The organism is Pseudomonas huaxiensis, assembly GCF_003231275.1.
Taxonomy (GTDB): Bacteria; Pseudomonadota; Gammaproteobacteria; order Pseudomonadales; family Pseudomonadaceae; genus Aquipseudomonas; species Aquipseudomonas huaxiensis.
Genome location: NZ_QKVL01000018.1, coordinates 1 through 57,671, shown reverse-complemented (window position 1 = coordinate 57,671; position 57,671 = coordinate 1). Strand labels below are relative to the sequence as shown.

The 57,671-nt window shown below is 63.2% G+C and carries 41 protein-coding genes (1 of these 41 running past the window's edge); 19 read left to right on the top strand and 22 right to left on the bottom strand.

Annotated elements, in window-relative coordinates; all coding sequences use genetic code 11:
• From rraA to ppsA, 4 genes are all read right to left on the bottom strand, one after another.
• Positions 1–245: the 5' portion of a ribonuclease E activity regulator RraA gene (gene rraA, locus DM374_RS18940; RefSeq protein WP_110971267.1), read on the bottom strand. 244 nt of this gene lie to the left of the window's left edge; 245 of the gene's 489 nt are visible here — the first part of the coding sequence; the start codon lies at positions 243–245; its stop codon lies beyond the left edge, outside the window.
• A gap of 100 nt (positions 246–345) precedes the next feature.
• Positions 346–645: a Rieske (2Fe-2S) protein gene (locus tag DM374_RS18935; protein ID WP_110971266.1), complete on the bottom strand. Its 300-nt coding sequence runs from the start codon at positions 643–645 to the stop codon at positions 346–348.
• Positions 646–697: 52 nt separating this feature from the next.
• Positions 698–1,690, bottom strand: a complete 993-nt coding sequence (locus DM374_RS18930; protein ID WP_110971265.1) for an alpha/beta fold hydrolase — start codon at positions 1,688–1,690, stop codon at positions 698–700.
• 109 nt (positions 1,691–1,799) lie between these two features.
• A complete protein-coding gene (ppsA, locus tag DM374_RS18925; protein WP_095155695.1) occupies positions 1,800–4,175 on the bottom strand; it encodes a phosphoenolpyruvate synthase in 2,376 nt (791 codons plus the stop codon).
• A 176-nt stretch (positions 4,176–4,351) separates the two neighbouring features.
• On the opposite strand from ppsA, the gene ppsR reads away from it, so the two are divergent.
• Positions 4,352–5,170 (top strand): posphoenolpyruvate synthetase regulatory kinase/phosphorylase PpsR, encoded by an 819-nt coding sequence (ppsR, locus tag DM374_RS18915; RefSeq protein WP_095155729.1) that lies wholly within the window; start codon positions 4,352–4,354, stop codon positions 5,168–5,170.
• Positions 5,171–5,563: 393 nt separating this feature from the next.
• Positions 5,564–6,364: an HNH endonuclease gene (locus DM374_RS18910; protein WP_110971264.1), complete on the top strand. Its 801-nt coding sequence runs from the start codon at positions 5,564–5,566 to the stop codon at positions 6,362–6,364.
• A gap of 153 nt (positions 6,365–6,517) precedes the next feature.
• On the opposite strand, the gene DM374_RS18905 is transcribed toward DM374_RS18910, so the two are convergent.
• The 3 genes from DM374_RS18905 to DM374_RS18895 form a co-directional block, all read right to left on the bottom strand.
• The gene (locus tag DM374_RS18905; protein WP_110971263.1) at positions 6,518–7,423 is read right to left on the bottom strand and encodes an Eco29kI family restriction endonuclease; all 906 of its coding nucleotides are present in this window, start codon (positions 7,421–7,423) and stop codon (positions 6,518–6,520) included.
• Between the two features lie 9 nt (positions 7,424–7,432).
• Entirely contained in the window at positions 7,433–8,647 is a 1,215-nt protein-coding gene (locus DM374_RS18900; RefSeq protein WP_110971262.1) for a DNA cytosine methyltransferase, read from the bottom strand.
• Positions 8,648–9,170: 523 nt separating this feature from the next.
• Entirely contained in the window at positions 9,171–14,036 is a 4,866-nt protein-coding gene (locus DM374_RS18895) for an NAD-glutamate dehydrogenase (protein ID WP_110971261.1), read from the bottom strand.
• Between the two features lie 341 nt (positions 14,037–14,377).
• Here DM374_RS18895 and DM374_RS18890 point away from each other — a divergent pair, with 341 nt between their 5' ends.
• The 10 genes from DM374_RS18890 (at position 14,378) to DM374_RS18845 (ending at position 27,399) form a co-directional block, all read left to right on the top strand.
• The gene (locus tag DM374_RS18890; protein WP_110971260.1) at positions 14,378–14,728 is read left to right on the top strand and encodes a hypothetical protein; all 351 of its coding nucleotides are present in this window, start codon (positions 14,378–14,380) and stop codon (positions 14,726–14,728) included.
• 160 nt (positions 14,729–14,888) lie between these two features.
• On the top strand, positions 14,889–15,848 hold the full coding sequence (locus DM374_RS18885) for an AAA family ATPase (RefSeq protein WP_110971259.1): 960 nt from the start codon (positions 14,889–14,891) through the stop codon (positions 15,846–15,848).
• Positions 15,849–15,852: 4 nt separating this feature from the next.
• Positions 15,853–16,797, top strand: coding sequence for a DUF58 domain-containing protein (locus DM374_RS18880; RefSeq protein WP_110971258.1), 945 nt, complete (start codon positions 15,853–15,855; stop codon positions 16,795–16,797).
• Entirely contained in the window at positions 16,794–17,288 is a 495-nt protein-coding gene (locus tag DM374_RS18875; protein ID WP_110971257.1) for a DUF4381 domain-containing protein, read from the top strand. The genes DM374_RS18880 and DM374_RS18875 overlap by 4 nt, the downstream gene beginning before the upstream one ends.
• The gene (locus DM374_RS18870) at positions 17,281–18,369 is read left to right on the top strand and encodes a vWA domain-containing protein (protein ID WP_110971256.1); all 1,089 of its coding nucleotides are present in this window, start codon (positions 17,281–17,283) and stop codon (positions 18,367–18,369) included. The genes DM374_RS18875 and DM374_RS18870 overlap by 8 nt, the downstream gene beginning before the upstream one ends.
• Positions 18,366–20,090: a VWA domain-containing protein gene (locus tag DM374_RS18865; RefSeq protein WP_110971255.1), complete on the top strand. Its 1,725-nt coding sequence runs from the start codon at positions 18,366–18,368 to the stop codon at positions 20,088–20,090. The genes DM374_RS18870 and DM374_RS18865 overlap by 4 nt, the downstream gene beginning before the upstream one ends.
• Entirely contained in the window at positions 20,087–21,715 is a 1,629-nt protein-coding gene (locus DM374_RS18860) for a BatD family protein (RefSeq protein ID WP_110971254.1), read from the top strand. Before DM374_RS18865 ends, DM374_RS18860 begins: the two co-directional genes overlap by 4 nt.
• Positions 21,716–21,929: 214 nt before the next feature.
• The gene (locus DM374_RS18855; protein ID WP_110971253.1) at positions 21,930–23,171 is read left to right on the top strand and encodes an exonuclease SbcCD subunit D C-terminal domain-containing protein; all 1,242 of its coding nucleotides are present in this window, start codon (positions 21,930–21,932) and stop codon (positions 23,169–23,171) included.
• Positions 23,168–26,815, top strand: a complete 3,648-nt coding sequence (locus tag DM374_RS18850; RefSeq protein WP_110971252.1) for an AAA family ATPase — start codon at positions 23,168–23,170, stop codon at positions 26,813–26,815. Before DM374_RS18855 ends, DM374_RS18850 begins: the two co-directional genes overlap by 4 nt.
• Positions 26,812–27,399, top strand: coding sequence for a glutathione S-transferase (locus DM374_RS18845; protein ID WP_110971251.1), 588 nt, complete (start codon positions 26,812–26,814; stop codon positions 27,397–27,399). Before DM374_RS18850 ends, DM374_RS18845 begins: the two co-directional genes overlap by 4 nt.
• Positions 27,400–27,526: 127 nt before the next feature.
• Here the strand turns inward: DM374_RS18845 and DM374_RS18840 are convergent, their stop codons facing one another.
• The 11 genes from DM374_RS18840 to DM374_RS18790 all read right to left on the bottom strand — a co-directional run bounded on the left by DM374_RS18840 (position 27,527) and on the right by DM374_RS18790 (position 39,542).
• Positions 27,527–27,706: a hypothetical protein gene (locus DM374_RS18840; RefSeq protein ID WP_110971250.1), complete on the bottom strand. Its 180-nt coding sequence runs from the start codon at positions 27,704–27,706 to the stop codon at positions 27,527–27,529.
• A gap of 121 nt (positions 27,707–27,827) precedes the next feature.
• Positions 27,828–28,946 (bottom strand): lactonase family protein, encoded by a 1,119-nt coding sequence (locus DM374_RS18835; RefSeq protein WP_225422538.1) that lies wholly within the window; start codon positions 28,944–28,946, stop codon positions 27,828–27,830.
• Positions 28,915–29,235 (bottom strand): DUF5629 family protein, encoded by a 321-nt coding sequence (locus DM374_RS18830; RefSeq protein WP_110971249.1) that lies wholly within the window; start codon positions 29,233–29,235, stop codon positions 28,915–28,917. Before DM374_RS18830 ends, DM374_RS18835 begins: the two co-directional genes overlap by 32 nt.
• A 99-nt stretch (positions 29,236–29,334) precedes the next feature.
• Positions 29,335–31,710 carry an efflux RND transporter permease subunit gene (locus DM374_RS18825; protein WP_110971314.1) on the bottom strand — a complete coding sequence of 792 codons (2,376 nt, stop codon included), beginning with the start codon at positions 31,708–31,710 and terminating at the stop codon, positions 29,335–29,337.
• 20 nt (positions 31,711–31,730) lie between these two features.
• Positions 31,731–32,762, bottom strand: coding sequence for a WD40/YVTN/BNR-like repeat-containing protein (locus DM374_RS18820; protein WP_225422537.1), 1,032 nt, complete (start codon positions 32,760–32,762; stop codon positions 31,731–31,733).
• Positions 32,763–33,027: 265 nt separating this feature from the next.
• Positions 33,028–35,685 (bottom strand): aminopeptidase N, encoded by a 2,658-nt coding sequence (gene pepN, locus DM374_RS18815; RefSeq protein WP_110971247.1) that lies wholly within the window; start codon positions 35,683–35,685, stop codon positions 33,028–33,030.
• Between the two features lie 13 nt (positions 35,686–35,698).
• Entirely contained in the window at positions 35,699–36,529 is an 831-nt protein-coding gene (locus DM374_RS18810; RefSeq protein ID WP_110971246.1) for a DUF2797 domain-containing protein, read from the bottom strand.
• The gene (locus DM374_RS18805) at positions 36,526–36,786 is read right to left on the bottom strand and encodes a YeaC family protein (protein ID WP_095155678.1); all 261 of its coding nucleotides are present in this window, start codon (positions 36,784–36,786) and stop codon (positions 36,526–36,528) included. Before DM374_RS18805 ends, DM374_RS18810 begins: the two co-directional genes overlap by 4 nt.
• A gap of 13 nt (positions 36,787–36,799) precedes the next feature.
• Positions 36,800–37,684, bottom strand: coding sequence for a rhomboid family intramembrane serine protease (locus tag DM374_RS18800; protein ID WP_110971245.1), 885 nt, complete (start codon positions 37,682–37,684; stop codon positions 36,800–36,802).
• Positions 37,681–38,655, bottom strand: coding sequence for a metallophosphoesterase (locus DM374_RS18795; protein WP_177431579.1), 975 nt, complete (start codon positions 38,653–38,655; stop codon positions 37,681–37,683). The genes DM374_RS18800 and DM374_RS18795 overlap by 4 nt, the downstream gene beginning before the upstream one ends.
• Positions 38,652–39,542, bottom strand: coding sequence for an NAD(+) kinase (locus DM374_RS18790; RefSeq protein ID WP_095155675.1), 891 nt, complete (start codon positions 39,540–39,542; stop codon positions 38,652–38,654). Before DM374_RS18790 ends, DM374_RS18795 begins: the two co-directional genes overlap by 4 nt.
• Before the next feature lie 102 nt (positions 39,543–39,644).
• On the opposite strand from DM374_RS18790, the gene DM374_RS18785 reads away from it, so the two are divergent.
• Positions 39,645–40,607, top strand: a complete 963-nt coding sequence (locus DM374_RS18785; protein ID WP_110971243.1) for a DUF1853 family protein — start codon at positions 39,645–39,647, stop codon at positions 40,605–40,607.
• A 104-nt stretch (positions 40,608–40,711) separates the two neighbouring features.
• Positions 40,712–41,260 (top strand): cytochrome b, encoded by a 549-nt coding sequence (locus tag DM374_RS18780; protein WP_110971242.1) that lies wholly within the window; start codon positions 40,712–40,714, stop codon positions 41,258–41,260.
• Here DM374_RS18780 and DM374_RS18775 read toward each other — a convergent pair.
• Positions 41,257–42,147, bottom strand: coding sequence for a 1-aminocyclopropane-1-carboxylate deaminase/D-cysteine desulfhydrase (locus tag DM374_RS18775; RefSeq protein ID WP_110971241.1), 891 nt, complete (start codon positions 42,145–42,147; stop codon positions 41,257–41,259). The genes DM374_RS18780 and DM374_RS18775 overlap by 4 nt on opposite strands.
• Before the next feature lie 287 nt (positions 42,148–42,434).
• Positions 42,435–44,471 (bottom strand): NADPH-dependent 2,4-dienoyl-CoA reductase, encoded by a 2,037-nt coding sequence (locus DM374_RS18770; protein WP_110971240.1) that lies wholly within the window; start codon positions 44,469–44,471, stop codon positions 42,435–42,437.
• 195 nt (positions 44,472–44,666) lie between these two features.
• Here DM374_RS18770 and DM374_RS18765 point away from each other — a divergent pair, with 195 nt between their 5' ends.
• Both DM374_RS18765 and DM374_RS18760 read left to right on the top strand, forming a co-directional pair.
• On the top strand, positions 44,667–45,785 hold the full coding sequence (locus DM374_RS18765) for a carbon-nitrogen hydrolase family protein (RefSeq protein ID WP_110971239.1): 1,119 nt from the start codon (positions 44,667–44,669) through the stop codon (positions 45,783–45,785).
• A gap of 4 nt (positions 45,786–45,789) precedes the next feature.
• Positions 45,790–46,842, top strand: a complete 1,053-nt coding sequence (locus tag DM374_RS18760) for an AraC family transcriptional regulator (RefSeq protein WP_110971238.1) — start codon at positions 45,790–45,792, stop codon at positions 46,840–46,842.
• A gap of 990 nt (positions 46,843–47,832) precedes the next feature.
• On the opposite strand, the gene DM374_RS18755 is transcribed toward DM374_RS18760, so the two are convergent.
• Positions 47,833–48,723, bottom strand: a complete 891-nt coding sequence (locus DM374_RS18755; protein WP_110971237.1) for a DUF2242 domain-containing protein — start codon at positions 48,721–48,723, stop codon at positions 47,833–47,835.
• Positions 48,724–48,917: 194 nt separating this feature from the next.
• Between DM374_RS18755 and DM374_RS18750 the strand changes: the two genes are divergently transcribed.
• The 3 genes from DM374_RS18750 (at position 48,918) to DM374_RS18740 (ending at position 56,026) form a co-directional block, all read left to right on the top strand.
• On the top strand, positions 48,918–50,582 hold the full coding sequence (locus tag DM374_RS18750; RefSeq protein WP_110971236.1) for a cyclic peptide export ABC transporter: 1,665 nt from the start codon (positions 48,918–48,920) through the stop codon (positions 50,580–50,582).
• 75 nt (positions 50,583–50,657) lie between these two features.
• Positions 50,658–53,138 (top strand): TonB-dependent receptor, encoded by a 2,481-nt coding sequence (locus tag DM374_RS18745; protein ID WP_110971235.1) that lies wholly within the window; start codon positions 50,658–50,660, stop codon positions 53,136–53,138.
• Positions 53,139–53,608: 470 nt separating this feature from the next.
• Positions 53,609–56,026, top strand: a complete 2,418-nt coding sequence (locus DM374_RS18740; RefSeq protein ID WP_404821343.1) for a TonB-dependent siderophore receptor — start codon at positions 53,609–53,611, stop codon at positions 56,024–56,026.
• Positions 56,027–56,264: 238 nt separating this feature from the next.
• On the opposite strand, the gene DM374_RS18735 is transcribed toward DM374_RS18740, so the two are convergent.
• The coding region (locus tag DM374_RS18735) for a thioesterase domain-containing protein (protein ID WP_225422535.1) at positions 56,265–57,671 on the bottom strand (1,407 nt) is incomplete at its 5' end.

Here is a 57,671-nt window from a genome sequence, read left to right as displayed (position 1 = left end):
GCCTTTTCGGCAAGCATGTCGCCCAGCAGCGCGCGGCGCAGCGAACCGCCGCCGTCGACCACCAGAACCTTGCCCTTGCCGTCGAGGTCGACCTGCTCCTTGACCAGCGAGTTGTCTTCGAAGCACTTGATGGTGACGATCTCACCGCCGAACGAATCGCGGCCGCCGAAGTTGCTGAACATCGGCTCCAGCACCTGGACCAGCTCAGGGTAGGCGTCGCACAAATCGGGCGTTACGTAATGCATGAGAAACTCCTGTCATTGATCAAGAAATGGATGTCGGAACTCACACGATCATTGAAACAGACGAAGCCTGGCAATACGGCTTTAGACCCAGGCTACAAGGCTACACGTCGATTCCAACACGGTCACCTTCATACGCCAACCTGAACATGTTCAACCCAGCGCATCCCGGCTGCACCGCTCGCCCCGAAGACAGGCTGAACGCCAGACCGTGACGCGGGCAACGCAGCACATCGCCTTCCAGCGTGGCGCCATTCAGCGGCGCCCCCTGATGCGGGCAACGGTCCTCGATCAGCACCGGCCGGTTGTCCACGACCAACAGCAGGAGCGTCTGGCCGTTGACCCTGAACGTCCTGCGATAACCTTCTTCGAGATTGATCAAACGCTCGAGCGGAACGAACATGGAAAACGCCCAGAAAACATAAAGTGACCAGAAATCCGACAAGCGTCACATCTTAGCCGCTAACCGGCTCCGGAGAAACGCCTGCTTCTTGTCCCGTCATCGCCAGCGGATCGCTCAACCAGCGCTCAACCAGCGGCCAGACCTGCGTCTGCGCGGGTTTGCTAACCAGCATATCCACATGCCCGAAGTTGTCGAACCCGTCTTCCTGGCCCAGCCGCAGAAAACGCTTATGCTCGCTGCCGATCTGCTCGAACAGCTTGCGGCACGCCCACACCGGGTCCTGATGGTCACCCGCGCCCGCCACCGCCAGTACCGGCACCTGAACCTCGGCCAGACCGGCCCACCAGTTCCGCTCCTTGTCGCCAAAACGACCGAACAGACCGAACCAGCGCATGCTTTCAATGGCCAGGCCGATCGGCTCGTCTTCCGGGCCCCGCTTGAGGCGCGAGCCGGACAGATGGGCGAAGCGCTTGAGCAGCACGCGGCCGCCCCACTCCACCGGCGGAATCTTCAGCGGCCAATAGGTACGGCTGACCTGGGTGCCGAAAAACGCCGCGCTGGCGATCAGTTCTTCATTCAAATAGCGCCCGCCGAGCGCCGCCGCCAGGGTCGTGCCGCCCAATGAGTGACCAAGCCAGTGTGCGGGCCGGCCGGTTTGCTCGTGAACGAACGCGGCAATGGCCGGCAGGTCGTAGCTGGCATAGTCGGCGACGCGGTTGTAACGATACTCGCGGTTGCGTGGCGACAGACCATGACCGCGCATCTCCGGGATCCACACATCAAACCCCGCCCGCGCCAGATAAGCGCCCAGGCCGATGCCTTTGGGCGAAAACCAGAAACGCCGGTTGGAAAAACTGCCATGCAGAAGGATGACGGGCGCGCCGCGCACATCGTTCTGATCGGCCATGCCAAGGCGGGTCAACGCCAGCTCGACACTCCGGTCAGGGCTGTTGCCGGCCTTCAGGCGGTACACGTCCTCGCTCAGGTCGCCGCAACGTTCGGCCCTGAGCAAGGCCACGGGAAAAAGACTACTGCTGCTTTGCATAGGGGTTCTTGCACAAAAAAGGGCGCGTCCGTCAATGGACCCGCCCTGGATGAAACCGTTGAAGCGGTCGCTGCCGGACTTGCGCAGACGACCGCTCCAGTACCCGCGATCAGTTCGCGTTCTGACCTTCAGCCAGGAAGAACCAGGTTTCCAGTACCGAGTCCGGGTTCAGCGAGACGCTTTCGATGCCCTGTTCCATCAGCCATTTGGCCAGGTCTGGGTGGTCCGAAGGGCCCTGACCGCAGATGCCGATGTACTTGCCGGCCTTGTTACAGGCCTGGATGGCATTGGACAGCAGCTTCTTGACCGCCGGATTACGCTCGTCGAACAGGTGCGCGATGATGCCCGAGTCACGGTCCAGGCCCAGGGTGAGCTGGGTCAGGTCGTTGGAACCGATGGAGAAACCATCGAAGTACTCGAGGAACTCCTCGGCCAGGATGGCGTTGGACGGCAGTTCGCACATCATGATCACGCGCAGACCGTTGACACCACGGCCCAGGCCTTTCTCGGCGAGCAGGTCGACGACCTGGCTGGCTTCGCCCAGGGTCCGCACGAACGGCACCATGATCTCGACGTTGGTCAGGCCCATGACATCGCGAACACGCTTGAGCGCACGGCATTCCAGGTCGAAGCAGTCACGGAACGACTCGCTGATGTAACGCGAGGCACCGCGGAAGCCCAGCATCGGGTTCTCTTCTTCCGGCTCGTACAGCTTGCCGCCGATCAGGTTGGCGTATTCGTTGGACTTGAAGTCGGACAGGCGAACGATGACCTTCTTCGGCCAGAACGCTGCGGCCAGGGTGCTGATGCCCTCGACCAGCTTCTCGACGTAGAACTCGACCGGGTCGTTGTAGCCGGCGATGCGCTTGTCGACGCTCTCTTTCAGCTCTTGCGGCAGGCCCGCGTAGTTCAGCAGCGCCTTGGGGTGCACGCCGATCATGCGGTTGATGATGAATTCCAGACGCGCCAGGCCGACACCGGCGTTGGGCAACTGGGCGAAGTCGAAGGCGCGGTCCGGGTTACCGACGTTCATCATGATCTTGAACGGCAGATCAGGCATCGCGTCGACCGAGTTCTGACGGATGTCGAAGCCCAGCTCACCTTCGAAGATGAAGCCGGTGTCGCCTTCGGCGCAGGAGACGGTGACGCCCTGGCCGTCTTTCAGCACCTGGGTGGCGTTGCCGCAACCGACCACGGCCGGGATACCCAGCTCACGGGCGATGATCGCCGCGTGGCAGGTACGGCCGCCGCGGTTGGTAACGATGGCGCTGGCGCGCTTCATGACCGGTTCCCAGTCCGGGTCGGTCATGTCGGAAACCAGCACGTCGCCCGGCTGGACCTTGTCCATCTCGGAAACGTCGTGGATCACACGAACCTTGCCGGCGCCGATGCGCTGGCCAATGGCACGGCCTTCAACCAGAACGGTGCCCTTTTCCTTCAACAGGTAGCGTTCCATGACGTTGGCGCTGGAGCGGCTTTTCACGGTTTCAGGACGGGCCTGAACGATGTACAGCTTGCCGTCGTCGCCGTCTTTGGCCCACTCGATGTCCATCGGACGCTGGTAGTGCTTCTCGATGATCATCGCCTGCTTGGCCAGTTCAGCCACTTCGGCATCGCTCAGGCAGAAACGGGCGCGGTCGGCGCGGTCCACGTCGACCACCTTGACCGAACGACCGGCCTTGGCTTCGTCGCCGTAGATCATCTTGATGGCCTTGCTGCCCAGGTTGCGGCGCAGGATGGCCGGGCGACCGGCTTCGAGAGTGTTCTTGTGAACGTAGAACTCGTCCGGGTTGACCGCGCCCTGAACCACGGTTTCACCCAGGCCGTAGGCGCCAGTGATGAAGACCACGTCACGGAAGCCCGATTCGGTGTCGAGGGTGAACATCACACCCGCCGTTCCGGTTTCCGAACGGACCATGCGCTGCACGCCGGCAGACAGGGCGACCAGTTTATGGTCGAAGCCCTGGTGCACGCGGTAGGAAATGGCACGGTCGTTGAAGAGGGAAGCGAACACTTCCTTGGCCGCGCGGATCACGTTGTCCACGCCGCGGATGTTCAGGAAGGTTTCTTGCTGGCCGGCGAAGGAAGCGTCCGGCAGGTCTTCGGCGGTGGCGGACGAACGCACGGCGACGGCCATGTTGTCGTTGCCCTGGGCCATTTCGGCGAAGGCAGTACGAATTTCTGCGTCGAGACGCGCCGGGAACTCGGCGTCCATGACCCACTGACGAATCTGCGCACCGGTCTTGGCCAGAGCGTTGACGTCATCCACGTCCAGCGCGTCGAGCGCGGCGTGGATCTGATCGTTCAAACCGCTCTGTTCGAGGAAATCACGGTACGCCTGAGACGTAGTGGCAAAGCCGCCGGGGACCGATACACCGGCGCCCGCGAGGTTACTGATCATCTCGCCGAGGGATGCGTTCTTGCCCCCCACGTGCTCCACATCATGGACGCCGAGCTTATCGAGGGAAACTACGTACTCTACCAAGGTGATCTCTCCACTAACTGTGTTGGAAAAGCTCAGGACGCCGGCGTACCCCTGTGGGATCGACCGGGCGCTTGTGGCCTGGACCTGGAAAATAAGTGAGAATGCCGACGATCTCGTTCGGCAAACCGAACCTATCATATCCAAGATTCGTCACCAGCTTAAGGCCCATGGCGCAAATGAAACGATCTGCTTTCTTCATTTCCGACGGCACCGGCATCACTGCGGAGACCCTCGGGCAAAGTCTTCTGGCGCAGTTCGAGAACATTCCGTTCAATAAATTCACGCGACCCTACATCGATAGCGTGGAAAAAGCGCGCGTCATGGTACAGCAAATCAACGCCGCCGCTGAGCGTGACGGCATGCGCCCGATCATCTTCGACACCATCGTCAACCAGGACATCCGCGAGATCCTGGCGACCTCGAACGGGTTCATGATCGACATCTTCTCAACCTTCCTGGCCCCGTTGGAGCAAGAGTTGACCGCCCATTCGTCGTACTCGGTGGGCAAATCCCACTCGATCGGCGGCAACTCCAACTACATGGAGCGCATCGAAGCGGTCAACTTCGCCCTCGACAACGACGACGGCGCCCGTACGCATTACTACGACAAGGCCGACCTGATCCTGGTTGGCGTGTCCCGCTGCGGCAAGACCCCGACCTGCCTGTACATGGCCATGCAATTCGGTATTCGGGCGGCGAACTACCCGCTGACTGAAGATGATATGGAGCGGCTGCAACTGCCAACGGCGCTGAAGAATCATCAGCACAAGCTGTTCGGGTTGACGATTGATCCGGACCGACTCACCGCGATTCGGCATGAGCGGAAGCCCAACAGTCGCTACGCCAGCTTCGCTCAGTGCGAGTTCGAGGTAAGGGAAGTGGAGAATCTGTTCCGGCGGGAGAATATTCCGAATATCAATTCCACGCATTTTTCGGTGGAGGAGATTTCGGCGAAGATTTTGGTGGAGAAAGGGGTGGAGCGGCGGTTCAAATAAAGAGCCGCGTTAGTACAGCCAACCGCCCTGCTCGCCTAGCCGGTGCGGCTACGCCACGAACGCTGCCCCGAAAGGCACCGCAACCCACTGTGGGAGCTGGCTTGCCTGCGATTGCAATGGAGAGTTCACATCATTATTCGCGGGCAAACCGCTGATCGCCGCACAGTGCCAGAATCCGAAACGTCGAAGGACTGGAAGACACACCACCGAGACTTCGACTGATAGCAATACCAACATCAAAAAGACGTCCATGGACGTCTTTTTTACGCATGAAATCCAACCACTTCCCCGCAAAAGAAGTGGCACCAAGCCACCACCCACATTGAATCGTTTACCAATTTTCGCGACGATAGGAAAATTCCTACGCCGATAAATGAAAAAAGGTCTGCGCTCATGGCGATCAAAATAGTATCCAAGGAAGCAAACGCCCTGCTCAAAAAAGGCGAGCATCAGCCGAAATCCCAATCCAATCCTGCTTGGACCCGAGACGAGCTGATTCTTGCACTTAACCTCTATCTAAAACATCGTGGGTCGCCACCTAGTAAAAACCATCCTGAGGTTCAAGCCTTGTCTCAGCTACTGGGACAAATTGGCAACACGCTCGGCCTCAATAAAGGGGGTAGCTTCCGTAATGCGAACGGTGTCGACATGAAGCTCGGCAACTTTCGCCGTTGGGACCCTGAGTACATCAAGGATGGTAAGAAGGGTTTAGCCAAAGGTAATAAAGACGAGAAACTAGTATGGGATGAATTCGCCGACGCCCCCGCCAGACTCGCCGCCGCAGTGGCAGCCATTAGCGGTGCCGTAGGAAGCCTCTCTCCCGAGGCCAAGGCATTATCTGGTAGCGACGAACCGGACATTATGGAAGCGGAAGAAGGCAAAGTATTGACCCGCCTTCACCGCTATAGAGAGCGCAGCCGCGCACTAGTCAATGCCAAAAAGAAAGACGTATTACAGAAGCAAGGACGACTGCAATGCGAAGCCTGTGCCTTCGATTTCGCACAAGTGTATGGGTCGGCTGGCGACAATATCATCGACGTCCATCACACCAAGCCTGTCCATACCTTAAAGCCCGGCGAAAAGACTAAACTCGCCGAGCTCGCTCTTCTCTGCGCGAACTGCCATCGGGTAATCCACTCAAAGCGCCCATGGTTGAGCGTGGAGCATGTTCAAGCTCTGAGAAAAGAAAAATGAGTCCAGACAGCCCCTGTTCGCGACGGTATCAACGTACCTGCCTGCGGCTCCTAGTTTTTCGTGCAAATAATTTGCACGTCGCGTTTCAATTCAAAACGCCACCGTCACCACATCACTCAAAAAATAGCTTACAAGTACGGTCCATGATAAAAATTACGAATTAACTTCATAGTTCCCTGAAGCTTCTTCAATCACAAAAACCTCATCACGTTCATCCTTGAACTCCTCACGGTTCAACTGACGCATTTCTTCCATGAAGCGATCAAACAACTCGTGAATATCAACGTAAGGCGGGTGCAATGCCAAATGCTGATCAATCTCAGCGATAATCTGATCACGAGTCTTTTGATCCTTCGTACTTTGATCTGCCCAAGCCCTCCCCGGATGCATGGTATCCCAAGGAGATCGCTTGTTATCCCGCGTCTTTGAGCTGTCACCATGCTTACCCAAACCGAAACAGATTTTCGTCTCGGAGTTCCAGATAGGCTTGAAGAAATTGATCAAATAGTCTTCAGCAGACTTCTGAAAGCCGGACTGAACAATCAAAAACCGGCACTTGAAGTCTTCAATTGTCAAAGTTGTTTCAGCTTTCCCAATGCTCTTGGCATGCTCAGCCAATCGGCCTGCAAGCTTAGTCCCCTGCGCAATCGCATTTTTTGCCGATGCATTTTCAGGATCAGCTTTACCAACGTAGATGGGATGATCTGAGTCAACAAGCTTGGCGTAGGGTGCAAAATCGCCTTTGTAGTAGATTGCATAAATCCCTGCGCCATAGAAATTTGGAATGGCCGACAGTTCATGTACAGGTTGGGAAATCAACGTTAGCGCGACTATTCGGCCAGCTGTTTGCGGGTCCGAAGGATCGAAAATCGACGAAGGACGCAAGATTGGGTCGAAGCCAGCTGCAACCTCTGTCAAGCGTTCGGCATATCCGCTCAACACCTGCCGCGCTTTGGCAATGCTTCGCGCATTACCCTCAGGCTTCGTCTCCGACAGCTTGTCAGTGATCGTAGACAATTCCCCGAGCAGTGCCTGAAAATCCGTCGCGTCCTTCGCCATTCTGATTCCTTAGCCAACGTTTCTTAATTGTGTACAAACTGCATCGGCAACATGCTGCGCCAACCGAACGGGTACAGCGTTACCTAGCTGGCGCATAACTTCCCCCCAAGAACCTTCGAAGACAAATTCATCAGGGAATGTTTGTATGCGAGCGCATTCACGAACGGTGAAGTACCTAATGCTTCCATCAACCCGACGAAGCATATTTTCACCACCAGGCACGCCGTGATCACCAGCTTTGAGCGCCTTTGCCGGCTCGTCCAAAGGGCTGCCGGTGTGTCCCGGATAGCTTCTAGCACCAGGTTGGAACTTGTGAGCCTGATACAGCAACGTAGGGTGCTGCTCAGGATCTGGCAAGTCACTAATTGCATCTCTCACCGTTTGCCACGGCAAGAGCATACCTTCGCCCAAATCTCTGAGCGCAGCCATCTTCTTGCTACTTGTGATCGGACACTCAGGACGGAAGCGCTTGGCAACCTTGTGCCGCTCCCAATAGTCGCCTGTCACCCATTGATCCCTCAACAACGCATCGCTGCTGTGAGTCTTGGCCGGGAAGCTCCATGGACGATGAATATCCGCCCTGAACCCCACAAAAAAAACACGCTCACGTTTTTGCGGCACACCATAATCGGCCGCATTAACCAAGCGTGCTACGACGTGATACTCACTTTGCCCGCCAGCGGTTTTGTGTTCTTCCAGACGGCTCAGATGTTCAAGCCACTCTTCACCAGCACGAGCCACCAAGCTAGGGTACTCAAGCTGCAACTGAATGTAGTTGAAGTAATTGTAGAACGAAGCCCGGGTCAGACCTTTGACGTTCTCAAACACAAAAGCTTTGGGCTGAACTTCACGAATAGCGCGAACGGCCTGCGGGAACATGTCTCGCTCGTCCAAGAAGCCTCGATGTTTACCACCCATAGAGAATGGCTGGCAGGGAGGCCCACCCGTAATCAAGTCCAAACCAGCGAACCCTGAAAAGTCGAAGTGCCGAACATCCCCTTCAGTTACATCAGCCCAATGCGCAATCGGCTCTACTCCGTAGCGCTTGTTGATACGCAGGGTTTCGCAAGCATGCTTACTCCACTCGACAACAGCCTCGTGCTGTACACCACATCCGGAAAAACCCATACCCAAGCCGCCAGCTCCGGCGAAAAGCTCGATTGAATGAAGCTGAGGGATTTGCTCGCCTTGTAACGAATGGCGTGGGAAACTCGCTGTTGCCATGTACACCTCCTATCTAGGTGAATGTGGTTGGTGGGCTACGGTTGCAGCCGTAGCCCACCGATTTCAGCGCGCATTCTACCTGAAGCACGCTATCACTGCCTTGGCTTATCGCCCCCTCCTATCCCGCACCTGCCCGCCCAACAGAGCCCCCACCAACGCTGGCGAAACCTCCAGCGATTGATATGCCGACCAAGCCCCCTCCCCGACATGTTCAAAAGTGCCCAACGCACAGCCGCACCAACACTGATCATCAGGAGAAAATCTCTGCGAAAAAGGAAGGGTGGGCTACTGATGCACGGTCTCAGTACGGATGACCAAAACCGATCGCGGTGGTAAAGCGACAGGCCAATCCTAGGTACCATTTCCCAGGTACGCAACGGCGGAAAAGGTCGCGAAACACGATCAAGAAATGACCTACAAGAAGGCCAGACCGAGAGGAATTTTGGTAGCGCTATGCAACACTCCAGCCCAAAGAAAAAGCCCCGACATCACTGCCGGGGCCTCTTCATTTCATCTCAAGCAATCAGGACGGCAACACCGTCGCCTGCCCACTCAACGCCAAATCCACCAACTCCCGATTCGCCACCGCATACATAGCGTAATCCGTCCCGGTAGCAGCCCTTAGCTCATCAAGCATGGCCTTCCAGCGCTCCACCATCACGCGATGCTGCTCCATCCACAACGCCACCCGTGCATCCATATCCTCCGGCGCATCCGCCATCTGCAATACGGAAATGGTGATCGCGCGCTGTTGCAAGTCGATGTCGTCGCGGAACGCTTCGCGGGCCAGGGCCTGCCAGTTGTTTTCCACCGGCAGGTTGCTGATTTCCTGCAGGTACCAGGTCAGTTCCAGCGCGCTGCCCACGGCGAAGAACGCCTTGGCCACTTGCGCCGGGTCGTGGCCGGTGACGTCCGAGGCTTCGATGATCGGCAGCAAGGTGTACAGGTGCGTGGTGCCTGCGACCATGCGCGCCAGCAATTCCGGCACGCCGGCTTCGACGAAGCTCTGGTAGCGGGTCTGCCAGCGGTCGCGGGTCGGGCCTTCGAGCAGTTCGTCGAGTTTCAGGCCCAGCGCGGCGATCTGTGGACCGAAGTGCGCGACGTCACGCCCGGCGTCCTGTTCGTTGCGGCGGCTGCGAAGGAACCAGCGCGTAGCGCGGCGGCCCAGGCGCATCAGTTCGTCCATCAGGGTCAACTGGACTTCGGCCGGCACCTGGTAATCCAGCGCCTCGATCTGACGGAACCAATGCGGCAGGTGGAAGATGTCACGCACGATCACATATGCCCCGGCCACGTTCGCCGGGCTCATGCCGGTGGACTCTTTGAGGCGCTGGACGAAGGTGATGCCCATGTTGTTGACCAGGTCGTTGGCGATCTGGGTGCTGACGATCTCGCGCTTCAGGCGGTGACGACGCATGGCGTCGGCAAACTTGTGCACCAGCGACGGCGGGAACGCGGTTTCCATGTCACGCGTCAGGTAGTCGTCATCCGGCACCAGCGACTTGAGCAAGGCTTCCTTGAGGTCGATCTTGCTGTAGGAGATCAGTACCGACAGTTCGGCGCGGCTCAGGCCCTGGTTGGCCGCCAGGCGCTCGGCCAGTTGCTCTTCCGATGGCAGGAACTCGATCGCCCGGTCCAGCTTGCCGCGGCTTTCCAGATCAGCCATCAGGCGCTTGTACTCGGCGATGCGCTCTCTGGCCCGACGCGCAGCCAGGGACAGGGCCTGGGTCTGCTTGTAGTTGTTGCCCAGCACCAGCGCGGCCACTTCGTCGGTCATGCTGCCGAGCAGCTGGTTGCGCTGCTTCTCGGTCATGTCGCCAGCCTGCACCACTTCGTTGAGCAGGATCTTGATGTTGACCTCGTGGTCGGAGCAGTCCACGCCACCGGCGTTGTCGATGAAGTCGGTGTTGGTGGCGCCGCCATTGAGGCCGAACTCGACCCGGCCCAGTTGGGTCATGCCCAGGTTGCCGCCCTCGCCCACTACCTTGCAGCGCAGTTCGTTACCGTTGACCCGCAGCGCGTCGTTGGCCTTGTCGCCGACATCGGCGTGGCTTTCGCTGCTGGATTTGACGTAAGTGCCGATACCGCCGTTCCACAGCAGGTCCACCGGCGCTTTGAGCAGTGCGTTGAGCAGCTCGGTCGGGGTCAGTTTGTCGGCTTCGATGGCGAAGCGTTCCTTCATCTGCGGGGTGATGGCGATGCTCTTCGCGCTGCGCGTGAAGATGCCGCCACCCTCAGACATGATGCTGGTGTCGTAGTCGCTCCAGGCCGAACGCGGCAGGTCGAACAGGCGCTTGCGCTCGGCGAAGCTGGTGGCCGGGTCCGGCGTCGGGTCGATGAAGATGTGCAGGTGGTTGAAGGCCGCCACCAGTTGCAGGGTCTCGGACATCAGCAAGCCGTTGCCGAACACGTCGCCGGCCATGTCGCCAACGCCGACTACGGTGATGCTGTCTTTCTGCACGTTGATGCCGCGTTCGCGGAAGTGGCGCTGCACGCCGACCCAGGCGCCACGGGCGGTGATGCCCATTTTCTTGTGGTCATAGCCGGCCGAGCCGCCCGAGGCGAAGGCGTCGCCGAGCCAGAAGCCGTAGTCGATGGCAATGCCGTTGGCGATGTCGGAGAAGGTCGCGGTGCCTTTGTCGGCGGCCACCACCAGGTATGGATCGTCTTCGTCATGCCGCACGACGTTGGCCGGTGGCACTACGCCGCCGTCCTTGAGGTTGTCGGTGATGTCCAGCAGACCGGAGATGAAGATGCGGTAGCAGGCGATGCCTTCGGCGGCGATGTCATCACGGCTGCCGCCCAGCGGCAGGCGACGCGGCAGGAAGCCGCCCTTGGCGCCCACCGGCACGATCACCGAGTTTTTCACCTGCTGGGCTTTTACCAGGCCCAGCACTTCGGTGCGGTAGTCTTCCTCGCGGTCCGACCAGCGCAGGCCGCCCCGCGCGACGTTGCCGAAGCGCAGGTGCACACCTTCGACCCGCGGCGAGTAGACGAAGATTTCGAAGCGCGGCACCGGTTTTGGCAGTTCGGGGATCAGCTTGGGATTGAACTTGAAGCTGAAGTAGGACTTGTTCTGACCGTTGGCGTCCGGCTGGTAGAAGTTGGTGCGCAGGGTCGCCTTGATCAGGTCCAGATAGCGCCGCAGGATGCGGTCTTCGTTGAGCACCTGGACGTCGTCCAGCGCCGTGAGAATCGCCTGCTCCAGACGCTGTTGCTTGTCATCGAGGTCTTCGCTGGTGAGCTTGCGCGCCAGGTAGAAGCGGGTCTTGAACAGGCGGGTCAGCTCGCGGGCGATGTCGGTGTGGTTATTCAGGGTGCTGGCGATGTAGCCGAGGTCGAAGCCCAGGCGGATCTGCTTGAGGTAGCGCGCGTAGGCACGCAGCAGCGCCACGTCGCGCCACGGCAGGCCGGCGGTCAGGACCAGGCGGTTGAAGGCGTCGTTTTCCGCATCGCCATTGACGATGTGGACGAAGGCGTCCTGCAGGGTGTCGTTGAGTTGCTGGATATCCAGCTCGACGCCTTCGGCAGTGGTGAAGGCGAAGTCATGAATCCAGAACTCGCGGCCATTGCTGTGGCGCAGGCGATACGGGAACTCGCCCAGCACGCGCAGGCCGAGGTTTTCCAGAATCGGCAGCACATCGGACAGGGCCAGCGGGGTATCGGCGTGGTACAGCTTGCAGTGCAGTAGCTGTTTACCGGTCTGGGTCAGCGGCTGGTAGAAGCTCATCACCAGCGGCTTGCCCTCGGACAGGTTGAGCAGGTGCTGCATGTCCACCACCGCCGAATGCGCGGCGAAACGCTCGCGGTAGCCGGCCGGGAAGCCTTTCGGGAAGTCCGCCAGGACGTTGGTGCCCTGGGCTTCGCCGAAGTTCTCGACGGTCAGCGCGGCGTAGTCGTCCTGCCACGAACGGCAGGCCTGGATCACTTCGTTTTCCAGTTGTTTCGGGTCGATATCGATGCGGTTCTTCGGATCGACCCGCAGGATCAGTTGCACCCGCGCCAGCACCGATTCGGAGAAGAAGGTCCAGAACTCGCAGTCGCTGGCCTTCAGGCGCTCCATCAGAACCTGCTGGATCTTCTGCCGCACTTCAGTGGAGTAGATGTCACGCGGGACGTAGGCCAGGCAGTAGCAGAAGCGGCCGTACGGGTCTTTGCGCAGGAACACGCGGATCTTGTTGCGTTCCTGGATCTGCACGATGGACATGACGGTGCTGAACAGCTCGTCCACCGGGGTCTGGAACAGGTCGTCGCGCGGCAGCACTTCGAGGACCTGGGCCAGTTCCTTGCCCAGGTGCGCCTTGGCGTCGAAGCCCGAACGGCGCTCGACTTCGGCGACCTTGCCGCGAATGTACGGGATCTGGTGCACGCTCTCGCCGTACACCGACGAGGTGTACAGGCCCATGAAGCGGCATTCCTTGATGACCTTGCCGTCGGCGTCGAGCTGACGGATCGACACGTAGTCCGGGTAAGCCGGACGGTGTACGCGGCTCGGGTGAGCGGCCTTGGCGAAGGACAGCAGCAGCGGCTCGTTCAGGTAGTTGACCGCGTAGTCTTCGATACGCAGGTCTTCGGTGGTCAGGCCGGCGCGCAGCAAGCGGGTCAGGCCGAGGAACGACTGCTCGTCGTAGACCAGCTGGCCGCCCTGGGCATCGCCGTTGACCACGAATTCTTCATAGCCGAGGAAGGTGAAGTGGTTGCCCACCAGCCATTCCAGGAAGCTCTGGATCTCGGATTTCTCGGTTTGCGCCGGGGCATACGGGGTCTGCTCCACCAGCGCCAGCAAGTCGCGGACCTTGGCCTTCATCGGCTCGAAGTCGGCTACGGCGACGCGCACTTCGGCCAGCACCTGGGTCAATTCGTGGGTCAGCACGCCGAGTTCGGCGTTGTTGGCGCAACGGTCGATCTCCAGGTACATCAGCGATTCTTGCAGCACGTCCTCGCCGTGGGTGCCCTTGGGCAGGATTTCCAGCAGTTCGCCCTTGGCCCCGCGACGCGTGCTCAGCACGGTGGTCTGCAGGGTATGGATGCTGTAACCGCGACGGTTCAGCTCGGTACGCACCGAGTCGACCAGGAATGGCAGGTCATGGTGCAGGACTTCCACAGCGGTGTGGGTCGACTGCCAGCCATGACGCTCGTAATCGGGGTTGTAGACGTTGACCTGAGGTTGGCTGTGATCGAAGCGCTCGATCATGCGCCAGGCAGAGAGGGTGCAACCGACCAGGTCGGACAGGCGCCGCTGGGTGAGTTCGTCCAGAGAGATGATGCCGAAGAACTGCTCGGCGAACAGCGCCACTTGTGGCAGTGCCTGCTCGCTGATGTGCTGGGCCAGGGCCGCTTTCAGTTGATGCTGGAAGTCGGCTTTGCTGGCTGCGGTGAAGAACGCCATCTGTGGTACTCCGCTTGGGCTTTGTTATTGAGTGAAGCGTCGCGCGTGTCCGCTTTATCCCGCATCAACCATAGCCAATGACGGGCAAAGCGCAGAGGAAATCCGAAAGAGCGGGTGCCGGAATGACCGATTGGTCACCCCGGGATGGACATCTGCAAAAACCACTGCCACTGAAGCCGGCTGCGTCTTTACGGGTGTCCATCGACAACGCAGCTTAACGACAGCCCACCCGGCCCTGCTTGCGGCGCTGCGACATATTCGGACAACGAGGAGCAACGGAAGATTTATCCCGTGAGCGAACACTGGCACACTCGCGTTTCAATTCCTTTATCGAGCTGCCCATGCAACTGACCGCCCAACTGGCCTTCGCCAACCCTTGCGATGATGAAGAAGACAACCTGGCCACCGTCGGCTGCCACAGCGACAAAGGCCAGTTGTTCATCATCAGCCGCTACCCGGATGAAGACAGCGTGGACCTCATGTTCGACGAAGAAGGCGCCACCGTCCGCGACCTGAAAGTGACACTCAGCGCTACCCGCCTGCTGGTCGAGCTGGCGGCCGGGTCGACCGACCTGTTCGAAGACGATGTGCTGGAAATCCGCCTGGACAACGCCATCATCGACGCGGATGAAGTCGAACAGACCCTGCGCGTGATCCTCGACGGCACCGGCACCTTCATCAGCGAGCGCTGAGCCGAACAGGGCCGGGCAGCGCGCACGGCCCCTTGCCCGGACTCCCCCCGAAGAATTTCCCCCGGCACCGTTAGTCGGCGACCCCACGGATGGATTAAAGTATCAACCCCTGCCCGGGGCCGTTCGCCGGCCCCGCGCGTCATTCCAGGAACCGTCGACGATGGAACACCGTGAAGCGCTGGTCGCGCTGCGCACCTTTCTTTCAACCCAGATCCTTGGCCAGGAAAAACTGGTTGAACGCCTGCTGATCGTGCTCCTGGCCGACGGCCACATGCTGGTCGAAGGTGCTCCGGGCCTTGCCAAGACCAAGGCCATCAAGGAACTGGCCGACGGGATCGAGGCGCAGTTCCATCGCATCCAGTTCACCCCCGACCTGCTCCCCGCCGACATCACCGGCACCGAGATCTATCGCCCGGAGACTGGCAGCTTCGTGTTCCAGCAGGGGCCGATCTTCCACAACCTGGTACTCGCCGACGAAATCAACCGGGCCCCGGCCAAGGTGCAATCGGCGCTGCTCGAAGCCATGGCCGAGCGCCAGGTCAGTGTCGGCCGCAGTACCTACGAGCTGTCGCCACTGTTCCTGGTGATGGCCACGCAAAACCCCATCGAGCAGGAAGGCACCTACCCGCTGCCCGAAGCCCAGCTCGACCGCTTCCTGATGCACGTGAAGATCGGCTTCCCGGATGCATCGGTAGAGCGACGCATTCTGTCGCAGGCCCGTGGCGAAGCCCTCAACGGCAGCACCAAGCCGGAACGCCGGGTCACCCAGCAGGCGATCTTCGCCGCTCGCAAGGAAATCCTCGGCCTGTACATGGCCGACGCGGTGGAGGAGTACCTGGTGCAACTGGTGATGGCCACCCGCAACGGCGCCAAATACGACGCCGAGTTGGGTGACTGGATCGCCTACGGCGCCAGCCCGCGCGGCTCGATCGCCCTCGATCGCTGCGCCCGGGCCCACGCCTGGCTGGCGGGGCGCGACTTCGTCAGCCCGGAAGATATCCAGGCGGTGCTGTTCGACGTGCTGCGCCACCGCGTCATTCTTTCTTTCGAAGCCGAGGCCGCCGGTATCGACCAGGACCGGGTGATCCAGCGCGTCCTTGACGTCGTCGCTGTCGCCTGACCCCATGCCCAGCCAACTGTTGAACGCGCCCGGCATCCGCATCAGCCTCGCCGAGCTGATCGAGATGCGTCACCGGGTGCGTGAAGTGCGCCTGTTTTCCGCCCCCGGGCAGCGCAGTCCGCTGGTCGGCCTGCACCACTCGCGTCTGCGCGGGCGCGGCGTGGACTTCGACCAGGTGCGGGTCTACCAGGCCGGCGACGACGTGCGCAACATCGACTGGCGCGTCACCGCCCGCACTCAGGAGCCGCACACCAAGCTGTTCCACGAAGAGCGCGAGCGGCCGATCTTTATCCTCGTCGAACAAAGCCGGCGGCTGTTCTTCAGCTCGGGCCTGATGTTCAAGTCAGTGCTCGCCGCCCAGGCCGCAGCGCTGTTCGGCTGGGCCGCGCTGGGCCACAACGACCGGATCGGCGGCCTGGTGTTCGGCGACAACGAGCATTACGAAATCAAGCCGCGGCGCAGCAAGCAGAGCCTGCTGCAACTGCTCAACCGCCTGGCCCGGGTCAATCAGTCGCTGCACACCGAAGCCGTGCCCCAGGGCGACAACCTCGGCACCGCGCTGCGCCGCGCCCGCGAGGTGCTGCGCCCCGGCAGCCTGGCCATCATCATTTGCGACGAGCGGGCGCTGAACCCCAGCGTCGAGCAGCAACTGGGCCTGCTGTCGCGGCATTGCGACCTGCTCCTGCTGCCGCTCTCCGACCCGCTCGACCACGCCCTGCCCGCCGCCGGCCTGCTGCGCTTCGCCCAGCGCGGCGCGCAACTGGAGCTGGACACCCTCGATGCCAACCTGCGCCAGAGCTATCGTCAGCAGAGCGAAGCACGGATCGCGCGCTGGGAACTGCTCGCACAGAAACTGCGGGTGGTGTTGATGCCGTTGAGCACACAAAGCGAAATGATCGAGCAGTTGCGCGAATACCTCGACCCCCAACGCTCCGGCAAGCCGCGATGAACCCTCTGGCACAACTGCAACCGCTGATCGCCCCTGAGCCCATCAGCGCCTGGCCGCCCGCACCCGGCTGGTGGGCGCTGCTGCTGATCCTGCCGCTGCTGGGCTGGGGCCTCTGGCGGGTGCGCCACTGGCGACCACGCAAGGCGCCGCTGCCACGCGCCGAACAACCGCTGGACCCGATCCGCGTCGCCGCCCTGGCCGAACTGGCGCAACTGCCCAAGCCCTACGACGGCGCGCCGGCCGGCGCCTGGCTGCAGCAGATCAACGCCCTGCTCAAGCGCCTGTGCCGCAACCACTACCCGGAAAGCCACAGCCACACCCTCAATGGCCGGCAGTGGCTGGCATTTCTCGACAACCGTTGCCCGGCCGCCGGGCTGACCCGCTGGATGGTGCTGGTGGAAGGCGCCTACAAGCCCGAATGCCGGCTGGACGACAAAGCCATCGCCGGGCTCAACCAGTCCGTCGAAACCTGGATTCGCAAGCATGTTTGAACTGGCCTGGCCCTGGGTCTTCGCCCTGCTCCCGCTGCCCTGGCTGGCGCGCCTGGTGCTGCCGGCCGCCGACAGCGGCGAGCCGGTGCTCAAGGTCAGTTTTCTCGACGAACTGGAAGGCCTGGCCGGTCGCCGCGCCCGCCTGAACCTGCCGACCTGGCGCCAGCAGGCGCCGTTCGTGCTGATCTGGCTGCTGCTGTTGCTGGCCGCCACCCGCCCGCAATGGCTGGGCGAGCCACTGCCGGTGGCCGCCAGCGGGCGCGATCTGCTGGTGGCTGTGGATGTTTCCGGCTCGATGGACTTCCCCGACATGAGTTGGGAAGGCGAAGACGTCAGCCGCCTGGTGCTGGTCAAACAACTGCTCGGTGACTTTCTCGAACAGCGCGAAGGCGACCGCGTCGGGCTGATCCTGTTCGGCAGCCAGGCCTACCTGCAAGCGCCGCTGACCTTCGACCGGCGCACCGTGCGCAGCTTCCTCGACGAGGCGCAGATCGGCATCGCCGGCAAGAACACCGCCCTCGGCGACGCCATCGGCCTGGCCGTGAAACGCCTGCGGATGCGCCCGACCGACAGCCGCGTGCTGATTCTGGTCACCGACGGCGCCAACAACGGCGGGCAGATCCATCCGTTGACTGCGGCGCGGCTGGCGGCCCAGGAAAGCATCCGCATCTACACCATCGGCATCGGCGCCAGCGCCGAGGAAAACGGCACCGCTGGCCAGTTGGGGCTCAACCCCAGCCTTGACCTGGATGAAGCCTCGCTGCGGGAAATCGCCCAGATCACCCATGGCGAATACTTCCGCGCCCGCGATGGCGCTGAACTCAAGACCATAGGCGAAACCCTCGACCTGCTGGAACCGGTGGAACAACAACCGACCCAGGCGCGGACCGCCGAAGCACTGTATGCCTGGCCACTGGCGGCTGCGTTGCTGCTCAGCCTGGCGTTGGTGCTGCGCGAACGCTGGCCCGACCATCTGGTGCAGAAACTGCTGCAACGCCTGTTGCGCCGCCCGGACTTTCTCCAGCCGCACCCGGAATGGCGCGAACGGCTGAAACGCCTGCGCCTGCGGAGGCGCCGATGATCGACCTCTGGCCCTACTGGCTTCGTCCGCTGTGGCTGCTGTTGCTGCCCGTGCTGGGCTGGCTGCTGTGGAAACTCTGGCACCGGCAGAAACGCGCCGGCCGCTGGCAGATGATCCTGCCGCCGGCCTTCCATGGCGTACTGCTCGGCGGCGGCAGCGGCCACGACAGCAAACTGCCGTGGGTCGCCCTTGGCCTGGCCTGGCTGCTGGGCGTGCTGGCCCTGCTCGGGCCGAGCTGGCAGCGCCTGGAAGAAACCCGCCAGCGCCCCGCCGACCCGCTGGTGATCCTGCTCGAACTGACCCCGGCGATGCTTGCCGAAGACAGCCCACCGTCACGCCTGGAACAGGCGCGGCGCAAGATACTCGACCTGCTGGAACACCGCAGCGACAGCCAGACCGCCATCGTCGTCTACGCCGGCAGCGCGCACACGCTGGTGCCGCTGTCGGATGACCTCGGCACCAGCCGCAACCTGCTCGAAGCGCTGGAACCGGGCATCATGCCGCAACCCGGACAACGCGCCGACCTGGCGCTGCGCAAGGGCCTGGCGCTGCTGGCCCAGGGCGCCCTCGGCCAGGGCCGGGTGCTGCTGATTGCCTCGTCCCTCAGCGAGGAAGAGCGCCAAGGCATCGGCCAGGCGCTCGGTCGCAACGGTCCGGCGCTGCTGATGCTGGGCGTGGGCAGCGCCGAAGGCGCACCGGTTAAACAGGCCAGCGGCGAATTCCTCAAGGGCGCCGACGGCGCGATTCTCCTGCCGCGACTGGACAGCGCCAGCCTCAAGCCCTTTATCAACGACCTCGGTGGCCGCTACCGGCATGCGCGAATCGATGACCTCGACCTGCGCGGCCTGGGCCTGTTCGACAAGCCACGGGCCCTGAGCAGCAATGGCCAGACCGTGCAGCTCGACAACTGGGCCGACCAGGGTTACTGGCTGCTGCTGCCGCTGTTGCTGCTGGCCGCCTGCGCCGGCCGGCGCGGCTGGCTGTTCTGCCTGCCGCTGTTGCTGTGCCTGCCGCAGCCGGCCCAGGCCTTCGAATTCAGCGAGCTGTGGCGCCGCCCCGATCAACAGGGCCAGCACCTGCTGGAAAAAAAGCGCCCGGCCGAGGCCGCGAAACACTTCAAAGACCCGCAATGGAAAGGCTGGGCCCTCTACGAAGCCGGCGACTACGCCGGCGCCGCCCGCCAGTTCGCCCTCGACGACAGCGCCAGCGGCCACTACAACCGTGGTAACGCCCTAGCCCGCGGCGGCGAGCTGGAAGCTGCGGTAGATGCCTACGAAGAAGCGCTGGAGCGTCAGCCCGACCTGCAACCGGCGCTGACCAACAAGGCCCTGGTGGAACAACTGCTGCAACAACGCCAGCAGGAACAACCACCGGAGCAGAAGGAACCCGAGCCGGAAGACGCGCAACAGTCCGGCCAGCAGATGCCCGGCGACAGCAACGAGAACAGCCAGCAAAACAGCAACCAGAGCGAAACCGGACAGCCCGGCGACGAACCGGAAGAACACCCGGAACCCGGCGACAGCCAGACGCAGCAGAACAGCAGCGGCGATGACGACGAATCCGTGACCCAGCCGCCGCAGCGCCCTACCGGCAGCAACCTCGACGTCGAACAGCGCCAGGCGCTGGAACAATGGCTGCGGCAGATCCCGGACAACCCGGCGCAACTGCTGCGGCGCAAATTCTGGTACGAACAGCAACAACATCAGGAAACCCATCGATGAGCCGCGTCTGCGCCTTCGTGTTCTGCCTTCTTTTCGGCCCGCTGGTTCAGGCCGCAGAGCTCCATGCCAGCGTCGACCGCGCTCGGCTGAACACCGCCGAGACCCTGGAACTGACCCTGGAAATCCAGGACGTCACCCAATTCGGCAAACCAGACCTGACGCCCCTGCAGGCCGACTTCGAAGTCCGCGGCACCCGCCAGCTCAACAGCCTCAACACCCTCGACGGGCAAAACGAAGCCACCACCCGCTGGGTGGTCACCCTGATGCCGCGACGGGCCGGCACCCTGCAAATCCCGCCACTACGCCTGGGCGAGTTGCACAGCGAAGCCATCGAATTGCAGGTCGAGGCCGCACAGGACTCCCCGGCGACGATCCTCGCCCCGGTGTTCATCGAGGCCAGCCTCGACCAGAACGACATCTACGTGCAGGCCCAGGCGGTACTGACCCTGCGCATCTACCACTCGGTGTCGCTGTACGACGACAGCAGCCTCAGCCCGCTGCAGATCGACGGGGTGAAGATCGAACCGCTGGGCGAGTCGCGCACCTACGAAAAACTGATCAACGGCATCCGCCACGGCGTCATCGAGATGCGTTACGCGCTCTACCCGCAGCGCAGCGGCGAAGTGACGGTGCCGACCCTGACCTTTAGCGCCACCAGTGCCGGCAGCGACAGCGACAACCCGGGCAACCCCGGCAACCCCGGCAACAGTCAGGTACGGGTCAGCTCCAGTGAGTTGCCGTTGCAGGTGCGCCCGATCCCGGCCGATTACCCGGCGGGCCAGGCATGGTTGCCGGCACGCAGCCTGACCCTGGAAGAACACTGGAGTCCGGACCCGGGCCAGGGGCCGACGCAGATTGGCGACTCGCTGACCCGCAGCGTCACGGTCAAGGCCGAAGGGCTTTCCAGCACCCAGTTGACGCCCCTGCCCGGCACCGAAGTGCCTGGCTTGCGGCGCTACCCGGACCAGCCACAACTGCGCAACCAGATCGACGAACGCGGCCTGATCGGCAGCCGCGAAGAACGCGAGGCCCTGGTGCCGACCCACAGCGGCGCACTGGAGTTGCCCAGCCTGGAACTGGTCTGGTGGAACACCCGCGAAAACCATCTGGAGCGCAGCAGCCTGCCTGCGCGCAGCCTCAACGTGCAGGACAACCCGGCGCTGAGCGCGGAAACCCCGAGCGCGACGCCGGCGAGTGACGGCCAGCCGCTGTGGCCGTGGCAACTGAGCACCCTGGTGTTGGCACTGACCACGCTGGCCGGTTTCGCATTGTGGTGGCGCGCCCGTTCACAGCCGGCGGTGCTGCGGGCGGCGCAGACCGGGCCGAGCCCACGCACCCTGCTCGACGACCTCAAGCGCGCCTGCCAGGCCAACGACTCCCACGCCACCCGCCAGGCCCTCGACGCCTGGGCCCGGCAACAACCGCAGACCCTGGCGGACATGGCGGCGCGCTTCGTGCCCCTTTCCGATGCCCTCGACGGCCTGAACAGCGCGCTGTACAGCGAAGCGGGACAGTACTGGCAGGGTGATGAACTGTGGCGCGCAATCAGCACCATCCCCACCGCGGAACAGGCACAGCCGACGCAGGGTGAGAATGGCGGGTTGCCGCCGTTGTATCCGAAGTAGGTATCTGCAGCGCCCTCAAGATCGAGCGCCGCTCGCGCGGCGCATCGCCGGCAAGCCGGCTCCCACAGTGACCTGACACAAACCACTGTGGGAGCCGGCTTGCCGGCGATGCGGCCTTCCAAACATCACCCAAAACCCTGACCCAATCACCGGACCCATCCCACATTCGGGTACCATATCCGGCTTTTAGCCGGCCCCCGTCACAGGATTACCAATGCGTCTGTTTCACACCTCCGACTGGCATCTGGGACAAACCCTGCACGGCCAGGAGCGCGATTTCGAACATGCCTGCTTTCTCGACTGGCTGCTGGGCCAACTGAAGCTGCGCGAGCCCGATGCCCTGCTGATCGCCGGCGATGTCTTCGACACCGTCAATCCGCCGGTCAAGGCTCAGGAGCGGCTCTACGACTTCATCGTCAAGGCCCACGAGCAACAGCCAGGGCTGACCATCGTGATGATCGCCGGCAACCACGATTCCGGCTCGCGCATCGAACTGCCCGCAGCCCTGATGCGCCGCCTGCGCACCCACGCGGTGGGCCGGGTGCAGTGGCTGGACGAAGGCCAGCTCGACAGCGACCGTCTGCTGGTGCCGCTGACCAACGCCAAAGGCAAGGTCCTGGCCTGGTGCCTGGTGCTACCGTTCCTGCGGCCAGCAGAAGTCACCGGCCCGCACCTGGGCGAGGACTACCTGCGCGGCATTGGCCAGGTTCACGAAAAGCTCATCGCCGCCGCCCTCGAACGCCGCGACCCGAAGCAGCCGCTGATCGCCATCAGCCACGCGCACATGGCCGGCGGTTCGGTTTCGGAAGACTCCGAGCGCAGCCTGATCATCGGCAATGCCGAAGCGCTGCCGGCCAGTCTGTTCGGCGCCGAGATCGGCTATGTCGCCCTCGGTCACTTGCACAAGCCGCAAAAGGTCAACGGCGAGGAACGCATCCGCTACTGCGGCTCGCCGCTGCCGCTGTCGTTCTCGGAAATCAAATACCCGCACCAGATCCTCGAAATCGAGTTCAAAGGCAACAAGTTGCTCAGCGTCGAAAGCCGTCACGTGCCCCGCGCTGTGGCCTTGCAGCGGCTCGGTCCGGCGCCGCTGGCGGAGCTTCTGACGCAATTGAACGAACTGCCGGCGGTCGATCTGCTGGACGATCCGCAACGCCAGCCGTGGCTGGAAGTGCGAGTGCAACTGGACGAGCCGCAAGCGGACCTGCGCCAGCAGATCGAAACCGCACTGCAAGGCAAGGCCGTGCGCCTGATCCGCATCGCCGCCGAATATGCCGGTCGCGCCGGAGCCGACGGCGACGACGACACCCGGCTGGTGGAACTGGGCCAGCTCAAGCCCGAAGACCTGTTCGCCCGCGCCTGGGAACAGGCCTATGGCAACGCCGCCGATGAACAGACCCTGGCCGACTTCGCCCTGCTGTTGCAGGACGTTCAGCAAGAGGAGGAGCAGCCATGAAGATTCTCGCCATCCGCCTGAAAAACCTCGCCTCGCTGGCCGGTCCGTTCGAAATCGATTTCACCGCCGAACCCCTGGCCAGCGCCGGCCTGTTCGCCATCACAGGGCCCACCGGCGCCGGCAAGAGCACCCTGCTCGACGCTCTGTGCCTGGCGCTGTTCGGCTCGGTGCCGCGGCTGGACAACATCGGCCGGGAAACCAAAGTCCCCGACATTGACGGCGAAATCCTCACCAACGACCCGCGCACCCTGTTGCGCCGCGGCACCGGCAGCGGGTTCGCCGAGGTGGACTTCGTCGGCATCGACGGCCGCCACTACCGCGCCCGCTGGGAAACCAACCGCGCCCGTGACAAGGCCACCGGCAAGCTGCAAGGCAGCCGCCAGAGCCTGCACGACCTCGACAGCCAGCAACTGCTGAGCAACCAGAGCAAGCGTGAGTACGAACAACTGATCGAGTCCCGCCTGGGGCTCAACTTCGCCCAGTTCACCCGCGCGGTGATGCTGGCGCAGAGCGAGTTCAGTGCCTTCCTCAAGGCCGACGACAAGGAGCGCAGCGAACTGCTGGAAAAGCTCACCAACACGGCGATCTACAGCCAGTTGGGGCGTCGCGCCTTTATCAAGGCCAAAGACGCGTCCGACAGCTACAAAGCCCTGGAACTCGAAGCCAGCGGCGTACTGCCGATGAACGCAGAAGAGCGCGCGGCCCTCGATGAACGCCTCGGCGACGCGCAACAGCAACTCAAGGCCGAACAGGCGCAACTGCGCCAGCTCGAACAGCAACGCACTTGGCTCAACGAGCTGCACGCCATGCAGGCGCAGCAAAGCGCCGCGGCTGCCGACCTGAGCAGCGCCCGTCAGGCGTGGGAACAACTGGCCGGCGAACGGCTGAACCTGACCCGCCTTGAACAGCTCGCGCCGCAGCGTCATCAGTTCGCCCGACGCCAGGAACTGCTCAACCAGCTCACGCCGTTGGCCAGCGCGCTGGAACAGCAGCGCCGGCAACAGACCGAACTGGGCAGCCGCCAGCAGCAACTGGACCAGGATCTGAACGGCGCCCGCGAAGCGCTCACCCGCGCCCTCGGCGAACAGACCGACAGCGCACCGCGCCTGCGTCAGGCCTTCGACACCCAGCACAACCTCGCCCGCCTGGAGCAGGAGCTGACCCGCGACCGTGCCCTGACGCTGCAAGCGCAGCAGGCGTGCGAAGAAGGCCGCAGCCAACTGGCGAGCCTGATCGAACATCAGCAACGCCACGAACAGACCCTCGCCAGCATCGCCGGCCAGCTTGAACAAAGCGCCGCGCTGGCGAGCCTGGGCAGCGCCTGGAACGCCTACCGCAGCCAGTTGCAACAGGTGATGCTCACCGCCAACCGCCTGGGCAAGGGCCGCGAAGAACTGCCGACCCTGCGCCAGACCGCCGAAACCCGCGCCCGTCAGTGCGAGGAATTGCGCGCCGAACTGGCCGTGCTGTTCCAGGAAGCCGGCGCCGAACCGCAGGCGCTGGCTGAACAGATCGGCCTGCTCGGCACCCTGCTGCAAGACAACCGCAAGCTGCAACGGGGCTTTGAGGAGCTGGCGCGGCTGTGGGGTCGTCAGCAGGACGTCGAGCAGCGCCTGCTGGCCCTGCGCGAACGCCAGTCCGGCGCCCAGCAGGAGCGCGCGCAACTGATCGCCGCCGGCTTGCAGGGCAAGCAAGAGCTCGAAGCCGCGCAGCAAGCGCTGACCCTCACCCGCCAGTTGCTGGAGCGCCAGCGCCTGGCCCGCAACGCCAGCGTTGAAGAACTGCGCACGCAGTTGCAGGACGAACAACCCTGCCCGGTCTGCGGCAGCCTGGACCACCCCTACCATCAGCCGGAAGCGCTGCTGGAAAACCTCGCCCGCCACGACGAAAGCGAAGAGGCCAACGCCCAGAAGGCGGTCACCGAACTCACCCAGAAACTGGACGAGTTGCGATCCCAGCTCGGCGGCGTCAACGGCCAGCTCAAGGAGTACCTGCACCAGCAGGAGCAACTGAACACCCAGCTCCAGGGCCTGGCCCCGGAGCTCGAAGCCCAGCCGCTCTACCCGCAACTGGCTGAGCAGAACAGTGCCTCCCGCAGCCAGTGGCTCGACCTGCAGCTACGCCGGCTGAACGACGACATCGCCCGCGACGAGCAGCGCCAGAACGCCCTGCTGACCCTGCAACAGGACGCCGCCCGCCTGCAGCAACAGCTCCAGGCCGCCAACGACGCCAGTCAGCAGGCCACCCAGCAACTGAATCAGCAACAAGACGCCCTGCACGCCGACGAACAGCGCCTGCAACAGGAACTGGCCCACTTCGAACCCCTGCTGCCGGCAGATATCTTCGCCGCGCTGCGGGACAAGCCAGCGGAAACCTTCCTGACCCTCGATCAGCAACTGAACACCCGCCAGCAACTGCTCGACCAACAGAAAGACGAACAACAGGAGCTGAACGAACGCATCAAGCAGCGCGAAGCCCTTGAGCTGAAGCAACAGGCCCGCCAGCAGGAACAGGACAAGCTGCAACAGCAACTCGTCGCCAGCGAGACCCAGCAACAGCAGGCCCGCGAAGCCCTGACTGCACTGATCGGCGAACATGCCGACGCCGAGAGCTGGCAGCGTCATCTGGAACAGGCCGTGGAACAGGCGCGCAACGCCGAAGCCGCAGTCAACCAGCAGTTGCAGGAAGCCCGCACCCAGGCCGCAGCCATCGCCAGCGAGCTCAAGGCCCGCGAAGAGCAACACGCTCACCTGGAGCAGGAAAAGCAGCAACTGGACGCCGCCATCGCGCAATGGCGCCAAGCGCACCCGGAGCTGGACGAACAGGGTCTGGACGCGTTGCTCGGCATGGACGACGAACAGGTCGCCAGCCTGCGCCAGCGCCTGCAAGCAGCGGAAAAAGCCATCGAACAGGCCGGCGTGCGGGTGCAGGAGCGTGATGAGCGCCTGCAACAGCATCAGGCGCTGAACCTGACCGAACAACCGCCGGAAGCTTTGGAACTGGCATTGCAAGGCAGCCAGCAACAACTCGACCAGCACGAACACCATTGCGCCGAACTGCGCGCGCAGCAGGCCGAAGACCAGCGCCGCCAGCACGCCAGTCAGGCGCTCGCCGAGCGCATCGCCCAGGCCCGAGGGGAATGGCAGCGTTGGGCGCGGCTGAGCGAACTGATCGGTTCGGCCAGCGGCGACACCTTCCGCAAGATCGCCCAGGGCTACAACCTCGACCTGCTGGTGCACCACGCCAACCAGCAACTGCGCCAACTGGTCCGACGCTACCGCCTCAAACGCGGCGGCAGCCAGCTCGGCCTGCTGGTGCAGGACACCGAGATGGGCGACGAACTGCGCTCGGTGCATTCGCTGTCCGGCGGCGAGACCTTCCTGGTTTCGCTGGCCCTGGCGCTGGGCCTGGCTTCCATGGCGTCCAGCACCCTGCGCATCGAATCGCTGTTTATCGACGAAGGCTTCGGCAGCCTCGACCCGGAATCCCTGCAACTGGCCATGGACGCCCTCGACGGCTTGCAGGCTCAAGGCCGCAAGGTCGGGGTGATTTCTCATGTGCAGGAAATGCATGAGCGGATCGGCGTACAAATCCAGGTCCGCCGCCAGGGCAATGGCTTGAGTACCCTGGAGGTGGACGGTTGATCCTCTATTCGTTCCGCCGCTGCCCCTACGCCATGCGCGCGCGGCTGGCGCTGCGCTACGCCGGGGTGGCGGTGCGTATCGAGGAAGTCAGCCTGAAAGCCAAGCCCGCCGAGATGCTGGCGCTGTCGCCCAAGGGCACGGTGCCGGTGCTCAGCGTTGAAGGTCGGGTGCTGGACGAGAGCCTGGACATCATGCGCTGGGCGCTGGCGCAGAACGATCCGCAGGACTGGCTGCTCAAGGACGGTCCATCAGCGGCGATCGAGCCGTTGATCGCCCGTAATGACAGCGAATTCAAGGTGCACCTGAACCACTACAAATACGCCGAGCGCTACCCGGAGCAATCCCGGGAGCACTATCGGCGGCAGGCGGAAGTGATTCTTGCGGATCTGGAACAGCGCTTGAGCGAGCACGCTTACCTGCTGGCAAGCCACCCGAGCCTGGCGGATGCCGCCTTGCTGCCGTTTATCCGCCAGTTCGCCGGGGTCGAACCGCAGTGGTTCGCCGAGGCGCCCTACCCGCGCTTGCGCGCGTGGTTGCAGGGCTGGCTGGAATCGGAGCTGTTCAAGGCGGTCATGGCGCGGTGATGTTCAGGGCCTCATCGCCGGCAAGACCGGCTCCCACAGTTTTTGTGCCTGACCTCAACGCCCTGTGGGAGCTGGCTTGTCGGGGCGCCGAACCGCAGCGATGAGGCCCTCAAAACCATTACAAACCTCAATGACTGACTTTGTGATCCAGCGCCGCATAGAAATTGGCGCTCTGGCGCAGATAATCAGCGGTATAGCTAGGCGTCACCGATTTGCGCTGGTTGATTTCAACATGGGCATGGGCGGCCTGGACCACGGATGCGGAAATGGCTGAAGCGGCGATCACAGGAAAGAGATTGAAGTTCATGGCAAGGCTCTCGAAGTCGGTAGTGTGAAGAGGCCGTCTGGGGCCGTGGTTCAAAACTACGCCGCTACCGCTGCGAGAAAAAATTCATTGCGCCAGTAACCGATATCGATGCCATTGATAGTCAGTCGATGAACTTCAGGTCCGACGGCGCCGCCTGTTTGAACCGCTGCACCACCTCACCCAACAGACCACTGTCCGGATCGCGGCGGATCACCACGATGGCGTCGCTCTTCTGGTTCGCCACCAGCACGAAGCGCTGCCCCGGGTCCAGGCTGAACTCCCGCGGGTGATCGCCTTCCACCGAACGCCGTTGCAGCAGGGTCAGCCGCCCATCATCGGGATCGATGGCGAACACCAACAGTTCATTGGCACTACCGCGATTGCTGACATAGAGAAAACGCCCATCCGCCGAGCCATGCAGCGCGCCGCCAGCCTTTGCTGCGGGATCGTCGCTGTCCGTCAGCGCCACGGTCTGGACCAGCCTGAGATGGCCGTCGTGGTAGTCGAACGTCGCCACCTGCGCGCTCATTTCCAGGGTCAGCCAGGCGCGCTTGCCATCCGCACTGAACAGCAGATGCCGCGGCCCGCTGCCCGGCGGCAGCGCCACCGAATCGAAGGCGCTCAGCGGCTGCGCAGCATTGCCGTCGTAGCGGTAGCTGAAAAGCCGGTCCGCGCCGAGGTCGCTGGCGAACAGGTAGCGGCCGTCCGGCGATGACACCAGCGAATGAACGTGGGGCGCAGCCTGGCGTTCAGGATTGACCTGGCTGGCGGCGTGACGCAGTCGCTGCACCGCCGCGCCCAGCCGGCCATCCGCCTTGACCGGCAGGACACTGAGGCTGCCGCCTTCCGGGGTCGAACCGCCATAGTTGGCGACAAACAGAAAGCGCCCGTCGTGACTGAGGCTGGAATGAGTCGGCTCGCCGCCCTGGCTGCCAACCTGATTGAGCGGCGCAAGGTGATGGGCCGAATCGAGGCTAAAGGCCGACACCTCGCCCGCCGCCTGCTCGTTGACCGCAAACAGGTGGCGGCGGTCGGCGGACAGCGTCAGCCATGACGGGTTGCTCGCCGGCTGCACCTGCAAGGGCGTAGCGTCGATCTGCCCGCTGGCGCCGTCGAAACGGTAGCGATAAATACCCTGGCTGGCGCCGTCGGTGTAACTGCCCACCAGCACTTCATGCCCGTGGGCCATCGCGGTCAGCAACATGGCACTAGCGATCAGCCGGTTCAGCAGTGCTTTCATCGTCGCCCTCATCGGCTTCGTCGGCTTCCTCGCCTTCGTCATCTTCCGAGGCCCGCAGCGCGCTCAGGCACACCAGGCGGTGCTCGCCGCTGTCACCGACGATCAGCCAATCCTCGCCCTCGGCACGGGCAGCGGCGATCTGCTCGGGGGTGAAGGTCCAGCGCTTGAGTGCGCGGCCGTCCATGCACTCGATGCGCAGGCTGCTGTCGTCGTACGTGAAGTCAAAGGCATGCAGGCCGTCGATCAGCAACATGTCGCAGGCTTGCAGGGCTTGGGAAAGGGTGGTCATTACGCAACTGCCATGAATGGGGAAAGGCGCAATGATAGCCCAAATGCACCGCGGGCCAGACGTTGTGGCGTCTGGCCCGCGGTTTCACTCAGGCGTGGATCAGTGAGCGAAGATCGATTTGCTCTGCTGTCCGGCCATTTTCTCCGGCTTGATCAGGAACCGCGCCAGCGCTGGCAGCAGCCACAGGGCGCCGAACATGTTCCAAAGCAGCATGAAGGTCAGCATCAGGCCCATGTCAGCCTGGAACTTGATGGCCGAGAAGATCCAGGTGCAGACGCCGATCGCCAGGCACAGGCCGGTGAACAGCACGGCCTTGCCGGTGGAACGCAGGGTCTGGTAGTAGGCCTCCTGCAATGGCAGGCCCGCCCTCAGGAAACTTTCCAAGCGGCTGTAGATGTAGATCCCGTAGTCCACGCCGATGCCCACGCCCAGCGCCACCACCGGCAGGGTGGCGACCTTGACGCCGATGCCCATGAAGGCCATCAGTGCGTTGCCCAGCACCGAGGTCAGCACCAGCGGCAGGACGATGCACAGGGTGGCGGCGAAGGAGCGGAAGGTGATCATGCACATCACCGCGACGCAGATGTACACCAGGATCAGGATGGTCAGTTCGGCAGACTTGATCACCTCGTTGGTGGCCGCCTCGATGCCGGCGTTACCCGCCGCCAGGAGGAATTCCAGGCCTTCCTGATTATGCGTGTCGGCGAAGGCCTTGACCGCGCCGACCACAGCGTCGAGGGTCTCGGCCTTGTGGTCGTTGAGGAACACCAGCACCGGCGCCAGCGAGCAGTCGCCGTTGTACAGGCCATCGGCGCGGGATACCGAGGTGTTCAGCACTTCAGGGTTACGCGACAGGCTTTCCCATTTCAGGTTGCCCTCGTTCATGCCCTTGATCATCTGCTTGGACACGGTCACCAGGGAGATCGCCGACTGCACGCCCGGGGTATTTTCCATGGTCCACATCAGTTCGTCGATCGGCGCCATGGTCTTGTATACCGAGCACTGTTCGGTCGGCGTCTTGACCATCACCACCAGCACGTCGGAGCTGGTCGAGTAGTTGTCGATGATGAACGCATTGTCTTTGTTGTAGCGCGAGTCCGGGCGCAGCTCCGGCGCGCCCTGGTCGAGGTCGCCAATCTTCAGGTTCTGGCTGTACCAGAGGCCGCCGCCGAAGGCGACCAGCGCCAGAAGCACCGACACCCGCGCCACTTTCGGACTGGCGAAGTTGGACAGCAGGCGCCAGAACGGGTGCTCGCAGGTCGCATCGCGTTTGCTGCGCTCGATCGCCTTCTTGCTGATGCCGACATAGGAAATCGCCACCGGCAGCAGGATCAGGTTGGTGAAGACGATCACCGCCACGCCGATGGACGCGCCGATGGCCAGCTCGCGGATCACCCCGATATCGATGATCAGCAGGGTGATGAAGCCCACGGCGTCGGCGAGGATGGCGATCATCCCCGGCAGGAACAGTTGCCGGAACGTGCGCCGCGCTGCGGTCAGGGCGTTGTCGGCGTCACTGGATTGCAGGGCGATACCGTTGATCTTCTGCACCCCGTGGGAGATGCCGATGGCGAAGATCAGGAACGGCACCAGCATCGAATACGGATCGAGCCCGAAACCCACCACGTGCATCAGCCCGAGTTGCCAGACCACCGCCACCAGGGTGGTGGTGAGCACGGCGATGGTGCTGCGGATACACCAGGTGAACCAGTACAGCAGAACCCAGGTGATGCCCAGCGCGATGGCGAAGAACGCCGCGACCATCATCAGGCCGTCGATCAGGTCACCGACCTTCTTGGCGAATCCGACGATGTGAATCTTCACATTCGGGTTCTGCGCTTCGTACTTGTCGCGAATCTTCTCTTCCAGTTCGTGGGAGAACTTCTGATAGTCCAGCTTGATCTGCCGGCCCTGGTCCTGCGGGTCGGGATAGGACTCTTGCAGCGGAATATCGACGATGCTGGATTTGAAGTTGTTCGCCACCAGGCGGCCGATCTGGCCGGACTTGAGCACGTTGTTGCGCAGGGCGTCGAGGCTTTCCGGCGAACCGTTGTAGGTGTTGGGGATCACTTCGCCGCCGGAGAACCCTTCTTCGGTCACCTCGGTCCAGCGCACCGCGGGGCTCCACAGCGACTTCAGGGCCGAGCGGTCGACGCCGGGAATGTAAAAGACTTCGTCATGGATCTGCCGCAGCGTCTCCATGTAGTCCTTGTCGAAGATATCGCCGTTGACCGCTTCCACCGAGATGCGCACGGTGTTGCCGAGGTTGGCCAGGTCATTGCGGTGCTCGAGCATGTTCTGGATGAACGGGTGCTCCAGCGGGATCATTTTTTCGAAGCTGGTGGACGGGCGGATCAGCGTGGCCTGCCAGAACAGGAAGATGCTGACCAACAGGCAGATACCAATCACCACCGGACGGTTGTTGAAAATCAGGCGCTCGAGCAAGGTCGGCTTGTCCTGATGGTGTTGGCTCATGGTGAACGACTCCCGACTGGTCATGGTTGCGCCCTCTCGGCACCGGTGGCGGCGGCGAAGTGTGCGCCGCCCTGCCCCACCAGGATCAGATTGCCGTCAGGCAGGCCGCTGGCTCCTGCCAGCGCGAGGCGGTCGGCGCGGTTGAAGACGCTGAAGGTGACGCCATCGTCGCTGCTGCGCAGGACCGTCCCCCCATTGCCCACCAGTACCAGACTGCCATCATCGAGAAGCGTAGCGCTTGAGAGGCCGAATTCGAGCGTCCCGCGTGTGGCTTTCAAGCTGATCTGTTGCCAGGTGTCACCAAAATCACTGGAGCGGTAAAGGTTTCCGCGCAAACCATAGGCCAGCAGGGTCTGCGGCTGGGCGGTGCCGATCGCCCCGAAGAACGAACCCTCGTAGGGGCTTTCGACTTTCTGCCAGGTCTGCCCGGCATCACTGGAGCGGAACATGGTGCCCTGCTCGCCGACGATGAACAGGCCGGCGTCCTTGATCTGGGCGATGCCGTTCAGGTGCAGGCCGTCGGGGTTGTCCAGGCGCTCGCTGATGTCCTGCCAGTGCTGGCCGCCGTCGGTAGTTTCGAGAATCGCGCCGTAGGCGCCAATGGCCACGCCGTGCTGGGTGTCCTGGAACCAGACGTCCAACAGCGGGGCTTCGCGGGAAAGGTCTTCGAACTGCTTGGTCCAGGTCGCGCCGCCATCGGTACTGGCGAGGATCTGTGCGTCGTGGCCGACCGCCCAGCCGTGTTTGTCATCGACAAAGGTGACGGCGGTGAGCAATTGGCGGGAAGGCACCTTGGCCTGGGTCCAGGTCGCGCCCTGGTCATCGGAGAACAGAATGTGGCCGCGGTCACCGACCATTACCAGCCGTGAACCGGCCTTGGCCAAGTCCAGCAGCAAACTCTTGTCAGCCTTGGCCGAAACCGTGGACCAGACCTCAGCCTCCGGCGTTGCCGCCTCGACGCTGTTGGCCCACATGCCCACTGCCAGCAGCAATGCCGCACTGGCGACCAGTGCCCATGGGCGCGCACGGAGCGCGTTACCAGTACCCGCCATTCCAGGCTCCGTCATAGATCTGTTCCCCGATTATTGTTATTTGGGTCAATCCATTTGCAGGTACTGCGAAAAACCGTGTTCCAGAGCCCTGCAATAGCTGAGGGTCATCCTATCGGGGATTGCGAAGGGCTGACAACGAACGGGACGTTATCTTTTGTTAAGCGGGTGGAAGTTGGAAATGTTTTGACCTCAGGGGCCTCATCGCTGGCAAGCCAGCTCCCACAGTGTCCCCTGTGGGAGCTGGCTTGCCAGCGATGCTTTTCTATCAGGCCAGGCTCTTGCTCACCACTTCAAACACATCACTGGACAACTGCCCGGAATCACGGATGCGCTCCAGCTCGCCCTTCATCAGCGCCTGACGCGCCGCGTCGTATTTGCGCCAGCGGGTCAGCGGCGCCAGTTGCCGCGAGGCGATCTGTGGGTTGAGGGCATTGAGTTCGATGACGATGTCGGCCAGGAAGCGATAACCGGAACCGTCCGCCGCATGGAAGTTCACCAGGTTCTGCCCGGCAAAGGCGCCGATCAGGGCGCGGACCTTGTTCGGGTTCTTCAGGGTGAACGCCGGGTGTTCCATCAGCGCGCGCACCCGCGCCAGACCACCCGGCATCGTGCTGCCGGCCTGAACGCTGAACCACTGGTCCATCACCAGCGGGTTGTCCTTGAAGTGCTCGGCGAAGGACGCCAGCGCCTTGGCCCGTTCGGCTTCGAACGGCGAGTTGACCAGAACGGCCAGCGCGGTCAGGCGCTCGGTCATGTTGTCGCACGCGTCGAATTGCTCCAGGGTCGCTTCCAGCACCTGCGGTTTGCCGCTGAGCATCAGGTACGACAGGACGATGTTCTGCAGGCTGCGGCGGGCGAAATGCTCGGCTTCGGCGACATAGGCGGTCTGCCGGGAGACGGCGCGATTGGCCTGGTAGCGCGACCACAGCGCCTCGAACAGGTGCTCGGCCAGTTGCTGACGGGCGAAATCACGCGCGGCGTGGATCGCATCGACATCGGCGATTTCGCTGATTTCGGTGAGGTAGGCCTCGCTCGGCAGCGAGAGCATCTCGGCGACCATGGCCTGGTCGAGCTGGTCATTGCCCAGCACGCTGCCCAGTGCGGTAATCAGACGCTGGTCGAGCACCAGCGCGGCGCCCTGCTGGTGCTGCGCGATCAGGTCCTGCAGCACCTGCACCGACAGTTGCTGGCCCGCTTCCCAGCGGTTGAAACCGTCGCTGTCGTGCTGCATGAGGAACATCAACTGGTCGCGGTCGTAGGGGAAGCTCAGCTTGACCGGCGCGCTGAAGCCGCGCAGCAGCGACGGCAACGGCTTGGCCGCGATACCGACGAAGGTGAAAGTCTGCTCGGCTTCGGTCACCGACAGCACGCGGGAAGTGCCGGCAGCGGCAGCTTCGCCGCTGAGGCGCAGCGGCAGGTCGTTGCCTTCGGCGTCGAGCAAGCCCAGTTCGACCGGGATCACGAATGGCTTTTTCTCAACCTTGTCCGGGGTTTCCGGGCAGCTCTGGCGGAAGGTCAGGCTGTAGGTCTGCGCGGCGGCGTCATACGACTCGCTGACCGCCAGGCGTGGCGTGCCGGCCTGGCTGTACCAGCGCTTGAACTGGGTCAGGTCGACACCATTGGCATCTTCCATGGCCTTGATGAAGTCGTCGCAGGTCACCGCCTGGCCGTCGTGACGCTCGAAATACAGGTCACTGCCCTTGCGGAAGCCCTCGGTGCCCAGCAGGGTGCGGACCATGCGCACCACTTCCGAACCCTTCTCGTAGACGGTCAGGGTGTAGAAGTTGGAAATCTCGATAAAGCTGTCCGGGCGCACGGCGTGGGCCATCGGGCCAGCATCTTCGGCGAACTGGTGGGTACGCAGGTAGGCGACGTCTTCGATGCGCTTGACCGTGCGCGAGTTGACGTCGGCGCTGAACTCGGCGTCGCGGAACACCGTGAAGCCTTCCTTGAGCGAGAGCTGGAACCAGTCGCGGCAGGTCACGCGGTTGCCCGACCAGTTGTGGAAGTATTCGTGGGCAACTACCGCTTCGACCCGCTGGTGCGCGGCGTCGGTGGCGGTTTCGGCGCGGGCCAGCACGCAACTGGAGTTGAAGATGTTCAGGCCCTTGTTTTCCATGGCGCCCATGTTGAAGTCGTTGACCGCGACGATCATGAAGATGTCCAGGTCGTACTCGCGACCGTACACCTCTTCGTCCCAGCGCATGGACTTCTTCAGGCTGGTCATGGCGTGCTGGCACTTGTCGATGTTTTCCGGCTCGACATAAATGCGCAGGGTCACGTCACGCCCGGACTGGCGGGTGAACTTGTCTTCGACACACCAGAGGTCGCCCGCCACCAGGGCGAACAGGTACGCGGGTTTCTTGAACGGGTCTTCCCAGGTCGCCCAGTGCCGGCCGTCTTCCTGCGGGCCGCTGCCCACCGGGTTGCCGTTGGACAGCAGGACCGGATAGCGGTGCTGCTCGGCGATCACCGTGGTGGTGAACACGCTCATCACGTCCGGGCGGTCGAGGTAGTAGGTGATCTTGCGGAAGCCTTCGGCCTCGCACTGGGTGCAGAACATGCCGCTGGACTTGTACAGCCCTTCCAGCGCGGTGTTGCTTTCCGGATGGATGCGCACGCTGGTGTCGAGGGTGAACTGCTCGGCGACCGGTTGCAGGGTCAGGTGACTGTCGTTCAGCTCATAGTCGGCGGCGGTCAGTTCGCGGTCGTCGAGAACCACGCTTAGCAGTTCCAGGTGCTGGCCGTCCAGCACCAGCGGCGGCAGGCCCGCGCCACGCGCCGGGTTGCGGCGCATGACCAACTGCGCATGGACCAGCGTGTGGTCCTCGAACAGCTCGAAAGTCAGGTGGGTTTCGTCGATCAGGTACTCGGGCGCCTGATAGTCCTTGAGGTAGATCACTTGCGGCTGTTCGGTACGCATGTGGCGGTCCTTTTTACTGATGCACGGCCAGTTGATAGGCCGTGTACTTGCGAATGTTGATCACGCCAGTGTCGAAAATCAGGTACTGGCCCTTGATGCCCAGCAGCGTGCCTTCGGCCACCGGGTTCTTGTCCAGGTTGAAGCTGACGATCTTGCTCGGGTAGGCCTCGACCGGGTAACGGATTTCCAGGGGCTGGCCGTCGTGCAGCGGCTGGATGGCGTGCAGGCCGAAGCGCTCCTGCAAGGCCTTGAGGCCATCGGCGCAACTGTCGAACAGTTGCTCGCGCACCGCCACCAGGTCCACCGCTTCAGCGTCACCCTTGAGCAGGGCGCGCCAGTTGGTACGGTCGCCCACCTGGCTGCGCAGCAGGTCTTCGACCAGGCCGGACTGCTGGCGCGTGGCGACCCGCAGGATCGGCAGCGCCTGGCTGGCGCCCTGGTCGAGCCAGCGGGTCGGCAACTGGCTGGCGCGGGTGATGCCGACCTTGATACCCGACGAATTGGCCAGATACACCACGTGATCGGTCATGCAGAACTGCTCGCCCCAGGACGGCTCGCGGCAGGTGCCGGCGTCGTAGTGGCAGCGCTCCGGGCTCATGATGCAGACATCGCACTGCGCCAGTTTGGTCATGCACGGGTAGCAATAGCCCTGGCTGAAGCTGGTCTTGGTCTTGCGCCCGCAATGGCTGCAGTGGATGGCGCCCAGGTATTCGAGGCGCACGGTCTGGCCGAGCATGGGATTGACCGGAACTTCCACGTCATCGAGGCGGAAAGCGTATTGCACGACCGGCGTCTCGAGACGCGCGGTCATTTTGCGAATGGAACCACGGCCGACTTCGATCAATGGATCGCATCCGACTTGAACAGGATGTTCGGCACGGTGATGGACTTCGACGCGCATTCCTGCGGGCCCATGTAGCCGGTGCGCTGCTCTTCGGGCAGGTTCTGGATTTCCCAGGCGATGACCGCCTGCAACGACAGCTCGCGCTGCTCGGCGGTGAGCTTGCGGCCATCGGACCATTTGCCGATTTCCACGGCCAGCTTCAGGCTTTCGTAGATTTCCGGGGTGATGTTTTCGATCATTTGCGCAAAAGTGGACATAGCGTCTCCCAAATCAAGCGGTCAGTTTACGCCGGGCCAGCGCCCCGCCCAAGAGCCCGCTCAGGCATCCGACCAACAACCCACCCACATGGGCGGCGTTGGCGATCTGGCCGAAACCGAGCAAGGTAATGAATCCGGTAAGGCACAGCAGCAGCCAGATCAGCATCATTGCCACCGTGCCCCGAGGCAGGCGGAATGCCGTGTCGGGGGCCAGCCACTGATACAGCCAGACATGCCCGAGCAAGCCATACAGCACACCCGACAGCCCGCCGAACAGGCTCGCGCCTTCGAACAGGTATTGCGCCGCGTTGGACACCAGGCCGAACAACAGGGTCAGGCCGAGCAAGACCCAGCGGCCTTGTCGCTGCTCGATACGCCGGCCTAGTTCCAGGTACCAGAGGCCGTTCATGGCCAGGTGAAGGAAGCTGAAATGCACCAGCATCGGGGTGATCAGGCGCCACCACTGGCCGGCCTGAAGGCTGACGTCCAGTGGGGTGAAGTAGACATAGTCGCCATTCACATGGAAATCGAGGAAGGTCAGCCAGCGCAGGGTCGCGAGGTTGTCACCCAGTCCGGTGACGACCGCCACCACCACGCTCAACAGCAACACGGCAGCGGTCGCCTTGCTGCTGCGCAGTTGTTCGACGAAGCCGGGGCGTGACGGCCTCACGGGCGCCGGCGGTAACGGCTCGGCACGCTGCACTTCGCCGTTGGGGTCGCCTTCAGGGTAATGCTGGTACAGCGTGCGGATCTGCTCGGCCATCGGCTCCGCGACCCACAGCACCTGCTCGTCGCCTTCGACGGACACCCGATGCCACACCTGAAGGCGCTGCAGCATCTCGACGAAACCGCCAAGGTCGATGTTCAACGGCAGGCGCATCACCTGAACCACATTCATTGACTGGCCTCCGGCCGTTCCACATCGACCCAGACGAACTTGCGCGGGTCGATCCGGGTTTCATCGTCCAGCCGGTACGCCACCAGCTTTCCGTACAACACGGCACTGTAGTCGAGGCAGGCCAGGTTGGCGCGGATCGGCGCCGGCTTGCCACTGCGCCAGTAATGCCCGACGAACAGCATCGGCTCGTTCTCGGCGTAGCGCAGCAAGGCGTTTTTCTGGCTGCGGCTGAGCGGTGCACTGGCGACCGCATCCGGCAGCGCATCGGGCTGGAACACGATATCGCCGTAGGTCTGCGGGTCTTCTTCCCAGAACTTGGTGCGGAAGAATGCGCGCGTCAGGCCATCGCCACCGGTCAGGGTCAGGCCGTCCGGCAGGCGCATGTCGGTGCCACGCAGCAGGCGGTTGCACACCAGGTGGGCGAAGCTGTCGGGCTCGGCCGAGGCCTGGACGAAGGCCTGGTCGATCACACCCGCCGGATGCTGCTGGCGCAGAGCGTCGATCAGGCGACCGTCCCAGCAGGCATGCACCAGGCGGAAGCGCCCGGCGTCGATGAACAGCGGCAACTGGTAAAACCAGCCGAGGAAGTCGTGCCAGTCACCGGGGTGGTGCTCGAACTGGGTCAGGGTTTCGTCGATCAGCCGGGCATGGCGCGGCGTGTGCTCGCGCACCCAGGTCTTGCCGGTGCCGGGCGCGGCCGGGGTGGTCCAGCCGAGGGCGTTGTATTCATGGTTGCCCATGATGCAATGCGCCTGCCCGGCCTCGACCATGTCGTGGACGATGTGCAGGGCCTCGCGGATTCGCGGGCCGCGGTCGATGATGTCGCCGAGAAACAGTGCCTGACGCTGAGCATGCCGCCACACGCCGCCCACCCGCTTGTAGCCAAGCGCGTCGAGCAAACGTTCGAGGGTGTGGGCACATCCGTGTACATCGCCGATCAGGTCGAAACTGCGCGCTGGATCGAGCATCAGTCGCCTCCACCACCCAGACGGCTGCCCCAGCCGAGCTTGGTCCGGCAGACCTCGTAATAATTGTGGTCCAGCGGATGGATCAGGCGCAGTTTCTGCGGTTTCTTGTTCACCGTGATGGTGTCGCCGGGGGCGCAGGTGAAGTGGTTCTGGCCGTCACAGGAGACTTGCGGGTAGATCTGCAAGTCCTGGGAGACGACGATTTTCAGCTCGCTGTTGCCATCCACCACGATCGGCCGCCCGGACAGGGTGTGCGGGTACATCGGCACAATGACGATGGCGTCGAGTTTGGGGTGCATGATCGGCCCGCCCGCCGACAGCGCGTAGGCGGTGGAGCCAGTGGGGGTGGCGACGATCAGGCCGTCGGCCTTCTGGCTGCAGACGAACTGGCCGTCGATGTAGATCTCGAACTCGATCATCCGGGTCGATTTGCCCGGGTGCAGGACCACGTCGTTGAGCGCATCGCCCTGGCCGATGGCCTCGCCGTGGCGGCGCACTTCGGCCTGGAGCAGGAAGCGGTTCTCGACCAGGTAATGACCGTCGAGCACTTCGGCGACCTTCACTTCCAGCTCATCGGGCCGGATATCGGTGAGGAAGCCCAGGCTGCCGCGGTTGATCCCCAGCACCGGAATATTGTGTCGTGCCAGCGCACGCGCGGCGCCGAGCAGGCTGCCGTCGCCGCCGACGACGATGACCAGGTCACAGACCTCGCCCAACAGCTTACGCGAGGACGTCTGCAGGCCGTGGCCCGGCAAGACTTCGGCGATGGTGTCCTCGAGAATGACGTGCAGGTGCCGGTTCAGCAGGAATTTTTTCAGACGGCGAATGGTATCGAGCACCTGGGAGCTGCCGAGGCGACCGATGATACCGATATTGCGAAATTGCTCCATGGGGCTCCTGCAAGGCTCTGCGGCGGTAAAAGGGCACGGCGGCCAAAGGCCCGATTATGGGCGAAAGCGTCGGCCAGCGGCAAACGGGGCTATGCTCGCTGGATGAATCCGTTCGCCGCCCTGCACGACCTGCCCCGCCACCTGCGCCAGCCTGCGGTCCGCGACCTGGCCTGGGCGCTGCTGTCGCCGCCGCTGCTGGAAACCGCGCCGTGGCCGCAGCGCCACCCCCTCAGCGGCAGCAACTGGCGCGACGACCCGGACGGCCTGCACGACTGGCTGCTGCGCCTCGACCTCGATCCGGCGCCTCTGCTGGCCTGGCTGGCGCGCTCGGTCAGCCGGCGGCTGGGGCTGTATTACGAGCGGCTCTGGCAGTTCGCCCTGACCCAGGCGCCCGGCGTGGAGTTGCTGGCTGCCAACCTGCCGATCCGCCAGGGCGGGCACACCCTGGGCGAACTGGACATCCTGCTGCGCGACCGCGAAGGCGTGCATCACCTGGAACTGGCGATCAAGTTCTACCTCGGTCCCGGCCATGGCGACGGCGTCGACCCGGCGCACTGGCTCGGCCCCGGCTGCCACGACCGGCTGGACCGCAAACTGACCCACCTCGCCGAACACCAACTGCCGATCTCGGCCCGCGCGGAAAGCCGCGACGCCCTGGCGAGCCTTGGCCTGGATCAGGTGCAGGCGCGCTTGTGGCTGGGCGGTTACTTGCTCTATCCCTGGCCCGCCCACGCGGATTCTCCCCACGGCGCGCATCCGCAGCACTTGCGCGGACGCTGGCTGCATCAGCGTGACTGGCCGGCATTCCACGCCAGCCACACCGACGGGCGCTGGCAATTGCTGCCACGCCAGGCATGGTTGGGGCCGGCCAGGGTTGCGGCGGAAGAACTGTGGAGCGAGGAGCGTCTCCGGCTCTGGCTCGCGGCCCTTGATCCATTGGCCCAGGCCCAGTTGCTGGTGCGCCTGGAGCCGGGGGACGACGGCGACTGGCAGGAAGCTGAGCGTTTGTTCCTGGTTGCGGATCGCTGGCCCGACCTGCCCGAAATCTTGACCCAGACGCCTTGACCACGGCTTTTTTGCCGCCTTCGGCTACCGCAATGCCGCGCAGCGATTAGAGTTGAAGATCAGCGCCAGCAAGAGCGCACTCCCTGATCTGACGAGGAATCCCCATGACCCTGACCAATACGCGAGAGCGCTATGGCAGCCTGTCCATCGCCCTACACTGGCTGATGCTGGTGCTGCTGGCCGCGGTGTACGCCTGTATCGAATTGCGCGGCCTGTTCCCCAAGGACAGCGCCGAGCGGGAACTGATGAAAACCTTGCACTTCATGCTCGGCCTGACCGTGTTCGTGCTGGTCTGGCTGCGGCTGGCCCTGCGGCTGACCCGCCCGACACCGCGCATCATCCCCGCCCCGCCCGCCTGGCAGACCGGCCTGGCACATCTGCTGCACGCGGTGCTGTACGCGCTGATGATCGGCTTGCCGCTGGCCGGCTGGGTCATCCTCAGCGCCGCCGACAAACCGATCCCCTTCTACGGCTTCGAACTGCCAGCGCTGGTGGCGCCGGACAAGGACCTGGCGCGCTTCGTCAAAGGCTGGCACGAATGGTTTGGCGCACTGGGCTACTGGCTGGTGGGACTGCACGCGGTGGCCGGGCTATATCACCACTATGTGCGCAAGGACAATACGTTGCAGCGGATGCTGCCGGCGAAGGACTAGGCGAAACCGCGTCGGCCCTGTAACCCTCCGGTGTGGACAACGATCAACCGGGTGCCCGCATCCAAGGCCCCGGCTTCCACCCGTTGCTTCAGCGCCAGCAACGCCTTGCCGGTATACACCGGCTCCAGCGGCACGCCCGACTCGGCCTCGCTTTGATCGATGAAGGCCAGCAATTCATCGTCAACCTTGGCAAAGCCGCCGCGGCTGGCGTCGTGCAGGTGATAGCCGGCGAGGCTGCCGGTCAATGCCGGTACGCCCTCTTCCACGCCGTATCCAGGTGGTACGGCCAACGCGCCATGCACCGGATGAGCGCCCTCTTCCGCCAGCACCAACCCGGCCAGGGTGGTGCCGGTACCGACCGCCAGCCACCAGGCGTCGTAGTCGTTCCAGCCGAGAACCGGCAATTGTGCCCGTGCCTGCTCCACAATCAGCGCACAGCCGCTGGCGCCCAACACACCGCCGCCGCCCTCCGGCACGCAATGCCAGCCGGGGTAGCGTGCTTGCCAGGGCAGCCAGAAGTCCGGTTCGTTGCGAGCGCGATAGCCGCTATAACCGAGCCAATGCAACTGCATGCCGAACGCTTCAAGGTCGCGGGTGGTGGGAGTGTCCTGCGGGTGACCGCGCAGCAGCCCGACGGTGGCGAAGCCGAAACGCTGACCGGCAGCGGCCAGCGCGTGGAGGTGATTGGAGTGATTGCCGCCCAGGCTGATGATCCCCGGCGCGCCGCTGCTACGGGCGATTCGCAGGTGTTCGAGCAGCTTGAACCACTTGTTGCCACTGATCATGGGGTCGATCAGATCAAGGCGCAGGAGGGCGACCTGGATACCGGCTTTGGTTATCCAGGGCAGAGAAAGAAGTTGTAGAGGAGCTTGGGGGAGATTGAGCATGCCGCCGATTCTACAGGCGGCATCTGCCCCGGGGGAGCAACTGTCTTGCTCAAAATCTGAACGTTTGCTCGCGCCCTTGTGGGAGTGGCTTCAGCCGCGAACGGCGGCGAAGCCGTCGTAAAACCTGAATCCCCGGGCAGGCTGATACACCTCGGATACCTGTTTTGTGGCCGCTGCGCGGCCAATCGCGGCTCAAGCCGCTCCTAAAGGGTCTTGTGTCAGGCGATAACCCCTGCACGGCCCCGTGGGAGCGGCACCCGGCCAACTCCCACAGGGCAAGCTACTCGTCAGAGCTCAGCGGCCAACCGCGACCCCTGGTTGATCGCGCGCTTGGCATCCAGCTCCGCCGCCACGTCCGCGCCGCCGATCAGGTGCACCGACTGCCCCGCTGCCACCAGGCCGTCATGCAGTTCCCGCAGCGGATCCTGGCCGGCGCAGATGACCACGTTGTCCACCGGCAGCACCTGCGGTTCACCCTCGCCGATGCGGATATGCAAACCGGCATCATCGATGCCCAGGTAATCGACGCTGTTGAGCATCTGCACCTGCTTGTTCTTCAGCCCGGTGCGGTGGATCCAGCCGGTGGTCTTGCCGAGGCCGTCGCCGACCTTGGTTTTCTTGCGTTGCAGCAGGTAGACCTGGCGCGCCGGCGCATGCGGCGCGGGCTTGATCCCGGCGACGCCGCCGCGGGCTTCCAGACCGGTATCGATGCCCCACTCCTTCCAGAACGCTTCGCGGTCCTGGCTGGTGGCGACGCCCTCATGAACGAGGAATTCGGAGACATCGAAACCGATGCCGCCCGCGCCGATCACCGCCACGCGCTGCCCCACCGGTTTGCGTTCCAGCAGCACGTCGAGGTAGTTCATCACCTTGGGATGGTCGACACCGGGAATGGCCGGCAGACGCGGGACGATGCCGGTGGCGAGGATGATTTCGTCGTAGCCGCCGGCCGCCAGTTGCGCCGCGTCGACCCGGGTGTTCAGGCAAAGCTCGACGCCGGTGGTCTGCAACTTGCGACCGAAGTAACGCAGGGTCTCGTAAAACTCTTCCTTGCCCGGCACCCGCTTGGCAACATTGAACTGCCCGCCGATCTGGCCGGCGGCATCGAACAGCACCACCTGGTGGCCGCGCTCGGCCGCCACGGTCGCCGCCGCCAGGCCCGCCGGGCCGGCACCCACCACGGCAATGCGCTTGACCTGGGTCACTGGCAGGTAGTTGAGCTCGGTTTCATGGCAGGCCCGCGGGTTGACCAGGCAGGTGGTCAGCTTGCCGCCGAAGGTGTGGTCCAGGCAGGCCTGGTTGCAGCCGATGCAGGTGTTGATTTCATCACCGCGGCCCGCCGCCGCCTTGTTGACGAACTCCGGGTCGGCGAGGAACGGCCGCGCCATCGAAACCATATCGGCATCGCCCTCGGCCAGCACCTGTTCGGCGACTTCCGGGGTGTTGATGCGGTTGGTGGTGATCAGCGGGATCTTCACCGCACCACGCAGCTTGGCGGTGACTTTGCTGAAAGCCGCACGCGGCACCTTGGTGGCGATGGTCGGGATACGCGCTTCGTGCCAGCCGATACCAGTGTTGATGATCGTGGCACCGGCTTTTTCGACGGCCTGGGCCAGTTGCACGATTTCTTCCCAGTTGCTGCCGCCTTCCACCAGGTCGAGCATCGACAGGCGGAAGATGATGATGAAGTTCGGGCCTACCGCCTCGCGAACACGGCGGACGATCTCTATCGCCAGGCGCATGCGGTTCTCGTAGCTGCCACCCCAACGGTCGGTGCGGTGGTTGGTGTGGGCGGCGAGGAACTGGTTGATGAAGTAGCCTTCCGAACCCATGATCTCGACGCCGTCGTAGCCGGCACTCTGGGCCAGTTGCGCGCAGTTGACGAAGTCGGCGATCTGCTTCTCGATGCCCTCTTCGTCCAGTTCCTTGGGTTTGAACGGGTTGATCGGCGCCTGGATGGCGCTCGGCGCGACCTGCTTGGGGCTGTAGGCGTAGCGACCGGCATGGAGGATCTGCAGGCAGATCTTGCCGCCCGCTTCGTGCACCGCCTCGGTGACGATGCGGTGTTTCTCGGCTTCTTCCGGGGTGCTCAGCTTGGCCGCACCGGAATACACGCCGCCTTCCACGTTAGGGCCGATACCGCCGGTCACCATCAGGCCAACGCCGCCGCGGGCGCGCTCGGCAAAATAGGCGGCCATGCGCTCGAAGCCATCGGGCTTCTCTTCCAGGCCAGTGTGCATCGAGCCCATCAGGGTGCGGTTGCGCAGGGTGGTGAAGCCGAGGTCCAGGGGAGCGAGCAGGTGCGGGTAGTGAGCGGCGGTCATGATGATCTCCACAAGCGGTGCGAATCACGGAATGCAGGGCCTCTCGTACAAACAGCGGGCCCCGTCGGTTTGTATGGAGCCGACATTAAAGTGCACCCCGTCGGCGCTCAATGACCGAAAGTGACAAGTTATTGATCCAACTGCACGAGGACGACTAACCTAGTGTCCGAATTCTTATCCGGCCTTGTCCGCCACATGCGAAAACTTCTGTCAGGCGCCCTGGCGCTTGTTCTTCTCGCCGCCCTTGGCGGCTACCTGATCTGGGCCGAACAGCGCCCCGAAGGTCATTACCTGTCTGATCTGCGGATCGAGCTGGCGCTGAGCGAAGGCACCCCCAGCGGCCAGGGCAACCTGCTCGGCATCGAGCCGCTGCTCTACCCCGGCGACTACCAGAACCTCACCCGCCTGCACCGCAAACTCGCCTCCTATCTGGAGCAAGCGCGGGTTCAGGGTCTGGTCAATGAGCGCACCGTGGTGATCCTGCCCGAGCACATCGGCACCTGGCTCTGGGCCCGCGGCGAGAAGAAAGAGATGTACCAGGTCACCCACCTGCGCGAAGCGCGCCAGTGGCTGGAACTGAGCAATCCGCTGCGCTACGGCCTGGCGATGGTTGCGGCGCAAGGCGACGACCGCCGCGCCGACGCTCACCTGCGGATGAAGGCCGGGCAGATGGCTGCCGATTACCAGCAACTGTTCGGCGGGCTGGCCAAGGAGTTCGGCGTGACGCTGGTGGCCGGTTCCATCGTGCTGCCCGAGCCGTACCTGGATCACGGTACCCTGCGTGCCGGTTCTGGCGCCCTGTACAACAGCAGCCTGGTGTTTGCCGGTGACGGTTCCGTGCTCGGTCAGCCGCAACGCCAGCAGTACCCGGACAGCAGCACCCGGCGCTTTATCGAGCCGGGCACCGCGTATCCGCCGCAAGTCCTGGACACCCCGGCGGGGCGCCTCGGCGTACTGGTCGGCAGCGATGCCTGGTACCCGTCCAACTACCAGCAACTGGCTGGCCAGCACGCGCAGATCATCGCCAACCCGGCGTTCGTCGATGGCAAGGGCGTTTGGGCCGGGCCCTGGCGCGGCAACCGCCATCAACCGCTGGCCGCTGCCCTGAGCCTCCAGCCGGGCGAAGTCAGCGAGGATCAGGCCTGGTATCGCCTAAGTTCCGACGGCGTACCTGCCGGAGTCGCCAGCATGAGCGTGTTCCTCCGTGGGCAGTTCTGGGAGGTCCGCGGCGAAGGTCTGGGCTTCGCTAACCTCAATGGCCTTCACCTTGCCAGCGCTGGCCATGGCGCACGGCTACTGAACCTGTGGCTGTAGGGCCGTGAGCCGGCCACGGGTACGTCTGGGCGACCTTTCGGTCGGCTTTATCCAGAATCTGGAACAGGCCCTGGCCGACCGGGGCCAAGACCCGGCCCCGTTGCTGGAACGCTATGGCCTGACCCCGCAGCGCCTGGCCGAGCCCGGCGCGCGACTGTCGATTCCGCGCTACATGCACCTCGGCCACGCCGCCATCGAACAATCCCGCGAGCCCGCGCTGGGTCTGCACATGGGACGTCTGAGCCGGCTGGGTCAGGCGGGGCTGGCCGGCGTGACCGCGGCCCAGGCGCCCAACGTGGGTGAAGCGGCGCGCACACTGCTGCGCTTCGAACCGCTGTACGCCGCCAACTACCGCGGTCAGTCGAGTTTCGAGGAAGACAGTCATGGCGCCTGGCTGCGTTTCTATTCCATCAGCCCGTACAACGCCTACAACCGCTTCGTGGTGGATTCGCTGCTATCCGGCTGGCTGGCGCAGCTTTCCGGCCTCGCGGGCCAACCGCTGCAGGCCGAGCGGATCGAAATCGAATTTGATGCCCCGGCCTACGCCGAGAGCTATCAAACACTCAGCCTCGCACCGGTGCAGTTTGGCGCCCAGACCAACCAGTTGCGGTTGAGCCGCGCGGTCCTGGAACTGCGCAACCCCGCGCATTGCCCCAGCACCTGGCAGCACCTGCTGCAACTCTGCGAACAGGAACTGCTGGAACGCACCCGCATCCGCAGCCTCGGCGAACGCATCGCCCACTTGCTCGGGCCGCTGCTCAACGGCGGGCGGGAACCGGACCTGGAAGAAGTGGCGCGGCGCCTGCAACTGCCAACCTGGACACTACGCCGCAAACTCGCCGAAGAAGGCACCCAGTTCCGCGCCATTCTCAACGACACCCGTCGTGATCTGGCCATGAGTTATATCCGCGATACCGAGCTGGCGTTTGGTGAGATTGCCTATCTGCTGGGGTTTGCTTCGGCGGAGGCGTTTCAAAGGGCGTTCAAGCGCTGGAGCGGAGTGACGCCGGGGGAGTTTCGGCGGAGTCAGCGGCGGTCGGAAAAGATCAGCGTCTGACGGTTTGGTTTGTGGGCTTATCCGTTTGATTTGGCGAGGCTGCCGGCATTGTGGGAGTTGGCTTGCTAGCGATGGCCATAGGTATCTACACAACTTTCTGAATGGTAGCGGCCGCAAAGCCTTCGCTGGGAGGCCGGGTTACAACTGCCATCCACATGTCGATAGATTTTCAGCAATCTTGAGATCGAGCGCCGCCCGCGCGGCGCATCGCGACGGTTCGGCGCCCCGACAAGCTCGCTCCTACATTGGTTGCAACGTACCTATAGCTGTCAGGCCATGGTGAACGCCTTGGTGGTTCGGCTCGATCTCGAGGCTGGCGCCCCAGCCCCCCGCACTTTCCAGCCATGCAACAAGGCCGGCAACGCCGATCTCACAGGCCATGCCGCGTTGCAACCAATGTAGGAGCGAGCTTGCTCGCGATGCGCCGCGCGGGCGGCGCTCGATCTTGAGAGCGCTGAAAAACTGTCGGCATGCGCCTGGTCGCCATGACTCGGTTTCCTGACTGGCGCTTCATGGTCTTCATACAGCCACAAGATGTGTAGATACCCATGCAGCGATGGCGGTGGTGAAATCGCCGACGTCATCGCTGCGGTTCGGCGCCCCGACAAGCGATCTCCCACAAGGCCCGCAGCCTCGCCCCATCGAATGGATCAGCTTGCTGTTCCTACCCCCAAGGCTCGCTCCACTACTCCGCGACACAAACAAAAAAAGGCCAGTGCAAAAACACTGGCCCTTTCATTTCAATCCCCGCGTCATACCGCTCAGGACGCTGTTCAAAGCTCGGTAGCATCATCGGCTGGCTCTGGTGGATCCAGTTCGAAGGCTTGGTATTCGAGAAGTTCTTCCTGGTAATCGTCCATTTTCACCTGCTCCGTTTCGGTCTGTTCATCTCTGATTCAAGGTTCACCCTAAAGTGCACCGGTGAAGAAAAAATGACAACATCGTGTAGGAAAATAAACGTAGCAGGTGTTACAGGATTTATCCCGCGGGCTAGAGGGCTGCGGGCGTTTCGCCGCTGGTCGGGGCTGGTGGCGTTTCCGAGGTCGGCACGGTAGTGGCCGGGGCCGCAGGTTCGGTCACGACTGGCGCAACAATCGGCTCGGCGCTGATCGGCGCAGCCTCGACAGGCGGCGCGATGGGCTGGGAGCCTTTGCTGTCATCGACCAACGGCGCGGCCTGGGTTTCCACCACCGGTGCAGCGACGGGTACGGGGGCGGCTTCCGGCGCGGCGGCCTGAGCGACAGGCGCGGCGGCAGCGGCGGGCATTTCCGGCACGCCCAGCTCAACGGCCGGCTTGGCCGGGGCAGCAGCTTCTGGCACGACAGCCTCAGGCACCACGGCCTTCTTCTTCGTCGGCTTGGGCAGGAAGCTTTCCACCAGGGCGAAGTAACGGTCGTAGAACTGGGTCGAGGTCACCGTCTCGCTGGCCACCTTGACCATGGAGTCGTCGGACGAGCCGATCGGCATCGACACCGAGCCAAGCACACCGACACCCAGGCTCGCCGAGGTGTTGGATTTCTTCAGCGCGTAGCGGTCCTGCAGGGCGTTGGCGAACATGGTCGAGCGCTGCGCGCCGCTCATGTCGTTGGCGCAGACCACGTTGAAGGTGATCTGCAGGTGACTATCGCCGGTCTGCTGGAAGCTCTTGTTGCCGTTGACCTGGCCTTTGTCGCTGGAGGTGATGATGTAGCCCTGGCTCAGCAGCGCGCGACGGGCCGCTTCGCAGGAGCCTGCCTCGCTGACCGGGAAGCTGCGGGAGAAGGTCCCGGAATCATCGAAATTCTCGTGTTCATAGACAGCGGCTTTCTTCGAGGAACAGCCGGCGACACCCGCCAGCACAAGGGCCAGCCCGAGCGCACCGAGGACGGTTGACTTTGACATTGCAAATCCTGGACGGGAGAAACGGCGCCTATTGTGCAACACATGGCGAGTCACTGAAACCGCCCGTCGGTGAATCAGCGACAGAATTCATCTGTCCGACAGATGGCAGAGCTTCCCCGCCCTTTAAATTTCCCCTGTTGCACCTCGTCCTCTCCCTGACGGCAAAAACCCTCAGCGACCCGAGAGACCACCGCATGACGCTCAAAACCGAAAACCTGACCGGGGAAACCCTGCGCATCCTCAAGCCGTACTGGTGGCTGGTGGTGCTCTCCACTGTGCTGGGGATCGTCAGCGGCCTGAGCGTCACCGGCCTGTTGGCCACCCTCAACAACGCCATGACCCAGGACGGCGGGCCGAACGTCAATTCAGCCCTGATGTTTGCCGGTCTGCTGGTGCTCACCCTCGCCTGCTCCACGCTGTCGAGCCTGTTGAGCAACAAGGTCGGCCAACGGGTCGTGGCCAACCTGCGCCGCGAACTGGCGGCCAAAGTGCTGGTGGCGCCCATCGAGCAACTGGAGCGTTATCGCTCGCACCGACTGATTCCGGTGCTGCTCAATGACGTCACCACCCTGAGCAACTTCGCCCTGTCGGTGGCGCCGATGGTGATCGCCTTTACCGTGACCCTCGGCTGCCTGAGTTACCTGGCATTCCTCTCGTGGCAGATCCTGCTGCTGACCCTGGTCACCGTGGCAATCGGCAGCGGCGCCCAGTACCTGGCGCACAAGGCCGGCATGCGTAGCATTGTCGCGGCCCGCGACGGCGAAGACGAGTTGCAGAAGCACTACCAGGCACTGTCAGCCGGCGCCAAGGAACTGCGCATCCAGCGCCGTCGCCGCCAGCACATGCTGGATGAAAAGATCTTCACCACCACCGAACGCATCTGCACCTCGAACATCCGAGCGGCCAATATCTTCGTCAGCGCCGAGACCTTCGGCTCGATGCTGTTCTTCGCCGTGATCGGTATGGCTGTCGCCTTCCAGGCGCTGTGGCCGGCGGCGGAAAAAACCGTGCTGGGCGGTTTCGTGCTGGTGATGCTCTACATGAAAGGCCCGCTGGAGCGACTGGTCACCGCCATGCCAATCATCTCCCGGGCCAAGATCGCCCTGGGCCGGATCGCGGAACTGTCGTGGAAGTTCTCCTCACCGGAGCCACACCTGCTGGTCAGCGACCGCCCCTCTGCCCTGCAGAACATGCAGACTCTGGAACTGCGCCAGGTGCGCTACGACTATCCACCGGTGGAAGGCAGCGAGTCCTTCCACCTTGGCCCGATCAACCTGAGCATCAAGCAAGGCGACATCGTGTTCATCGTCGGCGAGAACGGCGGCGGCAAGACCACCCTGATCAAGCTGCTGCTCGGCCTGTACACACCGCAACAGGGCGAAATCCTGCTCAACGGCGAGGTGCTGCAACCCGAGGAACTGGACGACTACCGCCAGTTGTTCACCACCATTTTTGCCGACTACTACCTGTTCGACGACCCGCTGCCAGGGGACGCGCCACTGACCGGCGATGCTGCGAAATACCTGGAGCGCCTGGATATCGCCCACAAAGTCAGCATCCGCGACGGCGCGTTCACCACCACCGACCTGTCCACCGGCCAGCGCAAACGCCTGGCGCTGATCAGTGCCTGGCTGGACGAACGCCAGTTGCTGGTGTTCGACGAATGGGCCGCCGACCAGGACCCGGCCTTCCGCCGGGTGTTCTACACCGAGTTGCTACCGGAGCTGAAACAGCAGGGCAAGACCATCATCGTCATCTCCCACGATGACCGGTATTTCCCGATTGCTGATCAACTGGTGCGAATGGAAGGCGGACGGATCAGGGTCGAGCAGGTGGAAGAGCAGGCAATGCCCGCCTGACAACTGCAGTTAATCTGGCGCTCGCGCCTTTCAGACCGGTTGCCGGAGGGGGTGGTGGTAGGCAAGTGCCATCACATGCCAGAATGTGATACTCCACACAAATGGATATCATTTTCTTTGGCATCCCGACCCTCTTCATCCTCTTTCGCGTTACTGCTGAAGCTCGTCCTGCGGGTAAGGAAACCCGCCCTGACAGCCGCCGTTTCGCTCCTTGCCCTGTCGCAGAACAGTCAGGTCCACGCTGCGGAAAAGGACTTCAACATTCCTGCGCAACCCTTGTGGAGTGCCCTGCAGGAGTGGGGCCGGCAAAGTGACCTGCAAGTGCTGGTTAACCCGGAGCAGATTCAGGGCGACGTCAGCCCGGCGTTACGCGGTCGCTACTCTCCCGAACAGGCCGCCCGCCTGTTGCTGAAAAACTGCAGCCTCGACTACAGCCTGCAGGGTGACACCCTGACCCTGGGCGCGACCGCCAGCCCCACGGTACTGGACATGGCGCCCACCTCGATCAGCGCCGAGCCGCTTGATGCCACCAGCGAATTCACCCGGTCGTATGCCGCCTCCGCGGTGACCCTTGGCAAATCGACACAGACCCTGCGGGAAACCCCTCAGTCGGTGACCGTCATGACCCGTCAATTGATGGACGACCGTCACCTCACCAGCCTCGATCAGGTGCTGGCGCAAACACCGGGCATGACCTTCGGCCAGCGTAATTTCGGCTCTCATCTCTACCAGTCACGCGGGTTCGTGCTGGGGGACGAGAGTTACCTGATGGACGGGATTTCCGGTCAGGCCTACAACATCACCGCCTGGCTGCCGGTGGACATGGCCATCTATGACCGTGTCGAAGTGCTGCGCGGCGCCTCGGGGCTGCTTATCGGCCCCGGCAATCCAGGCGGCGCGGTGAACCTGGTGCGCAAGCGCCCCACCGCAGAACCGCAACTCACGGTCATGTCCCGCGCCGGCTCATGGGATGGCTACCGGCTCGATCTGGATGGCAGCGGCAAGCTCAATGAAGAAGGCACGCTGCGCGGACGCTTCATCACCGCCTATGAGGACAAGGGCTCCTACATCGATGAGAAGAAATCCACGCAACCGCTGCTGTACGGCATCGTCGACGCCGACCTCGACGACGACACCGTCCTGACCGGCAGCCTTCGCTACCAGTCCGGACAGTTCAAGGGCTACTCGATCTATGGGCTGCCGCGCTACAAGGACGGCAGTTCCCTGGACATCTCCCGCTCCACCGCGCTGGTTCAGGACTGGAACGAGCACGAAGCCGAGGTCACTGAAGCCTTCACCGAACTCACCCATCGCTTCAACGACGACTGGAGCGCCACAACCTCGGTAATCCACTCCCAGGGCAGCTTCAACCTGGCAGTGGCGTATGCCCGCGGCGCAGTGGACCCGCTCACCCAGAGCGGAACCGCGTTCAGGGGTGTTGAGTTCCGCCACACCGACATCGACAGCACCGGCGTGGACAGCCATGTCGAAGGCCACTTCGAATGGTTCGACCTGCCGCAGCAGATCACCCTCGGCGCCAACTGGTCCCGCCAGGACGTTCTGGAAAAGCGCGTACCGGTGGCCGTGAACGTGCCTGTGGATATCTTCGACGTCGATCATCATGCCTTCGCCAGGCCGGAACGCCCCGCCTGGACCTCGATCAACCAGTCGGTGGACCAGCGCACCGGCGTTTACGCCAACGCCCGCCTGCGCCTCGCCGAACCCCTGACCCTGGTGCTCGGCACGCGGCTCAGTTGGTACAAATACGATTTCAACTACAAGCTTGCCAGTGGCGACTTCACCGCCCGCCAGGATCACCGGCTGACGCCCTTCGCCGGCCTGATCTACGACCTCGACGAGCAATGGTCCTGGTACGCCAGCTACGCCGACATCTACCAGCCACAAAGCGTCTACCGCACCTCCAGCGGTTCGACCCTCGACCCGGCAGTGGGCACCAACTACGAAACCGGGATCAAGGGCGAGTTGCTGGACAAGCGGGTGAACCTGTCCCTCGCGCTGTTCTATATCCGTCAGGACGACGTGGCCGCCCTCGACACAGCCAGCCTCGACAAGTGCCTGACCAACGACCCCACCGGCACTTGCTACGTCAACGGCACCACCCAGCGCAGCCGCGGCGTCGACATCGAAGTCAGTGGTGAAGTCCTGCCGGGACTGCAGGTGATGGCGGGCTACACCTTCAACACGACCCACAGCAGTGCCGGCGGCCCGGTCTCCAACGAAACCCCGAAACACCTCGCACGGCTGACGGGCAGCTACACCCTGCCCGGCGAGTGGAACCGGCTGACGGTGGGCGGCGGCGTCTCGGCGCAGTCCGGTTATTCCTGGAACAACAGCCCGAACCAGAACTACGGCTCGCCGGGGCGGGCGATCTGGGATGCGCGGGTCTCATGGAAACTGGACGAGCACTGGACCCTCGGCCTCAGCGGGGAAAACCTGCTGGACCGCAAGTACTACTACTCCGCCAATGCCCTCGATCGCGGCAACCTGTTCGGCGATCCCCGCAGCTACATGGCCACCCTGCGCGGCGATTTCTGAGCCGCCCTACCCTAATGCCAGTCAGTTAAGCCTGTTGACGCCCTTCGGGGCGCCGAACCGTCGCGAAGGGCTGCATAAAACGCTAACTGACTGACATTACGCTCTACCCTGCCTTTTTGCCTTCCTCCAGAGCTGCTGGGACCCTCGCCCCAGCCGCCTTTCTGCGCCAGTAAAAAAGCGCCATAAAAACAGCGAACCTCCGTGAAAGCGCAGATTTCCGGCGTTTTTTCATGATCTGTCAGAAAGTGAAAATTCCGTTAAATCCGTGCAGGTGCAACTCGTTCTCTTCAACGACGAAACGCGCTCGACCTCAAGAAAAGTGCCTGGGCTTCGGCCTGCCTGCAGAGCACTTGCTGCCAACGAGCCGCAGCCGCGACGGCCGTCGCCCATCCCGACACACAACCATTAGAACGAGTTTTCCTTCCATGCACACAACGCCCCGACTTACGCCACTGAGCAAAGCCCTGCTGATGAGCCGTGCCTTCCGCGCCAAGCCTTCGCTCGCCGCAATCGGCCTGGCACTCACCCTGCCGATCGCCGCCCAGGTACAGGCTCAGGAAGTGGAGTTCAACATCCCGGCACAGCCATTGGCCGGTGCCTTGAGTGAGTTGGGGCGCCAAGCCAATCTGCAGGTGCTGTTCAGCACTGAAGACGTGCGGGGCAAGACCAGCGGCGCGGTACAAGGTCGCCTGACCCCGCAACAGGCCGCCGGCAAACTGCTCGGTGGCTCGGGGCTGTCCTACAGCGTGCAGGGCGACACCCTGACCCTCTCGGCAAATGACCCATCGGCTTCGGTCAACCTGGCCCCGACCTCGATCAACTCCCACGCCCTGGGCACTACCACCGAGAACACCGGCTCCTACACCACCGGCGCGGTCACCATTGGCAAAGGCGCGCACTCGCTGCGGGAAACCCCGCAGTCGGTGTCGATCATCACCCGCAAACTGATGGACGACAAAAACCTCAACACCCTGGACCAGGTACTCGCCAAGACCCCGGGCCTGTCGTTCACCCAGCGCAACTTCGGCTCGCACCAGTATCAATCCCGTGGCTTCGTGCTGGGCGAAGAAGCCTTCATGATGGACGGCATTCCTGGCCAGACCTACAACCTGACCGGCTGGATGCCGCTGGACATGGCCTTCTACGACCGCGTCGAAGTCCTGCGCGGTGCATCCGGCCTGCTGGTCGGCGCTGGCAGCCCGGGCGGTGCGATCAACCTGGTGCGCAAGCGCCCGACCTCGGAACCGCAGTTCTCCATCACCACCCGTGCCGGTTCCTGGGACAACTACCGCATGGACCTGGACGGCAGCGGCCGCCTCAACGACGAAGGCACCCTGCGCGGTCGCGTGGTCGCCGCCTATGAGGACCGGGGTACTTACCTGGATGGCCAGGAAACCCAGACTCCGCTGTTCTACGGCATCGTCGAGGGCGACCTGTCGGAGGACACCACCGTGGCGCTGAGCGTGCGCCGTCAGAAAAGCAACATGAACGGCTACTCCATCTACGACCTGCCGCGCTACAACAACGGCAACTCGCTGGACATCTCCCGTTCCACAACCCTCAGCCAGAACTGGGCCTACAAGGACAGCGAAACGGACGAAGCCTTCGCCGAGCTCACCCACCGCTTCAACGACAGCTGGACCAGCAAGACCACGCTGATCCATACCGAAGGTGATTTCGCGGCGGTCGTCCCTTATGCCCAGGCCCTGGGTTCACCGATCGGCATCAACCCGGTTACCAATGCCGGCGCGACCTGGCGGGGCGTGGAATTCCGCGACGTCAGCATGAAAGGCAATGGCGTCGACAGCTTCGTGGAAGGCAACTTCGATGCCTTCGGCCTGACGCACCAGGTCACCGTGGGCGCCAGTTGGTCGAAGCAGACCGTCGGCACCAAACGCGGCGTGGTAACCGCTGGCATCGTCAACACCCCGGTCAACGTGTTTGACGTGAACCATGATGCATTGATCAAACCGGCACGCCCGGCCTGGTCGCAAATCAACGAATACACCGAAGAACGCAAAGGCATCTTCGCCAACACCCGCATCCACCTGAGCGAGCCGTTGAGCCTGATCCTGGGTACCCGCCTGAGCTGGTACGACTATGACTACAACGACAAGCTGGGTACTGGCGACTACGAGAACAAACAGACCCACGAATTCACCCCGTTCGCCGGCCTGATCTATGACATCAACGAAAACTGGTCCTGGTACGCCAGCTACGCCGACATCTTCAAACCCCAGGCCAACTACCGCAGCGTAAGCGGCTCGCCGCTGGATCCAGCCGTCGGTACCAACTATGAAACCGGGATCAAGGGCGAACTGTTCGACAAGCAACTGAACGTGTCGATGGCGCTGTTCTACATCAAGCAAGAAGACGTGCTGGGCGAAGACGTCGCCAACCGCGGCCGTTGCCCGTCCAACGACGCTTCCGGCACCTGCTACTTCAACGTCACCACCCAGCGCAGCAAGGGCGTCGACCTCGAAGCCAGCGGTGAAGTCCTGCCGGGCCTGCAAGTCATGGGTGGCTACACCTACAACATGACCAGCAGCAGCTCTGCATCGCCGCTGACCACCGACACCCCTAAACACATCGCCCGCGTCAGCACCATGTACACCCTGCCGGCCGAGTGGAACCGCCTGTCCGCAGGTGTTGGTGTGTCTGCCCAGTCGGGTTTCAGCAACAAGACCAACGGCGTGGAGTTCGGGGACGGTGGTCGCGCCATCTGGGACGCGCGCGTCGCCTACAAGCTGGACCAGCACTGGAGCGTCGCGGTCAACGGCGAAAACCTGTTCGACCGCCGCTACTACGTCTCTGCACCGGCGATAGACCGCGGCAATATCTTCGGCGCACCGCGCAGCTACATGCTGACCCTGCGCGGAGATTTCTGATCGGGTTGTGACTGACGTGTAACGAAAGAAAAGGCCAGTCGGGTTACCGACTGGCCTTTTTTTGTGTCTGCCTGGAGGACGTTAGTGTCCTTGAGATCGAGCGCCGCCCGCGCGGCGCATCGCCGGCAAGCCGGCTCCCACAGTGTGATTCGAGCTACACCATATCCCTGTGGGAGCCGGCTTGCCGGCGCTCGATCTTGAGAGCGGCGAAAAACTGCCGGCTAGCGCCTCACACCCATCACTCAACCCACTCCAGCCGCCGCATCAAGCTCTCCAGCAACGCCGGACTCAGGATCACATCATCGTGCTTCTGCCCCAACAGCGTTTCGGACCACAGGCCATTCACCGCACAAGCGCCGCGCAGCAAGGCTTCATCGGCCTCGACCTGCGCGGCATTGCGGCTCGCGCCCGCCCACCAGCACTGCGGCACGACCTTCAGCGGCTTCAAGGCAAATGAGCGGGCCAGGGCCATGTTCACGCCAAGCAGTTGATAGCCACCGGCAATCTCGGCCTGTACGGCGATATCGCGGTGCACGGCACGCAGCGCCTCGGGAGACGCACCGCTCTGTTCGGCGACCCGGTCAATCACCCAGTCGGCAGCCTCCGGCGAATCGGAAAAACGTGCCGTCGCTTCGTCGATCAAACCCAGCACCGTCTGTTCGCCAATACCCGGGGCAAAGGCCAACAGGCTTTTCACCAGGCCATCCCATGGACCTTCAGGCTTCGCCTCGACAGGCGCGTCAACCTGCGCAACCGCTTCGCTGGCCTCCGTCGGCAGGAAACTGTCGATCAACCCGAGGAAGCCGACCTGCTCACCCGCCGACTCCAGCGCATGCGCCACGTCCATCGCCAGCGCACCGCCGAGCGACCAGCCCAGCAGGTGATAAGGGCCGCTGGGCCGGGCTTGCCTGATCTGCTCGACGTAATACGCCACCATCCCGTCCCAGGAGGTTTCAAACCAGCCTGGCACCACATGACTCTTGTTGACTACGCCCAGCACGCTGCGCTGGCCGCTCAAGTGCCCGGCCAGCGGGTAGTAGGCGTAGGTGCCGCCACCGCCCGGCGGAAGGCAGAACAACGGGGCCTTGTCGCTGCCGCCAGTGTTCATGCTGATCACCGGCTTGCTCACCCGCCGCTCCCCCGCGCTGACGAAGTCCGCCAGTTCCTCGAAGGTTTCCAGCAGGAGGAAGTCGTGCAAGCTGATGCTGATGGCGAACGCTTCGCGGATCTTGCCGACAACGCTGATCACCAGCAGCGAATGACCGCCCAAGGCGAAGAAGTTGTCCTTGAGGCCAATCCGCTCGACCTTCAGCACCTCAGCCCAGATCTGCGCCAGACGCTGCTCGCGCTCGGTGCGCGGCGGCTCATAAACGGCCTGGGCCTGGTTGGCATCGGGTTTCGGCAGGGCCTTGCGGTCCAGCTTGCCGTTGGGGGTCTGGGGCATTTTCTCCAGCCACACCAAGTGGCTCGGCACCATGTAATCCGGCAGGCTGGCTTTCAGATGGGTCTTGAGTTCGGCGCGCAACGCGTCGGTGCTGGCCCGGCTGTCACTGGCAACCAGCCAGGCGGCCAGTTGCTTGATGCCGTCCACGTCGACATCGATCACCACCGCTTCGTGTACGGCCGGATGCTCCAGCAGCCGCGC

What these genes read in the sequence shown, in the direction of transcription:
- DM374_RS18935 (WP_110971266.1), bottom strand. Translation starts at nt 645, where the DNA reads ATGTTCGTTCCGCTCGAGCGTTTGATCAATCTCGAAGAAGGTTATCGC.
- DM374_RS18930 (WP_110971265.1), bottom strand. Translation starts at nt 1,690, where the DNA reads ATGCAAAGCAGCAGTAGTCTTTTTCCCGTGGCCTTGCTCAGGGCCGAA.
- ppsR (WP_095155729.1), top strand. Translation starts at nt 4,352, where the DNA reads ATGAAACGATCTGCTTTCTTCATTTCCGACGGCACCGGCATCACTGCG.
- DM374_RS18910 (WP_110971264.1), top strand. Translation starts at nt 5,564, where the DNA reads ATGGCGATCAAAATAGTATCCAAGGAAGCAAACGCCCTGCTCAAAAAA.
- DM374_RS18905 (WP_110971263.1), bottom strand. Translation starts at nt 7,423, where the DNA reads ATGGCGAAGGACGCGACGGATTTTCAGGCACTGCTCGGGGAATTGTCT.
- DM374_RS18900 (WP_110971262.1), bottom strand. Translation starts at nt 8,647, where the DNA reads ATGGCAACAGCGAGTTTCCCACGCCATTCGTTACAAGGCGAGCAAATC.
- DM374_RS18895 (WP_110971261.1), bottom strand. Translation starts at nt 14,036, where the DNA reads ATGGCGTTCTTCACCGCAGCCAGCAAAGCCGACTTCCAGCATCAACTG.
- DM374_RS18890 (WP_110971260.1), top strand. Translation starts at nt 14,378, where the DNA reads ATGCAACTGACCGCCCAACTGGCCTTCGCCAACCCTTGCGATGATGAA.
- DM374_RS18885 (WP_110971259.1), top strand. Translation starts at nt 14,889, where the DNA reads ATGGAACACCGTGAAGCGCTGGTCGCGCTGCGCACCTTTCTTTCAACC.
- DM374_RS18880 (WP_110971258.1), top strand. Translation starts at nt 15,853, where the DNA reads ATGCCCAGCCAACTGTTGAACGCGCCCGGCATCCGCATCAGCCTCGCC.
- DM374_RS18875 (WP_110971257.1), top strand. Translation starts at nt 16,794, where the DNA reads ATGAACCCTCTGGCACAACTGCAACCGCTGATCGCCCCTGAGCCCATC.
- DM374_RS18870 (WP_110971256.1), top strand. Translation starts at nt 17,281, where the DNA reads ATGTTTGAACTGGCCTGGCCCTGGGTCTTCGCCCTGCTCCCGCTGCCC.
- DM374_RS18865 (WP_110971255.1), top strand. Translation starts at nt 18,366, where the DNA reads ATGATCGACCTCTGGCCCTACTGGCTTCGTCCGCTGTGGCTGCTGTTG.
- DM374_RS18860 (WP_110971254.1), top strand. Translation starts at nt 20,087, where the DNA reads ATGAGCCGCGTCTGCGCCTTCGTGTTCTGCCTTCTTTTCGGCCCGCTG.
- DM374_RS18855 (WP_110971253.1), top strand. Translation starts at nt 21,930, where the DNA reads ATGCGTCTGTTTCACACCTCCGACTGGCATCTGGGACAAACCCTGCAC.
- DM374_RS18850 (WP_110971252.1), top strand. Translation starts at nt 23,168, where the DNA reads ATGAAGATTCTCGCCATCCGCCTGAAAAACCTCGCCTCGCTGGCCGGT.
- DM374_RS18840 (WP_110971250.1), bottom strand. Translation starts at nt 27,706, where the DNA reads ATGAACTTCAATCTCTTTCCTGTGATCGCCGCTTCAGCCATTTCCGCA.
- DM374_RS18835 (WP_225422538.1), bottom strand. Translation starts at nt 28,946, where the DNA reads ATGAAAGCACTGCTGAACCGGCTGATCGCTAGTGCCATGTTGCTGACC.
- DM374_RS18830 (WP_110971249.1), bottom strand. Translation starts at nt 29,235, where the DNA reads ATGACCACCCTTTCCCAAGCCCTGCAAGCCTGCGACATGTTGCTGATC.
- DM374_RS18825 (WP_110971314.1), bottom strand. Translation starts at nt 31,710, where the DNA reads ATGAGCCAACACCATCAGGACAAGCCGACCTTGCTCGAGCGCCTGATT.
- DM374_RS18820 (WP_225422537.1), bottom strand. Translation starts at nt 32,762, where the DNA reads ATGGCGGGTACTGGTAACGCGCTCCGTGCGCGCCCATGGGCACTGGTC.
- pepN (WP_110971247.1), bottom strand. Translation starts at nt 35,685, where the DNA reads ATGCGTACCGAACAGCCGCAAGTGATCTACCTCAAGGACTATCAGGCG.
- DM374_RS18805 (WP_095155678.1), bottom strand. Translation starts at nt 36,786, where the DNA reads ATGTCCACTTTTGCGCAAATGATCGAAAACATCACCCCGGAAATCTAC.
- DM374_RS18800 (WP_110971245.1), bottom strand. Translation starts at nt 37,684, where the DNA reads ATGAATGTGGTTCAGGTGATGCGCCTGCCGTTGAACATCGACCTTGGC.
- DM374_RS18790 (WP_095155675.1), bottom strand. Translation starts at nt 39,542, where the DNA reads ATGGAGCAATTTCGCAATATCGGTATCATCGGTCGCCTCGGCAGCTCC.
- DM374_RS18785 (WP_110971243.1), top strand. Translation starts at nt 39,645, where the DNA reads ATGAATCCGTTCGCCGCCCTGCACGACCTGCCCCGCCACCTGCGCCAG.
- DM374_RS18780 (WP_110971242.1), top strand. Translation starts at nt 40,712, where the DNA reads ATGACCCTGACCAATACGCGAGAGCGCTATGGCAGCCTGTCCATCGCC.
- DM374_RS18775 (WP_110971241.1), bottom strand. Translation starts at nt 42,147, where the DNA reads ATGCTCAATCTCCCCCAAGCTCCTCTACAACTTCTTTCTCTGCCCTGG.
- DM374_RS18770 (WP_110971240.1), bottom strand. Translation starts at nt 44,471, where the DNA reads ATGACCGCCGCTCACTACCCGCACCTGCTCGCTCCCCTGGACCTCGGC.
- DM374_RS18765 (WP_110971239.1), top strand. Translation starts at nt 44,667, where the DNA reads ATGCGAAAACTTCTGTCAGGCGCCCTGGCGCTTGTTCTTCTCGCCGCC.
- DM374_RS18755 (WP_110971237.1), bottom strand. Translation starts at nt 48,723, where the DNA reads ATGTCAAAGTCAACCGTCCTCGGTGCGCTCGGGCTGGCCCTTGTGCTG.
- DM374_RS18750 (WP_110971236.1), top strand. Translation starts at nt 48,918, where the DNA reads ATGACGCTCAAAACCGAAAACCTGACCGGGGAAACCCTGCGCATCCTC.
- DM374_RS18745 (WP_110971235.1), top strand. Translation starts at nt 50,658, where the DNA reads ATGCCAGAATGTGATACTCCACACAAATGGATATCATTTTCTTTGGCA.
- DM374_RS18740 (WP_404821343.1), top strand. Translation starts at nt 53,609, where the DNA reads ATGAGCCGTGCCTTCCGCGCCAAGCCTTCGCTCGCCGCAATCGGCCTG.